This window comes from Stenotrophomonas panacihumi, from assembly GCF_001431645.1.
GTDB classification, from domain to species: Bacteria; Pseudomonadota; Gammaproteobacteria; order Xanthomonadales; family Xanthomonadaceae; genus Stenotrophomonas_A; species Stenotrophomonas_A panacihumi.
On record NZ_LLXU01000092.1, the window covers coordinates 1 to 56,974 of the forward strand.

Sequence of the window (56,974 nt, forward strand, 5' to 3'; positions counted from 1 at the left end):
GCCCGGCCCGGATCCGGAGCCGCCGCCCGTCGTGCCCGAACCGGAAGGCACGCCGCCGACGCCGCCCGACCCGCCCGAGCCCGGCCCGGAACCGACGCCGGACTATCGCGCCGAGGTATCGCTGTACACCGCGTTGCCGGCGATGGCGCTGCGCTATGGCTGGGCGACGCTGGGCAACCTGCACGAGCGCGTGGGCGAGCAGGAGCAGCTGCGCGCGCGCGGCGACCTGCGCGAGGACCCGTGGTTCAACGGCGCCTGGGTGCGGGTGATCGGCGAGAACGGCGATGTCGAAGGCAGCCGGCGCGGCATCTACGAATCCGGCGGCCCGCGCTACGACTACGACATCCTCGCCGTGCAAGCAGGCGTGGACGCGTACGCCGAAGAGCACGACGACGGCAAGCGCGACCATGCCGGCCTGTACGTCGGGCAGGGCCGCATCCGCAGCGACGTGGTCAACTACGACGGCGTGCTGGCGGGACGCAACGAAGTGCGCGGCAGCTCGCTCGGCCTGTACTGGACACGCTACGGCGAGGAAGGCCAGTACCTGGATGCGGTGTGGCAAGGCACCTGGGGCAAGGCCAAGTCACGCTCCAGCAACGGCATCCTGCTCGACCGCGACAGCTTCGGCTGGGCCGCCTCGCTGGAAGCCGGCTGGCCCAAGCTGTTCCACGAGGACGAAAGCGAACTGCTCGAACCGCAGATCCAGGTGATCTACCAGCGCATCAACCGCGATGAAAGCCGCGACCCGGCAGCCGTCATCCGTTTCCGCGACATGGACTCGCTGGCCGCGCGCCTGGGCCTGCGCTGGGCCAATACCTGGACGCTGGAACCCACCGACGAAGGCATCCGCCGGTTGTTCACCGGCTGGCTGCGCCTCAACGGCTGGCACGAGTTCCGCGGGCAACCGGTCACCGAGTTCTCCTCGGCCGACGGCTACGTCCCCTTCGAGGCCAGCCTCAAGGGCACGTGGTGGCAACTCAACGCCGGCATGACCTGGCAATGGGGCGCCTCGACCTCGCTGTACGCCAACATCGGCTACCAGAAGAGCTTCGACCGCGACTTCGACGCGTGGGACGGCAAGGTGGGCCTGCGCTGGAACTGGTGAAGACACCCACCGTTCCACCCGACGGGCGGCCCTCTTAAAGTAATGCCCCCGTCTTCCTGGAGCCGTTCCATGTCCTACATCGCCGATTCCGCCCGCTACGACGGCCGCATGCCCTATCGCCGCGTGGGCCGCAGCGGCCTGGTGCTGCCGGCGGTCTCGCTGGGCCTGTGGCAGAACTTCGGCGGCGTGGACGTGTTCGAGACCGGCCGGGCGATGCTGCGCCGCGCCTTCGACCGCGGCGTCACCCACTTCGACCTGGCAAACAACTACGGCCCGCCGTACGGCTCGGCCGAGGAAAACTTCGGCCGCTGGTTCGCCAGCGATTTCGCCGCGCACCGCGACGAACTGGTCATCTCCACCAAGGCCGGCTGGGACATGTGGCCCGGCCCCTATGGCGGCCCGAGCGGTTCGCGCAAGCATGTGCTGGCCAGCTGCGAGCAGAGCCTGCGCCGCATGGGCCTGGATTACGTGGACATCTTCTATTCGCACCGCGTCGATGCCGACACGCCGCTGGAGGAAACCATGGGCGCGCTGGCGCACCTGCATCGCCAGGGCAAGGCGCTGTACCTGGGTATCTCTTCCTATTCGCCGGAACTGACCCGGCAGGCCGAGGCGATCCTGCGCAGCGAAGGCGTGCCGCTGCTGATCCACCAGCCCAACTACTCCATGCTCAACCGCGACATCGAACAGGGCCTGCTGCCGGCGCTGGGCGAGTTGGGCGTGGGCTGCATCGCCTTCTCGCCGCTGGCCCAGGGCATGCTCAGCGACAAGTACCTCAAGGGCGTGCCGGACGATGCGCGCGCGCGCCGCGATGGCTCGCTCAAGCAACGCATGCTCAGTGCCGACAACCTGGAAAGGATCCGCGCGTTGAACGACATCGCCGCCGCGCGCGGGCAGTCGCTGGCGCAGATGGCCATCGCCTGGGTGCTGCGCGATGCGCGCGTCACCTCCGCGCTGATCGGCGCGCGCACCGTCGCCCAGCTCGATGACTCGCTGGACGCGGTGAAGCGGCTGGATTTCAGCGCCGAAGAGCTGGCCGCCATCGACCGCCACGCCGGCGATGGGCACGTGGACATCTGGCGCGTCTCCTCCGGCATCGGGCGCGAATCGGCCAGCTAAACGAACATCGGAGGGGCGGCGCGGGCAGGCGCCCCCCCTTCTGAACTGTTCCGTTTTGCCGAAAACGCATATCGAATGTTGCGGGTGTTTTGTGCAGCAACCCGCAGTTCCCGGCTAGATTGTCCGCATTCATGCACAAACCCATCTCAAGGCCGTCCAGGGTGCGCCGATAGCTGGGAACCTTTGCCAGCCAAACGAGCCCTGCCATGCGCTCTCCCATTCGCACTTCATCGTCGTCCTTCAGTCTCCAGACCAAGCTGCTCGGTGCGCTGGGCGTTGGCCTGGCGATCGTGCTTACGTGTGGCGTGATCGGACTGGGTTCGGCCTGGTCCAACCTCGGCGCCGACCTGCCGCCGGAAGTGGAGCAGCTCGCCCAAGCCGAGGCGCTCGGCGGTGAATTCCGCATGCAGGTGCAGGAATGGAAGAACGTGCTGCTGCGCGGCCATGACGCCGAGCTGCGGGCCAAGCACCTGGCCGCCTTCGACGAGAAGGGCACCGAGGTGGAGGCCATCGCCGCTCGCGTCGGCGCGTCCGCCGACCCCCAGCTGCAGGCGTTCGCCAAACAGTTCAGCGAACAGCACCGCGCACTCGATGCCAGGTATCACGATGCACTGGGCGCGTTCGAGGCCGCCCACTACGACGCCGAAGCCGGCGACGCGCTGGTGCGCGGGCTGGATCGCCCGCTCGGCGTCACCCTCGAGCGCCTGACCGCGCGCAGCAAGCAGCTCTCCGAAGCCGCGCTGGCCGCCAGGGCCGAGCATGCCCGCAGCACGCTGGTGCTCGCCGGCAGCCTGATGATCGGCACCGCGCTGCTGCTGGTGAGCGTGCTCACCTTCTGGCTGCGTCGCTCGGTGATCCGCCCGATCATCGAAGCCGCCGCCGCCGCGCAGGCCGTTGCCGAAGGCGACCTGTCGCGCCAGATCCGCGTCACCACGCGCGATGAAGTCGGCGAGCTTGCCCAGGCCCTGCAGAGCGTCACCGGCACCTTGCAGCGGCTGATCGCCGAGCAGCGCGAGCTGACGCATCGCCACGACATCGGCGAGATCAGCTTCCGCATGGACGAGAAGGCCTTCACCGGCGAGTACGCGCAGATGGTGCACCAGGCCAATGCCTGCGTGGCCCAGCACATCGGCGTGAAAATGCGCGTGGTCGACGTGATCCAGCACTACGCCATCGGCGACCTCTCGGTAGACATGGACCGCCTGCCCGGCGAGAAGGCCGCCATCACCAACGCGATGGACGCAGTCAAGCGCAGCCTGTCGGACATCAATGGCGAGATTCGCCAGCTGACCCAGGCCGCCGGCCGCGGCGATTTCTCGCGCCGTGGCGACGAGAGCCGGTACCAGCACGATTTCCGCGAGATGGTCGGCAGCCTCAATGGCCTGATGGGCACGACCGAGGGCAGCCTGCAGGCGCTGTCCACGTTGCTGCGCGCCATCGCGCAGGGCGACCTCACCCAGCGCATGGAAGGCGACTTCCACGGCGTGTTTGCCCAGATGCGCGACGATGCCAACGCCTCGGTGAGCCAGCTGACCGAGATCGTCGGCCGCATCCAGGGCGCCAGCAGCAGCATCAACCTGGCCGCCGGCGAGATCGCCGAGGGCAACCAGGATCTTTCGCGCCGCACCGAACAGCAGGCCGCCAACCTCGAAGAGACGGCGGCTTCGATGGAGGAACTCACTTCCACCGTGAAGCAGAACGCCGACCACGCCCGCCAGGCCAACCAGCTGGCGCAGGGCGCGGCGCTCGTGGCTTCGCAGGGCGGCGAAGTGGTGGGCCAGGTGGTCTCGACGATGGCCAACATCGAGGCCTCCTCGAAGAAGATCGCCGAGATCATCTCGGTCATCGACGGCATCTCGTTCCAGACCAACATCCTGGCGCTCAATGCCGCGGTGGAAGCGGCGCGTGCCGGCGAACAGGGCCGCGGCTTCGCGGTGGTAGCCTCGGAAGTGCGCACGCTGGCGCAGCGCTCGGCCAATGCCGCCAAGGAGATCAAGCACCTCATCGACGATTCCGTCGAGAAGGTGGCCGACGGCTCGGCGCTGGTGCACAAGGCCGGCGCGACCATGGGCGAGATCGTCGCCTCGGTGCAGCGTGTCACCGACATCATGGCCGAGATCTCGGCGGCCTCGCAGGAGCAGTCGGCCGGCATCGAGCAGGTCAACCAGACGATCACGCAGATGGATGAGACCACGCAGCAGAACGCCGCGCTGGTGGAAGAAGCCACCGCCGCGGCACGCTCGATGGAAGACCAGGCCGGCGAGCTGACCCAGGCGGTGAGCATGTTCCGCCTGTCAGGCGAACCGGAGATTCGCCGCGCGATCCGCGCGGCGGTCGCCGCGGCGGCCTGAAAGCATTGCGCCTGGCGCCCGGGAGGGGGCGACAGGCGCCTGGTGGCGCCGCCGACGGCAGGAAGTTGTCGGCGCACGTCGCAAGCACACGGATGTGCGGCACACGGAAGTGCGGAAGGACCGGGGGAACTCCAAGCCCATCGGGGATCGCGGACGGCACGGAGGCCGTCCGCGAATACAAGCGTCAGGCCGTCGGCATGTTCGCCAGCAGCTTGTCCAGCGTGATCGGATAGTCGCGCACGCGCACGCCGGTGGCATGGTGGATGGCGTTGGCCACCGCCGCGCCCACGCCGCAGATGCCCAGCTCGCCGACGCCCTTGGCCTTCATCGGCGAGGACACCGGGTCGGTCTCGTCGAGGAACACGACTTCCTGGTGCGGGATATCCGCATGCACCGGCACTTCATAGCCGGCCAGGTCGTGGTTGACGAAGAAGCCCAGGCGGCGGTCCACCACCAGTTCCTCCATCAACGCCGCGCCCACGCCCATCGTCATCGCGCCGATGACCTGGCTGCGCGCCGATTTCGGGTTGAGGATGCGCCCGGCCGCGCACACCGCGAGCATGCGCCGCACGCGGATCTCGGCGGTCGCCGCATCCACCGCCACCTCCACGAAATGCGCGCCAAAGGTGGACTGCTGGAATTTTTCGCCCAGGTCGCCGTACTCGATGCGCTCCTCGGCCACCACGCGTCCCTGCCTGGCCAACGCCTCCAGCGCGACGTCACGGCCGCCACCATGCACGCGGCCATCGCTGAAGTCGGCCGCGTCCGCCGCGATCCCGGCGCGTTCGGCCAGCAGCTGCCGCAGCTTCACGCAGGCCGCGTACACGCCGGCGGTGGAACTGTTGCCGCCCCACTGCCCGCCCGAACCGGCCGACACCGGGAAGCGCGAATCGCCCAGCCGTACGTCCACGCGCGACACCGGCACGCCGAGCATCTCGGCGGCGGTCTGCGCGATGATCGTGTACGAGCCGGTGCCGATGTCGGTCATGTCGGTCTCCACGCGCACGCTGCCATCGGCTTCCAGCGCCACGCGTGCCGCGGAGGCCATCACCAGGTTGTTGCGAAACGCGGCCGCCACGCCCTGGCCGATCCACCAGCGGCCTTCGCGCGTGCTGGCCGGCTTCGGGTTGCGTTTGTCCCAGCCGAAGCGCTTGGCCCCGTCCTGCAGGCAGCGCACCAGTTGGCGCTGCGAGAACGGGCGCGCCGGGTGCTCCGGGTCGACCTGGGTGTCGTTGCGGATGCGCAATTCGATCGGGTCGATGCCGAGTTGTTCGGCGAACTCGTCCACCGCGATCTCCAGCGCCATCAGGCCGGGGGCTTCGCCGGGCGCGCGCATCGCGTTGCCTTCGGGCAGGTCGAGCACGGCCAGGCGCGTGGCGGTCATGCGATCGGCGCCGGCATAGAGCAGGCGCGTCTGGTTGACCGCGGTTTCCGGCCCGCCGCCGGGCAGGTCACCCGACCAGCTCTCGTGGCCGATGGCCTGGAAACGGCCGTCGGGGGTGGCGCCGAAGCGGATGCGCTGGATCGTCGCCGGCCGGTGCGTGGTGTTGTTGAACATCAACGGGCGCGTGAGCATCACCTTGACCGGGCGCCCGACCTGTTTGGCGCCCAGCGCGGCGAGCAAGGCATCAGCGCGCACAAACAGCTTGCCGCCGAAGCCGCCCCCGATATACGGCGACACCAGGCGCACCTTTTCCTTGGGAATGCCCAGCGTCTTGGCGACATCGCCCACGCCCCAGTCGATCATCTGGTTCGACGTCCACAGCGTGAGCGCATCACCCTCCCAGCGCGCGATGGACGCATGCGGCTCCATCATCGCGTGCGCCTGGTCGGGCGTGGTGTAGGTCTGGTCGAACTTGGCCGGCGCGGCGGCGAAAGCACCGGCGAAATCACCGACGGCGGTGTCCGGCGGCCCTTGGTCGGCCTTGGGCTTGGTCGCGCTGCCCTTGGCGGCGTGCAGGTCGTAGGCGCCGTTCTCGCGCTGGTAATCGACCTTGATGCGCTGCGCGGCCGCGCGCGCCTGCTCGAAGGTTTCGGCTACCACCAGCGCGATGGCCTGGTGGTAATGCTCGATGCGTGGGCCGCCCAGCAGGTTCGCGGTATTGAACTTGCCCTTGCCGAGTTTGCCGGCGTTCTGCGCGGTGACGATGCCGAGCACGCCGGGCGATTGCCGCGCAGCGGCCAGCTCCAGGCTGCGGATCGTGCCCTTGGCGATGCCCGCGCCCACCACGTAACCGTAGACGGCGTCGGGCACTTCCTGGTGGTGTTCGTACGCGTACGGCGCGGTGCCGGTGGTCTTGCGCGGGCCGTCGATGCGATCCAGCGGCTGGCCGACGACCTTCATGCGGTCGATGGGATTGGTGCCGGCGGGGGTGTCGAATTTCATCTCAGGCCCTCGCTTCGTCGAGTACGGCCGCCAGCGTGCGTTCCACCAGCGGCAGCTTGAAGGCGTTCTGCGGCGTGGTGCGCGCGCCGTCCAGCAGGCGTGCTGCGATGCGCCTGGCATCGCGCCCCTGCTCGGCCGCCTCCACCCGCCATGGTTGCGGCGCCACGCCGCCGAGCGCCACGCGCAGCGCGCCGTCTTCGCGCACCACCACGCCCACCGACACGATCGCGAAGGCGTAAGAGGCTCGGTCGCGCACCTTGTGATAGACGTGGCGGCCGCCGAGCGGCGGCGGCAACACCACGCCGGTGATCAGCTCGCCACGCTCGAGCACGGTCTCTTGTTGCGGCGTCTCTCCCGGCGCGCGATAGAACTGCGCCAGCGCGATCTTCCGCGTGTGGCCATCTCCGCGCACCGTTTCCACTTGTGCGTCCAGCGCGCGCATCGCCACCGCCATGTCGCTGGGATGGGTGGCGATGCAATGCTCGCTGGCGCCCACCACGGCGAGGTTGCGGTTGAAGCCGCCCATCGCCGCGCAGCCACTGCCGGGCAGGCGCTTGTTGCAGGCCTGCTGCGGGTCATAGAAGTACGGGCAGCGCGTGCGCTGCAGCAGGTTGCCGGCGGTGGTGGCGCGGTTGCGCAGCTGCGCCGAGGCGCCGGCCAGCAGCGCGCGGGAGAGCAGCGCGTAGTCGCGGCGCACGCGCGGATGCGCGGCCAGATCGGCATTGCGCACCAGCGCGCCGATGCGCAGGCCACCATCGGGCAGGTCTTCCACCCGATCCAGCGCCAGGCCGTTGACGTCGATCAGGTGCACCGGTGCTTCGATCTGCAGCTTCATCAGGTCGAGCAGGTTGGTGCCGCCGGCGATGAAGCGCGCGCCCGGGTTGCGCGCCGCCTGCGCGGCGGCGGCGGCCGGGTCCGTGGCGCGTTCGTAGGTGAAGGCTTTCATACGCGATCCCCCGCCACCTCGCCAATGGCCTCGGCGATGTTGGAGTAAGCGCCACAGCGGCACAGGTTGCCGCTCATGCGCTCGCGCAGTTCGCTCGCATCCAGCGGCGTCTTGCCGGTGAGCGAGGCCGAAACGTGGCTGGGCATGCCATCGCGCCATTCGGCGAGCATGCCCACCGCCGAGCAGATCTGCCCTGCCGTGCAGTAGCCGCACTGGTAGCCGTCGTGGCGCACGAAGGCGGCCTGCATCGGGTGCAGCGCATCCGGCGTGCCCAGGCCCTCGATGGTGGTGATCTTCGCGCCTTCGTTCATCACCGCCAGCGACAGGCAGGCATTGATGCGGCGGCCGTCGGCGATCACCGTGCAGGCGCCACACTGGCCGTGGTCGCAGCCCTTCTTGGTGCCGGTGAGGTGCAGGTGTTCGCGCAACGCGTCGAGCAGCGTGGTGCGGTTATCCAGCGCCAGCGTTACCGGGCGGCCGTTGACCTCCAGGTGGACGGTGCTGCGCGGCGGCGGTTCGGGCGTGGCGGGCATCACCGCGTCTGCGGCCTGCGCGCCGAGGCGGCCGCTGGCGGCGACCCCGGCGGCGGAGACCGCGCCTCCGATCAGGACGCTGCGGCGGCTCATCTTCACGTCGGTCATGGCGACTCCGGGAGGATTGGCTTCCCGCAGGGTCGCGCAAAGCACCGCAGCATTCAGTGACCGGGTTGTGAAAGCGGGGTGGAGGGCCGTCGGCACGCGACCGGAAGCGACGGGTTAGGCTCTGGCCAACTTCCCGCCCCGCGAGGCCCGCCATGGCCAAGTACCTCATTTCCTTCCCCAGCGCCGCGATGCAGGTACCCGAAGAAGAAATGCAGGATGTCAGCGACGATTCGCATGCGGTGATAGAACAGGCCAAGGCGGCCGGCGTGTACGTCTTCGGCGGCGGTATCGACGAGGCCGTGCCGCCGGTGCGGGTATCGGGCGACGGCACGGTCGCCCCAGGCGGCTACCCGTGGGCGCCGACGCTGGATGGCGGCTTCCTCGTGCTCGAAGTGCCCGGGCGCGAAGACGCCATCGCCTGGGCGGCACGCGTCGCCAAGTCGTGCCGCTGCGCCCAGGAGTTGCGGGTCTTCATGTTCGATCCGATGAGCTGAGGCGAGGCGCAGTCCTCTCGACTGCACCTCGATCAACAGGGACCACCGTTTACTCCCGCGGCGGCGGCGCCTCACCCGGCGACGGCGGCGCCACGCCCTTCTCCTTCAGGCAGGCATGCAGGCGCTCGCGTGCTTCCGGTGGCGGCGGGCCCGGCTCGTGCTCCAGCCCCAGCGTCGCCCGGCACGCCTCGAACGCGGCTTCGAGCGCCGGATCACGCGGCGGCGGTGGCGGCATGTGCGGCGGCTGCACGCCCTTCTCCTCCAGGCAGGCGTCGATCGCCTCGCGATCCGGGCGCGCCGGCCCGCGCTTGCCCGGGCCTTCGGCAGCCGGCTTCTCCACGCCCAGCTCCTGCAGGCACGCCTGCATGGCCTGGGCGAAGGCCGGGTCGCGCGGCGGATGATGTCCGAACGGGCCGCCCGGCGGCGGGGGCGGAGGCGGCGGCGGCGGCGGCAGGGATTCCCCGCGCGAGCACATGCCCGCGCAGCCGGCGAGCAGCGAAACTCCCAGCAGCAGCACGCCAGTGCGCCGCAGGGCGGTCGATGGGATCTTCATTCAGTTTCTCCTTGGCAATGCGTCCCGCGAAGCGTGGCAACCGGTGATGTCACGGATTTGCCGCCGTTCGTTCAGGGCCGGTCCTTCGATGCCAGCCCTCCCCGGCACATAGCATCCGCCGACGCCTTGCCTGCGGTTTGGCCCGGCATGGCCGCGCCGGCCATCGGCTGACACGCATTGACAAGAAGCGCCGCCGGGCGCTTCGTATGATGGGTTTCCCCCGTATGGCCGCAGCCGCGGCGCCTTCGCGAGACATCCATGTCTGCTTCGATTCTGGTGGTCGACGACGACCCCGACCTGCGCCGGCTCATCGGCGATTTCCTCGGCGAGCACGGCTACCACGTGCGCACGGCCGACAACGTCAACGGCATGCGCCAGGCCATGAACGAGCGCCGTGCCGACCTGGTGGTGCTGGACGTGATGATGCCCGGCGAGGATGGCCTGAGCGCGGCGCGCCAGCTGGCCAACGAACGCAATGCACCGGCGGTGATCATGCTCAGCGCGCTGGGCGACGACACCGACCGCATCATCGGCCTGGAAGTGGGCGCCGACGACTACCTCGCCAAGCCCTGCAACCCGCGCGAGCTCCTCGCCCGCGTGCGTGCGCTGCTGCGCCGCAGCCAGTTGCAGGCCGAGCTCTCGGACCACCGCGGCAACGTGTACGAGTTCGCCGGCTGGCGGCTGGACGTGATGCGCCGCGACCTGCGCGACCCCACCGGCGTGTTCATCCATCTTTCCGATGGCGAGTTCGGCCTGCTGCGCACGTTCGTCGAGCATCCGCAGCGCGTGCTCAGCCGCGACCAGCTGCTGGACCTGGCGCGTGGCCGCGAGACCGACGTGTACGACCGCGCCATCGACAGCCAGATCAGCCGCCTGCGCCGCAAGATCAACGAGCGCGTGCACACCGAGATGATCCGCACGGTGCGCAACGAAGGCTACATGCTGCTGCCGAACGTGGCGCGTTTGTGAGCACGCCGCGGCCGCGCCGGCGGCTGTCGATCTTCGCGCGCACGTTCCTGCTGCTGGCCGGCGCGCTGCTGTTCGCGCAGGGCCTGGGCGTGGCGCTGCTGGTGCTGCGCACGCCGATCTTCGACGCGCCGGCGCATCCGCCGGAAGTGATCGCCCTGCTCAGCACGCGCATGCCGGCGGCCGATGCCAAGCTGCAGGTGCACGAGCAGCCGACGATGCCCGTGCCCGAGCCGCACCAGCACCGCGAGCCGCGCATCGAGGCGGTGATGGCGCGCTGGATGGGCGTGCCGGCCGACAACGTGCGCTTCTATACGAGCGTGGCGCCGTTCGGCGAGGGCGGCGCGATGCCGCCGCAGATGCAGCGCGGCGCCCCGCCGTTCGCGCGGCGCGACGACACCGCGGGCTCGGCTGACGCGGCGAAGGACGCCGCCGAGGCGGTCGAGTTCGCCGACCGCGTCGGCCTGCCCGACCCGCCTTCGCCCGAAGACCTGCCCGGCCCGCCGCCGATGCCGATGCCGCCGCCGCAATTCGACGGCCGCTTCGATGCCCCCGGTGGCGGGTTCGACGGCAATGGGCCCTGGCGCCATGGCCCCGGCTTCGACTTCATGGCCGGCAAGAACCAGCTCGACGGCTTCACCGCCGCCGCGCGCCAGGCCGATGGCCACTGGCGCGTGGTGACCTCGCCCGGGCGCCGGCTCAGCGGCGCGTTCAAGCTGCAGGTGGTGCTGCTGTTCGGCGCCGGCCTGCTGCTGATGCTGCCGCTGGCGTGGTGGTTCTCGCGCGCGCTCTCCGCGCCGATCCGCCGCTTCTCCGAAGCCGCCGACCGCCTCGGCCGCCATCCCGACACCGCGCCGCTGCCGCCGCAAGGCCCCACCGAGCTGGCGCAGGCGGTGGATTCGTTCAACACCATGCAGGCGCGCTTGAACCGCATGGTCCATGAGCGCACGCAGATGGTGGCGGCGATCGCCCACGACCTGCGCACGCCGCTGGCGCGGCTGGCGTTCCGCATGGAATCGGCCCCGGAGCCGCTGCGCGAGCGCGTGCTCGGTGACATCGACGAGATGAAGACGATGATCACCGCCGCGCTGGATTTCATCCGCAACGCGCAGCGCGCCGGCCCGCGCTCGAAGCTGGATTTCCGCCTGCTCGCCGAGGGCGTGGTGGACGACCTGGCCGATACCGGCGCCGATGCGCGGGTGCTGCCGGGTGAGTCGGTGCTGGTCGAAGGCGACCCGATGGCGCTGCGGCGGATGATCGCCAACCTGTGCGAGAACGCGCTCAAGTACGGCGGCAATGCGCGGCTGAGCCTGCATCGCGAGGACGGCCACTGCGTGCTGTGGGTGGATGACGACGGCCCGGGCATCGACCCGGCGCAGCGCGACCAGCTGCTGCTGCCGTTCGTGCGTGGCGAGAGTTCGCGCAACCGCGATACCGGCGGCATCGGCCTGGGCCTGGCGGTGGCCAACGGCATCGCCACCGCGCATGGTGGCGAGCTGTCGCTGGATAACCGGCCCGAGGGCGGGCTGCGCGCGAGCGTGCGCCTGCCCTGCCTGCCGGCAACGTCTTCTCAGTAAGCGAACTCGGCGAACACCGGGTCCACGCTGCCGTTCCAGCGGCCATGGAACAGCGCGAGCTTGCGCTCGGCCGGGGTCAGGCCGCTGTCGACGATCTCGCGCAGCACATCCAGAAAGCCGCTCTCGTCCTGGCCGTCGGCATTGCGGCGCGCGCGGCGCTTCAGGCCGGCGATGGAGATCTCCACCGCGCGGGCGGCGAGGTCGCGCACCGTGCCACCGCGGAACGGCAGCTTGAGCGCGTGCTTCGGCACGCCGTCGCGCAGGGCGTGGCGTTCGGCCAGGCTGAAATCCTTGACCAGGTCCCACGCGGCATCGAGCGCGGCGTCGTCATACAGCAGGCCGACCCAGAATGCCGGCAGCGCGCACAGGCGTGCCCACGGGCCGGCATCGGCGCCGCGCATTTCCAGGTACTTCTTCAGGCGCACTTCCGGGAAGGCGGTGGTCATGTGATCGGACCAGTCGCGCAGCGTCGGCAGCGCGCCCGGCAGCACCGGCAGGCGACCCTGCATGAAATCGCGGAAGCTCTGGCCGCTGGCGTCGTGGTAGATGCCGTCGCGGTAGGAGAAGTACATCGGCACGTCGAGCAGGTAATCGACGTAGCGCTCGTAGCCGAAGCCGTCCTCGAAGACGAAGTCGAGCATGCCGGTGCGGTCGGCGTCGGTATCGGTCCAGATGTGCGAGCGGTAGCTGAGGTAGCCGTTCGGCTGGCCCTCGGTGAACGGCGAATCGGCGAACAGCGCGGTGGCGATCGGCTGCAGCGCCAGCGAGACGCGGAACTTCTTCACCATGTCCGCTTCGGTGGCGTAGTCCAGGTTGACCTGCACCGTGCAGGTGCGCGTCATCATGTCCAGGCCGAGCTGGCCGACCTTGGGCATGTAGGAGCGCATGATCTTGTAGCGGCCCTTCGGCATCCACGGCATGTCCGCGCGCGTCCACTTCGGCTGGAAGCCCATGCCGAGGAAGCCCAGGCGCAGCTCGCCGGCCACTTCGGCCACTTCGCCCAGGTGCGTGCCGGTTTCCACGCAGGTCTGGTGGATGGTCTCCAGCGCCGCGCCGGAAAGCTCCAGCTGGCCGGCCGGTTCCAGCGTCACCGAGGCGCCGTCGCGCAGCAGCGCGATGGTGCGGCCGTCCTCGCGCACCGGCTCCCAGCCGAAGCGGGTCAGGCCGGTGAGCAGCGCTTCGATGCCTTGCGGACCCTCGAAGGTCGGCGGACGCAGTTCGTCCAGGCGGAAGCCGAACTTCTCGTGCTCGGTGCCGATGCGCCACTGCTGCGCCGGCTTCTCGCCGGAGGCGAGCACCTCGACGAGTTGGCGGCGGTCGGTGATCGGCGTGTCGGCGACGTGGCTGGGGCTCGACAAGGGCGGGCTCGCTGCAAGGTGGGGCGGAAGGATGTGCGGCCAGGGGGTGGCCGTCACAAGGGCTCGCACTATAGCCTGAGCCCCGTTCCCGGGACGTTGCGGAACTGGCGCTACACATTTCCGTCCACGCCGGCACGATCACCTGTTGCGCCCCTTGCATCCTCCGGGAGAGACCATGTCGCCACGCCCCTCGCCCCTGCCCAGCCGCCATGCGGAAGTCCATCGCGCCGGTCGCGTGGGCTGGTTACGCGCCGCCGTGCTCGGCGCCAACGATGGCATCGTCTCCGTCGCGGGCGTGGTCGTGGGCGTGGCCGCCAGCGGCGTGCAGCCGCAGGCGGTGCTGGCCGCGGGCGTGGCGGCGACGGTGGCCGGCGCGATGTCGATGGCTGCCGGCGAATACGTGTCGGTGCAGTCGCAGGCCGATACCGAAGCGGCGGACCTGGCGGTGGAGCGGCGCGAACTGCACGAGGAACCGGAGAGCGAACTGGAAGAGCTGGCGTCGATCTACCGCCACCGCGGCCTGGACGCCCCGCTCGCGCGGCAGGTGGCGGTGCAGCTCACCGCGCATGACGCACTGGCCGCGCACGCGCGCGACGAGCTCGGCATCACCGAGATCCTGCGCGCGCGTCCGCTGCAGGCGGCGATGGCCTCGGCGCTGGCGTTCTGCTGCGGCGCGGCGCTGCCGATGGCGGCGGCGACCTTCGCCCCCGCCCCGCACGCAGCCACCACCACCACGCTGGCGACGCTGATCGGCCTGCTGTGCACGGGTGCGTGGGCGGCCTGGATGGGCGGCGCCTCGCCGTGGCGCGGCGCGTTGCGCGTCACGTTCTGGGGCGCGGCGGCGATGGCCGCGGCGCGGCTGATCGGCGGCTTGTTCGACGTCGTGGCATGAAGCATCCGCCATGACCGCCGCACCCGATCCCGCCCTGCCCCTGCTCGCCCGCCTCGCGCGGCTGGCCGACTGCGCGCGCAGCGACGGCTTCGCCTGCATCAACGCGCGCCACGAACACGGCGTGCAATCGGTGGACGTGCCGCGGCCGCAGCTGGCGATCCTGTTGCAGGGCACCAAGCAGGTGCGCTGCGACGGACATGCGCTGCACCTGCAACCCGGCGACGTGCTGCTGGTCACGCGGGCCTGCCGGATGGACGTGGTCAACGTGCCGGACCCGCACAGCGGCCTGTACCAGACGGTGATCGTGCCGTTGTGCGAGGAAGTGCTCGCCGCCGCGCGCGGGCTGTGGCGCGAGATGCTGCCGCCGGCCGGTGATGCGGTCGCGGCCGTGGCGCTGCCGCCGCTCGGCGCCGAACTGGTGCGTTGGCAGGACGCATTGACCGACGCGCATTACGCCGAAGCGCGCCTGTCGCTCACCGCCCTGGTGATCGACCTGTGCCGGCAAGGCCACGGCGCGCTGCTGCTGCCACCGCAGCCGAGCCTGGCCAGCGAGCTGCGGGCGCTGGTGGCCGCGCAACCGGCGCGTGACTGGCAATCGCGCGATTTCGAGGAGGCCTTCGGGCTCAGCGGTGCCACCTTGCGCCGCCGCCTCGCCGAAGAGCACACCGGCCTGCGCGAACTGGTCGCCGATGCGCGGCTCGCGCAGGCGATGGAACTGCTCTACACCACGCGCCTGCCGCTCAAGAGCGTGGCCGCGCGCGTCGGCTATCGCTCGGTCGGCAGCTTCAGCCGGCGCTTCCAGGCGCGCTACCAACTCGATCCGGCGCTGATCGGCAACGCCGCGCGCGCCGCGGCCTGAGCGGTCCGCGACGCAGACTGAGCGTTTCGCGCGCGCCGGCGGTCGCAGGCTGTGCGGGTCGCGGCGATGCCGCATTCGATTGGAGTTCTTCCATGCAGATCCGCCTGTTCGCCCCACTGCTCGCGCTGGCCTTGTCGTGGGCGCCCGGCGCGCGCGCCGAAGCGCCGCCGCCCCCCGATACCCAGGTACCCGGCGTGTATCGCCAGCAGATCGGCGACCTGCGCGTGACCGCGCTGTTCGACGGTACCGTGGCGTTGAAGCGGCAGGAACTGGTGGGCATCGACCCCGGCCGCGTCACGCGATTGCTCGACCACCGCTACGTGCCCGAAGACCCGAAGGGCCTGCAGACCGCGGTGAACGCCTACCTGGTGCAGCACGGCCGCCACCTCACGCTGGTCGACACCGGCACCCAGCAGTGCTTCGGCACGGGCCTGGGCCAGGTGCTGGCGAACCTGCGCGCGGCCGGCTACCGGCCCGAACAGGTGGACGACGTGGTGCTGACCCACGCGCACCCGGATCACCTGTGCGGCCTGCTCGACGCGCAGGGCCGCGCGGCCTACCCGAAGGCGGCGGTGTGGCTTTCGCGCGCCGACGCCGACTACTGGCTGGATCCGGCCAGCGAAGCCACCGCGCCGGCGTTCCTGCGCTTTGCCTTCCCGCTGGCACGCAAGGCGGTGGCACCGTATGCGGCGCGCCTGCATCGCTTCGCGCCGGGGGATGCGCTGCCCGATGGCGTGGTCGCGCTCGACACGCATGGGCACACGCCGGGCCACGTGTCGTGGCTGTTCGATGGCGGCGCCGGCGGCAAGCTGCTGGTATGGGGCGACCTGGTGCACTTCCACGCCGTGCAGTTCGCCCAGCCCGACGCCAGCTACGAAGCCGACAGCGACCGCGCCGCGGCGATCCAGTCGCGGCGCCACATGTTCGATGAAGCCGCCGACCAGGGCTGGTGGGTCGCTGGCGCGCACCTGCCCTTCCCGGGGCTGGGCCATGTCCGCCGCGAGGGCGAGGCCTACGCCTGGGTGCCGGGCGAATTCGCGCCGCTGCCCGCGGCGCACTGACGGCTCAGCCGGCCTGCGGCGCCTCGGTGCCCAGGCCCAGCCAGCCGCCGACGATGCCACGCAGCTCGTCCACGCCCTGGCGCGATTCGCTCGAATACACCTGCACGGTGACGCTGTCGGCCCACAGCCCCGACAGCTCCTTGCGCACCTTCTGCAGCGACTGCATCTGCTGGCCGCGGCCCAGCTTGTCGCCCTTGGTGAGCAGCGCATGGGCCGGCAGGCCGCGCTCGACCGCGTAGCCGAGCATCTGCTTGTCGTAATCCTTGAGCGGATGGCGGATGTCCATCACCACCACCAGGCCCTTGAGCGCCTCGCGGGTACGGAAGTACTTGTCGATGAAGGCCTGCCAGTGCGCCTGCAGGTCCTGCGGCACCTTGGCGTAGCCGTAGCCGGGCAGGTCCACCAGGTAGCGTTCGGGCTGCACCTGGAAGTACACCAGCTGCTGGGTGCGGCCGGGCGTCTTGGACACGCGCGCCAGCGAGTTCTGCCGGGTCAACGCGTTGAGCGCGCTGGACTTGCCGGCGTTGGAGCGGCCGGCGAAGGCCACCTCGTAACCGCCATCCTCGGGGAGCTGGCGGGCGTTGTGGGCCGAGAGCAGGTACTGGGCACGTTCGATGAGCTGCGACATGTGCGTAGGATCGCATGTCCGGGCCGGACACGCCGCTTCGTTGACCAGCGCGCGAGGGCAACGTGATAATCGGGGAAACCTGCGGCCCCCACGCCCCCCAACGCAGAACGTCCAGGTCCATACGGAGCTTTAGCTGATGCGCCACGCTCGCGTGCTTGCCTTTGCCGCTCTTGCCGTACCCGTCATCGCCGCAGTTGCCTACGCCCAGACCGCCGTCGTGCCCGTGCCGGACAACGCACCGGTCAAGATCGCGCCGCTGGTGGTCGATCTGTCCAAGACCCACTGGGGCGATGCCAAGGCCGGCCAGGCCAAGGCCACCGCCTGCGCGGCCTGCCATGGGCCGGACGGCAATCCTTCCGTGGCCATGTACCCGCGCATCGCCGGCCAGAGCGAGCGCTACATCGCCGAGCAGATCGCGCTGATCCGCAACGGCGAGCGCACCAGCGGCGCGGTCGCCGCGATGCTGCCCTTCGTGCAGGACCTCACCGCGCAGGACATGCGCGACCTCGGGGCCTACTTCGCCACGCAGAAATCCGGCGCCGGCCTGGCCGACGACAGCGTGGTCACCGAAGGGCCGTACAAGGACATGAAGTTCTACGAGATCGGGCAGAAGCTGTACCGCGGCGGCGACGCCTCGCGCGGCATCCCGGCCTGCATGGCGTGCCACGGCCCGACCGGCGCCGGCAACCCGGGCCCGGCCTTCCCGCATGTCGCCGGCCAGCATGCCGATTACGTCGCCCGGCGCCTGCAGGAGTACCAGTCCGGCACGGCGCAGCGCACGCAGACCAAGCTGTCCAATATCATGGCGACCGTCGCCAAGCCGCTGACCGCGCAGGAGATCCAGGCGCTGGCGAGCTACATGCAGGGCCTGCATGATGCCGCCGACGACGAGGCCGCCGCGGCGATGGCGCAGGCGAGTCCGCCCAAGTCCTGAACCTGCGGCCGCTTGCGCGGTCAAAGTCAGGCGTCGTTCCCCACCACGCCGGTCCCAGACCGGCGTTTGTTTTGCCAATGGAGCTGATATGAGCCTGATGTCCCGCGTTCTGCTTGCCGCCCTGGCCCTGGCGCCGCTCGCCGCCCCCGCCGCCGACCTGACCCCCGGCGTGGACTACACCGAGATCGAGGGCGGCCAGCCGTGGGCGCCGCTGGCCGGCAAGATCGAGGTGGTGGAGGTGTTCGGCTACACCTGCCCGCACTGCGCGCACTTCGAGCCGACGCTGGAGAAGTGGGTGGCCAAGCTGCCGAAGAACGTGCGCTTCACCGTGGTGCCGGCGACCTTCGGCGGCAACTGGGACGCCTTCGCCCGCGCCTACTTCGCCGCCGAGCAGCTGGGCGTGGCGCAGCGCAGCCACCTGGCGATGTTCCAGGCCCTGCACGAGAAGCAGACCCTGCCGATGCAGAACATCAGCCCGCAGGAGCTGGCGATGTTCTATGCCGGCTACGGCGTGGAGCCGGGGCGCTACATCGAGGCGCTCAAGAGCGATGCGGTCAATGCGAAGATGCAGGCCGCGCGGGCGTTCATCCAGCGCGAGCAGGTGCCTGGCACGCCGTCGCTGATCATCAACGGGGTGTACCTGGTGCGCGGCCGCGATTTCGACCAGTTGCTGCGCAATGCCGATGCGTTGATCGCCCGCACGCAGGCCCGTACCGGCCCCTGAGCCGGCGCTTCAGCCCGCCTTGACCGGGTGCCGTGCGATCATGCGGCGCGGCGCCTGCCCCCTCCCGTTTTCCCGTTGGAGATCCACCCCGATGAAGACCCGTTTCGCCCTCACCCTGATGGCCCTGCTGCCGATCGCCCTGGTGGCGTGCAAGGCGCAGGATGGCAGCGCCGATACCACCACCCCGGCAACCAGCGCGCCGGCCGCCACCGAGGCCGCCCCGGCCAGCGCCGCGACCACCCCGGCCGATGCCCCGGCCCCGGCCGCCAACGAGCAGGCCGCCACCCCGGCGCCGGCCGAGGAAGGCCACCAGCCGCCGGTCAACGCGCAGCCGCCGAGCGGCCCGGCGCCGGTGGAAGGCACCGACTACCTGGTGATCGAAGGCGGCCAGCCGTACCAGCAGGCCGCCGGCAAGATCGAGGTGGCCGAGGTGTTCGGCTACGTCTGCCCGGCGTGCTTCCGCTTCCAGCCGCTGATCGGGCCGTGGAAGGCGGGCCTGCCTTCGGACGTACAGTTCGTCTACGTGCCGGCGATGTTCGGCGGCACCTGGGATGACTACGCGCGCGCGTTCTACGCCGCCGAGACCCTGGGCGTGCAGGAGAAGACCCACGAGGCGCTGTACAACGCGATCCACGTCGAGCACAGCCTGAAGGGCGAGCTGGGCCGTGATTCGGTCGAGGACATTTCCAAGTTCTACGCCAAGTACGGCGTGGATCCGAAGCAGTTCGCCGACACGATGGCCAGCTTCGGCGTCGCGGCCAAGACCAACCGCGCCAAGCAGTTCGCCACGCGCAGCAAGATCACCGGTACGCCGTCGCTGATCGTCAATGGCAAGTACCTGGTCAAGGGCACGAGCTACCAGGACATGCTGCGCATCGCCGACCACCTGATCGCGCGCGAGCGGGCGGCCAAGCAGTAAGCAACAGGCGTCTACGGTGTCCGATTCCCCCACGAACACGCGCAAGCTGCGGCTGCTGACGGCCAACATCCAGGCCGGCAGCAGCACGCGGCGTTACAGCGATTACGTGACCCGCAGCTGGTCGCACGCGCTGCCGATGGGCCGCAAGCGCAGCAGCCTGGACACGATCGCGCAGCTGGCCGGTGACCGCGACATCGTCGGGCTCAACGAGTCCGACCCGGGCAGCCTGCGTTCGGGTTTCACCAACCAGACGCATTACCTGGCCGAGCGGGCGGGCTTCCATTACTGGAGCCACCAGCCGAACCGGCGCATGGGCGGCGTGGCCTCCAGCGCCAACGGCCTGCTGAGCAAGCTGGAGCCGGTGGAGGTGCAGGACCATGCGTTGCCCGGCCGCATCGGCGGGCGCGGCATCCTGCTGGCGAAGTTCGGCGAGGGTGCGCAGGGGCTGGCGGTGGCGGTGGCGCATCTGTCGCTGGGCGCGAATTCGCGGCTGGCGCAGTTGTCGTTCATTGCAGAGCTGTTGTCCGACCACCCGAACGCGGTGCTGATGGGCGACTTCAACTGCGTGGCCGACCGGCCGGAGATGCAGGTGCTGTATCGCCGCACGCGGCTGCAGCCGCCCTCCTCTACCGTGCTCACCTTCCCTAGCTGGCGGCCTGAGCGGGCGATCGACCACATCCTTGTCAGCGAGGGGCTGGGTATCGGGGCTACCGAGGCTATCCCGGCTGCCTTCTCCGACCATCTCGCGATCGGGATGGAGCTGGATGTGCCTGCGGAGCTGCTCAAGCGCTGAGGTACCGGCGCTTTCGCGCGCTTTGGGTGTGTTGCGCGCTTTGAGTTTGGCTGTTCGATTTTGGTCGCGCGGCGCCCGAACGCCCCCTCAAAACCCTTCGACCGGAAAGAAAAGCAGACGCCCTCACCACCGGTGAGGGCGTCTGCTTTTACTTTTGCTTTTGCTCTTCCCCACCACCCCCAAGCCGTGCTTCGTCATCGAAGTGGGGAAAACCTCAGAACCGCAGATCCGCTCGCAAATACCAATACCGCCCACCCGGAATATCGTAAGTAGACGGGTCATACCCATTGAGCGAGCACGACAGACAGATCGGCGGATCCTTGTCGAACAGGTTGTTGACGCCGCCACTCACCTGCAGCCCCGAGAGCCACTCGAAGCGATAGCCCAGCTGCACGTCGCTGTAGGTCACCGAGCCCATGTCGTGGCGGTCGTTGACCGGATCCGGGCACACCGGGAAATCCACCGCGTTGCCGCACGATTCGCGCAGGCTCGACACATGGCGCAAACGCCACGTCGCATTCCACGCGCCCAGGTTCCAGTCCAGCGCCAGGTTGCTGCTCCATTCCGGAATCGCGCTGTCGTTGACCTCCACGCCCGGGGCCTGCGGCTGCTTCTGGCCCGCCGCGCCCACCGCCTCGTAGCGGCCGACGAAGGTGTTCTGCCAGGAAATCTTGAAGCGGCCGATGGTGGTGATCGGCAGGGTCCAGAACACGTCCACGTCCCAGCCGTCGGTCTTGATCGAGCCGAGGTTGGTCAGGCGGTTGTTGAAGCCGTTGATGCCGCCGGTAGTGGCGCGGGTGATGCCGTCGCAGTATTCGGCCGCCAGCGTCTGCACGCACAGGTCCAGCTGGGTCTGCGCGTCGATCGCCTGGATCGCGTCGTCCACGTGGTGGCGGTAGAACGTGGCCTCGATGTCGAAGCGGTCCGCCCACGGCGCGTTGTTGCCGAACCACGGGCTCCACACGAAGCCGGCGCTGAAGCTGCGCGCGCGCTCCGGCTGCAGCGCGCGGTTGCCGCCCGTGGTCACCGAGATCTGCGGGTTCGCCTGCTGGTAGCCGGCCGGCACGCCGAGCGCGGCGCAGTTGGCGGCATTGCCACCACCCGAGCACGGATCCACCAGCACCAGGTCGGCGCGCGCGGCCGAGCCGTACAGCTCGCCAATGGTCGGGGCGCGGAAGCCTTCGGCCCAGCTGGTGCGCAGCACGAATTCGTCGGTGACCTGCCAGCGCAGGCCGTACTTCGGGGTGAACTCGCTGCCGAAGGTCGAATAATCGGAATAGCGGCCGGCCAGGCTCAGGTCGAGGCGGTCGCCGAAGCGCTGCGCGGCGAACAGCGGCACGTTGAGTTCGACATAGGCCTCGTTGACGTCGTAGCTGCCGGAGGTCGGCTGCGAGGGCACGCCGTTGTAGTGGCCTTCCACGGTCAGCGGGTCGGGCTGGTACCAGCCTTCGTAACGACGATGCTCCACGCCCGCGGCGAAGGCGACCGCGCCGGCCGGCAGCTGGAACAGTTCGCTGCTGAGGTTGGCGCTGAACAGGCTCAGTTCGTTCTGGCTGCGGTCGTGCACGACCGGCTGGATCCAGCGCAGCATCTCCGGCGTGATGCTGCCGGCGCCACCGAAGATGTCCAGCGGCACGCAGCCGGCCACCGCCGCGCACGCGGCCGGGTCGCCCAGCGCCAGCGCGATGTTGTAGATGTCGTAGCTGCCGGTGTTGGTCTGCTCGGCCTTGCTGCGGCTGTACATCGCGTTGACGTCCCAGTACCAAGTGCGCCAGGACGTTTCGAAGGTGCCGATGAAGCCGGTGGCGAAGTAGTCGGTGTCCACGCGCTGTTCGAACACGCGCGGGCCACCTTCCACCGGGCGGCGGCCGATCAGGATCAGGTTGTCCGACGAATCCAGGTCGAAGCCGAACGGGTTGTACGGGTTGGCCGCGGAAATGACGATGTTGTCGGCCAGCGGGTTGCCGGTGCCGGCCTCCGGGCCGAGGAAGATCGGCTCGGGCGCGGACTGGTTGCGCGACTCACGACGGTTGCCCAGCGCCTTCAGGTACCACTGCACGTCGTCGTTGAAGAAGAAGCGGAACTGGCCGAACACGCTCTTGCGCTCGGACGGCGTCAGCAGCAGGTTCTCGGTGGCGAAGTTGTAGCGGTCGTCGCTGCTGAAGCAGTGATAGTCGTCGCTGCGGGTACAGCCGGCGCTGCCGTCGTACACGGGCGCGCCGTTGCCGCCGGCGTTGGGCGTGAGCGACTGCTGCGCGCCGGTGTTGGGGTCGATGAAATCGAAGCGGCCGTCCGGCGTGGCCGAGCTGCCCAGCGCCACGCCGGTGCCGGGCACCGGATAGCGCGACTGCGCGCGGTCGCGCGCCCACACGGGGTCCTGCTTCACGTAGCTGGCGCCCAGGAACAGGCTGTAGCGATCCGCCTGCGTGCCCCAGGCCAGGTCCACGCCGCGGCTGGCGCCGTCGCCTTCGCCGTACTGCCCGTAGTTGAGCGTGACCTGCGCGCCTTCGAATTCGCGCCGGGTGATGATGTTGACCACGCCGGCCACCGCGTCGGAGCCGTACAGCGCCGAGGCGCCGTCCTCCAGCACCTCGATGCGGTCCACCAGCGCCAGCGGCAGCGTGTTGAGGTCCACCGAGGCGCCCACGCCCGAGGCCGAGGATTCGTTGACCCAGCGCACGCCATCCACCAGCACCAGCACGCGCTTGGCGCCGAGGTGGCGCAGGTCGACCTGCGCGGAACCCGCGCCCACGCCGCCACCATCGGCCGGGAAGCCGAAGTTGCCGGAGGAGTTGAACTTGGTGTTGAGCGCCGAGCCGGAAGCCGTGAGCTGCTGCAGCACCTCGCCCACCGATTGCACGCCGGTACGCTCGATGTCGGCGCGGGTCAGCGTCTGGATCGGCACCTGGCCCTGCATCTCGGCGGTCTTGATGCGCGTGCCGGTGACCTGGACCTTGTCCAGCGTGCGGGTGGTGTTGGCGGACGCGTCGGTGTCGGCGTCCTGCGCCCAGGCTGCCGACGGCAGCAGCAGCGCGGTGGCCAGGGCCAAGGCCAGGCGGCAGGGATCGCGGCGCAGGATACTCATCCGGTCTCTCTCTCCAAAGGGGATGGGACGGCCGCAACGTCTCCCTGCGCCGCCGCGGCTTGCCTGCTTTGTAAACAAATCGTGAAGCGGTGACAAGCGCGCAACGTGGGATGCTGCGGCCCGGCATCCCGTGACACCGAAGGCCATGCACGCCACGCCCAGCCTCCGCGTGGGGCCGGGCGCGGGTGACGTTGCTGCACCGCGGCAGTAAAATGCGCCGCGCGGATGCAGTGGCCCCGGCCGGCATCCCGATACATCGCAGCCAGGTGCCTCCTCCCCCCACGGGTGGCGACCGCCAAGCCAATCCTGCTTCCGATCCCCACGGGCCCGATCCCGCCGGGGCGGAAATGCTCATCTGGAGATTGGCATGGCCCGTTTCACCGCTTCTTCCTTCCCCCGCTTCCAGCGCACCGCGCTGGCCGCCGCCTGCGCCCTGGCCACGTTGCCGGCGTGGGCCGCCGAGGCGCCGGCCGCGTCCGGGGACGTGCAGACCCTGGACCGCCTCAACGTGGCCGCCGCGCGCCCGACCTACACCGTGGAGAAGGTCGCCGCCGGCACCCGCTTCGAACTGGCGCCGCGGGAGATCCCGCAATCGGTGACCGTGGTGACCCAGGCGCGGATGAAGGACCAGAACCTGCAGAGCATCGGCGAGGTGCTCAACAACGTCACCGGCGTGTCCTACAGCCAGACCGACAGCGAGCGCGTGGAGTTCTTCGCGCGCGGCTTCTACATCGACAACTACCAGTTCGACGGCCTGCCGACCACCATGGACCAGGCCTGGAGCTACGGCGATTCGGCGCTGGACCTGGCCATCTACGACCGCGTGGAGATCGTGCGCGGCGCCACCGGCCTGCTGACCGGCGCGGGCAATCCGTCGGCCTCGGTGAACCTGGTGCGCAAGCATGCCGACAGCCGCGAGTTCACCGGCAGCGTCTCGGTGGCCGCCGGCAGCTTCGGCAAGACCCGCAGCACCGTGGACGTCACCACCCCGCTCAACAGCAGCGGCAGCGTGCGCGCGCGCGTGATCGGCAACTACACCGACAGCGAGTCATGGGTGGACCGCTACAACCAGAACAAGACCCTGGGCTACGCGGTGATCGACGCCGACCTCGGCGCCAACACGCTGCTCAGCGTCGGCTACGACTACCAGAAGAAGAACTCCAACGACGTCACCTGGGGCGGCTTCCCGCTGTGGTACTCGGATGGCAGCCGCACCGATTACGGCAAGTCGTTCAACCCGGCCGCCGACTGGACCTACTGGGACACCACGGTCAAGCGCGCGTTCGCCACCCTGGAAACCGGCTTCGCCAACGGCTGGAAGCTCAAGCTCAACGCCACGCATGACGAGAGCAACGTCGACGACAAGCTGTTCTATCCGTTCTACACGATCTACGGCTTCGACAAGCAGACCGGCGGCGGCGTGGTGCCCTACTCCGGCTACTACATCACCGAGCGCAAGGTGGACGGCGTGGACGGCTACACCGAAGGCCCGTTCCAGCTGTTCGGCCGCCAGCACCGCTTCATGGGCGGCGTGAGCTACAACCGTCGCGAATACTCCAACCTCGGCCGTTCGGACTTCCCGGGCCCGCTGGACAGCTACCTCGGCTGGACCGGCGCGTATCCGGAACCGGACTGGTCGGCCTCGGCCGTGTACCCGAGCGGCGGCGAGATCACCCAGAAGGCGGCGTACGCGGCGCTGCGCCTGTCGCTGGCCGACCCGCTGAGCGCCATCCTCGGCGCGCGCTACACCGACTGGAAGAGCGAAGGCGAAGGCGCCGACCGTTCGCACAAGGTGACCACCCCGTACGCCGGCCTGGTGTACGACTTCAACGACACCTGGTCCACCTACGCGAGCTACACCGAGATCTTCCAGCCGCAGACCTACCGCGGCGCCAACGGCAGCTTCCTCGACCCGGTGACCGGCAAGAGCTACGAGGCCGGCGTCAAGGCCGCCTGGTTCGACAACCGCCTCAATGCCTCGGCGGCGGTGTTCCGCATCGAGCAGGACAACGTGGCCCAGCCGACCGGCGTGTACCTGCCGAGCGGCGAGCAGGTGTACGCCGCGGCCAAGGGCACGGTGAGCGAAGGCTTCGAGTTCGAAGTGAGCGGCGAGCTGCGCGAAGGTTGGAACGCCACGTTCGGCGCCTCGCACTACACCGCGCGCGACGCCAACGACACGAGCATCAACAAGCAGCTGCCGCGCACCTCGATCAAGCTGTTCACCAGCTACACCCCGAGCGGCGAATGGCACGACCTCACCGTCGGCGGCGGCGTGAACTGGCAGAACCGCATCTACTACGTGGACGCGGTGTACGGGGAGTTCGAGCAGGACGGCTATGCGCTGGTCAGCGCCTTCGCGCGTTACCGCCTGGCGCCGCAGTTCTCGGTGCAGCTCAACCTCAACAACCTGCTGGACAAGCGCTACTACTCGCAGATCAACTCCGGCTACGGCGCGTTCGGCGCACCGCGCAACGGCGAGCTGAGCTTCAACTGGACGTTCTGATCGCCCACGCGTGAGGAACCGTGCCGGCCGGCGATCCGCGAGGGTCGCCGGCCGGTGTCGTTTCAGGCTGGCCCGCGGATGAATGCGGCCGTGCGAGATCGCATCGCGATGCCTGCGCGGATGCGCCATGAAGGCGTGGCACCCGCACAATCACCGGTCCATCGTCACGACCGTTCACCGCCGGCCGGTATCCTCCACGTCATGAACAAGCCGCTGCAATCGATCTTCCTCGCGCTCTCCCTGGCCGGGCTGGCCTTCGCGGCCGCCGCGCAGTCGCCGGATGCGCAACGCCCCGCCATGCGCGCCGCATTGGAAGCGGCCGAAGCCGGCCGCCCCGACGCCGGCGCCAACGCCGCGCTGCGCGACAACCCGGTGTACGGGTGGCTGGAATACGCCGCGCTCAAGCGCGACATCGACCGCGTGGACAACAACGCCGCGCAGGACTTCCTGCGCCGCTACAACGGCCAGCCGGTGGCCGAGGCGTTCCGCTCGCTGTGGCTGCCGGCGCTGGCGCGTCGCGAGGATTGGCCGACCTTCCTCGCCAACTGGAAGCCGACCGACAGCGTCTCCCTGCGCTGCGCCGAACTTACCGCCCGCCAGGCCCAGGGCCGCCTCGATGCTCAGTGGAACAGCGACGCGCAGGCGATCTGGCGGGCCAACGGCAAGGCGCTGCCCAACGGCTGCGATGCGGTGTTCGCCACGCTCGCCGCGCGCGGCGGGCTGGATGCCCCGCTGCGCTGGCAGCGCATCGAAGCCGCCGCCGACGAACAGCTGCCGGCGGTGATGCGCGCCGCCGCGCAAGGCCTGCCCGCCGCCGAGCAGGGGCAGGCCAACGACTACGCCGCGTTCGTCGCCGCCGCCGACGCGCGCGCGCTGGCGTGGCCGCGCACCGACCGCAGCCGCCGCATCGCGGTGGCCGGGCTCTCCGCGCTGGCCAAGGCCAACCCGGATGCCGCCGAGCGCCTGCTGCCGCAGGTGGGCGATGCGCTGGCGCTGGATGCCACGCAGCGCGGCAAGGTGCTGTACCAGATCGCGCTGTGGACGGTGGCCTCCTACCTGCCCGATTCCGCGCGCCGGCTGCAGGCCGTGCCCGAGGCCGCCTATGACGAACGCCTGCGCGAATGGCGCGTGCGCGAGGCGATGTCGCGTGGCGACTGGCCGGGCGCGCTGGCCGGCATCGAGAAGATGCCGCCCGCGCAGCGCGACGATTCGCGCTGGCAGTATTTCCGCGCGCGCCTGGCCGAGAAGCTGGGCCGCACCGGCGAGGCGCAGGCGTGGTACCGCGGTGCGGCGCAGAGCCCGACCTTCCATGGCTTCCTGGCTGCCGACAAGCTCGGCCAGCCCTACGTGCTGTGCCCGTGGGAGCCGAACGACACCGCGCAGGCGCGCAATGCCATCGCCCGCGACCCGGCGTTGGTGCGTGCGCTGGAACTGTTCAAGCTCGACCGTGCCAGCTGGGCCACGCTGGAATGGAACGACGCGCTCACCCGTTTCGACGACACCCAGCGCCGGCTGGCGGTGGAGCTGGCCGGCGAGGCCGGCTGGTTCGACCGCGCGGTGTTCTCGCTGGGCAAGAAGCCGGAAGAGCAGCGCCTCTACACGCTGCGCTTTCCGCTGCACCACGGCGACACCATCCGCCGCGAAGCCGAGCGCAACGGCATCGACCCGGCCTGGGTGGCCGCGGAGATCCGCGCCGAAAGCGTGTTCAATTCCAACGCCCGCTCGCCGGCCAACGCGATGGGCCTGATGCAGGTGCTGCCGGGCACCGGCAACGGCGTAGCCAAGCGCATCGGGCTGGCCAGCTACACCGGCGCATCGAGCCTGTACGACCCGGACGTCAACATCGCCATCGGCACCGCCTATCTGCGCCAGCTGCTGGACAAGTACGGCCAGCCGTACGTCACCATCGCCGCCTACAACGCCGGCCCGACGCCGGCGGCGCGCTGGCTCGACCAGCGGCCCTCGCACGACCCGGATTTCTGGATCGAGACCATCAGCTACAAGGAAACCCGCGACTACGTCGCGCGCGTGATGGCCTTCAGCGTGATCTACGACTGGCGCCTCAATGGCAACGCGCTGCCGCTCAGCGACCGCCTCGTCGGCACGCTGCAGGACAAGCGCAAGGCCTTCGTCTGCAACACGCCGGCAGCCGCGGCCCCGGCTGGCAGCCGCTGAGTCGCGGCGGCGCCGGCTTCGGGCATCATGGCGCGATGGAGATCTATCTCGTTGGCGGCGCCGTCCGCGATGCCCTGCTGAACCTGCCGGCCGGCGACCGCGACTGGGTGGTCGTCGGCGCCGACCAGGCCGCGATGGAGGCACAGGGTTTCAAGGCCGTGGGCCGCGACTTCCCGGTGTTCCTGCACCCGAAGACCGGCGAGGAGTACGCGCTGGCACGCACCGAGCGCAAGTCCGGGCGGGGGTATCGCGGCTTCGTGGTCGATGCCGACCCCTGCGTGACGCTGGAGCAGGACCTGCAGCGGCGCGACTTCACCCTCAATGCGATCGCCCGCGCCGATGACGGCACGCTGGTCGACCCTTACGGCGGCGCGCGCGATATCGAAGCGCGCGTGCTGCGGCACGTGGGGCCGGCTTTCGTCGAAGACCCGCTGCGCGTGCTGCGCGCGGGGCGGTTCATGGCGCGCTTCGCGCCGCTGGGCTTCACCCTGGCGCCGGAAACGCTCGCGCTGATGCGCGAGATCGCCGCCAGCGGCGAGCTCGAGGCCCTGGTGCCCGAGCGGGTATGGCAGGAACTGCGCAAGGCGCTCGCTTCCGCGCAGCCATCCGCGTTCCTGCGCACGCTGCACGACGCGCACGCGTTGGGCGCGGTGCTGCCGGAGGTCGAAGCGTTGTATGGGGTGCCGCAGCGTGCCGAGTTCCATCCCGAGGTGGATACCGGCGTGCACCAGGAAATGGTGAGCGACATGGCGGCACGGTTGCGGCCGGGCGACGCGATGATCGGCTATGCCGCGCTGTGCCACGACCTCGGCAAGGCGCTCACGCCGACCGACGAACTCCCGCGCCACGTGATGCACGAACAGCGTGGCGTCGCGCCAACGCGGGCGATGAGCGAGCGGCTGAAGGTGCCGCAGGATTACCGCCAGCTGGCCGAAAGCGTGTGCCGCGAACACCTGAACGTGCATCGCATCGCCGAGCTGCGCGATGCGACGGTGCACGAACTGCTGGGCCGCTGCGACGGCTTCCGGCGGCCGGAGCGGATCGCGCAGATCGCGGCGGTCTGCGAGGCGGACAAGCGCGGCAGGTTGGGCAGTGCCGAAGAGGATTACCCGCAGGGGCCGGAGCTGTGCCGGCTGCACGAAGCGGCGCTGGCGATCAACGCGCGCGACCTGGCGAAAGATGGCCTGCAGGGTCCGCAGGTCGGCGAGGCGCTGGCGAAGGCGAGGATTGCGGCGATCGGCCAGGCGCGGACACTGCGGAAATAGCCTGCCTTCATTCCATCCCGCGGCGCCAAGCGGCCAACGCCGGCACGCTCAGATCTTGACGTACCACCGCCGCGCATCCATCCAGCGCACCACTGCCCACCACACCGCGACGAACACCACCGCGAAGGCCGCCGAGGACACTTCGCGCCCGGCCAGCGGCGCGATCCAGCTGGCGAAGCCGCGCTCGTAGATCGGCTCCCACCAGCCCAGTCCAGCCAGCGCGTACACCATCAGCGCCGAGCCACCATAAGCGGCGATCGCGTTGACGCCGAAGCTGCGCCCCACCGCGGGCCAGCCGCGCAGATCCACCAGCACGTGCGCCAGCGCGAGCAGCAGCATCGACACGCCCGCGCTCCACAGCACGTACGAGGACGTCCACAGGTTCTTGTTCAACGGCAGCCACCACGCCCACGCCAGGCCCGCGAGCCCGACGGCCACGCCGCCCATCACCAGCCAGCGCCGCCGTCCCTCGCGCAGCCAGTCGCCCGCGCGCAACCCCAGCAGCGTGGTCGCCAGCGCGCCGAGCGTGGAGAGCAGGCCTTCCGGGTCGTGCCCCAGCCCGGTCGTCGCGTCGTACTGGTAGACCAGTGGACCGAGCAGCGCGGTATCCACGCGGCTGGCGATGTTCTGGAAGGGTGCCAGCGAACCGCCGGCGCACAGCAACGCCGCCCAGCCCACGAGCAACGCGCCGATCCATCCCCACTGCATCCGCGGCTTCACCCACAGCGCCACGCTGCCGGCGATGCCGAAGCACAGGCCGATCCGCTGCAGCACGCCCCACGGGCGGAAGTGCGGCTTGTCCAGCCACCACCACGCCAGCAGATGCAGCAGCAAGCCCAGCCCGAGGATGCGCAGCGCGCGCACCCACACCGTGCGCGTCAGCGCGCCGCGATCACCGCCGGCCAGCGCGCGCGGCACCACGCCCAGCGAGATCGACACGCCGACGATGAACAGGAACATCGGGAAGATCAGGTCGGTGGGCGTGCAGCCATTCCACTCGGCGTGCTCCAGCGGCCACCACACGTGCGCCCATTCGCCGGGATCGTTGACCAGCAGCATCGCCGCGACGGTCAGCCCGCGCAGCGCATCGACCGAGGCGAAGCGCTGCATGCTCCCGGGCGCGGACATCAGTCGGCGCTGCCGGCGATCCAGGTGGCGACGACCTGCAGGTCATCGTCGACCAGCACCAGGTCGGCCTGGTAGCCCGGCGCGATGCGGCCGTAGCGGTCGCCCAGGCCGAGGAACTGCGCCGGGTAGGTCGACGCCATGCGCGCGGCCTCCTCCAGCGGCAGGCCGAGCAGGCGCACGCTGTTGCGCACGGCGGTGGCCATGTCCAGCGCGGAGCCCGCCAGGGCGCCGGCGGCATTGCGCACCACGCCATCGACGGCGGTGATGATTTCGCCGTACAGCGAATAGCTTGGGTCGTCCGCGCCCACCGGCGGCATCGCGTCGGTGACCAGGAACAGCTTGCCACGCGGCTTGGCCGCCAGCGCCACGCGCAGGCTGGCCGGGTGCACGTGCACGCCATCGACGATGATGCCGCACCAGCTGTCCGCATCTTCCATCGCGGCGCCCACCGCGCCAGGCTCGCGCCCCTGCAGCGGCGACATCGCGTTGTACAGATGGGTGAAGCCGGTGATGCCCGCGTCCAGGCCGGCACGGATCTGCTCGTAGCTGCCGGCGGTGTGGCCGGCGGCGACGATCACGCCCGCCGCCACCAGCGCGCGCACGGTCTCGACCGGCACCTGCTCGGGGGCGAGCGTCAGCAGCGTGACGCCATTGCGCAGCGAGGCGGCCATCGCCACTTCGGCGGCATCCGGCACGCGGAACTTGCTGGCGTCATGCGTGCCCTTGCGCGCCGGCGCGATGTACGGCCCTTCCAGGTGGATGCCGAGCACGCCCGGCACGCCGGCATCGATCGCCTCGGCGGTGGCGGCAATGGCTTTCTCCATCACCCCCGCGTCGTCGCTGATCAGCGTCGGCAGCATGCCGGTGGTGCCGAAGCGCCGGTGCGCGCGCGCGATTTCCGTCAGCGCGTGCACGTCCGGCGTGTTGTTGAACAGGTAGCCGCCACCGCCGTTGACCTGCGCGTCGATGTAGCCCGGCAGCAGCGTATGGCCCTGCAGGTCCACCGCGGTGGCCGCGGCCACGCGCGGATCGTCCAGCGGCACCAGCGCGACGATGCGCCCTTCTTCCACCAGCACCGCCACGTCCTCGCGGAAGCCGTGATCGGTGAGGACCTTTCCGTTGCGCAGCGCGATCGCCATGGCGTCAGACCGTCTCGGTAACCTTGTTCAGATGCGGCGGCAGGTCGGGATTGTGGCCCCGGCGCAGCGCCAGCGCGTTGATCGCGCGGTAGAAGCTCTGGATGGTGAGCAGCGGCGTGCACACCGGATGCGGCGCCTCGGCCAGCGGCAGGTCGCCGTCCGGCGCGGCCAGCCAGACCTGCGCGCCACGCGCGCGGAATTCCTCGGCCACCGCGCGCGTGCCGGCGCCGGTTTCATCCGGCTGCGCGAACGCCAGCACCGGGAAGCCGGCATCCACCAGCGCCATCGGGCCGTGCTTCACCTCGGCCGAGCTGTAGGCCTCGGCATGCAGGCCGCAGGTTTCCTTGAACTTCAACGCCGCTTCCTGCGCGGCGGCCAGGCCGAGGCCACGGCCGAGCACGAACAGGTTGCGCGCGCCGACCAGGCCTTCGGTGAGCGGGCGCCAGTCGGCGGCCCAGGCCTGGCGCAGCGCCGAGGGCAGCGCGTCGAGCGCATGCAGCAGCGCCGGATCCTGCTTCCACAGCGCGCCGAGCTGCAGGATCGCCGCCAGCGAGGCGAGGTAGCTCTTGGTCGCCGCGACGCTGCGCTCCGGGCCGGCGCCCAGCGGAATCACCGTCTCGGCCAGCTGCGCCAGCGGCGAGTCTTCCACGTTCACCAGCGCCACCACGCGCGCGCCGGCGGCCTTGGCGGCCTCGGCATTGCGCAGCAGGTCCGGGCTCTTGCCTGACTGCGAGATCACCAGGTACAGCGCGCCCTTCAACGCCAGCGGCGCTTCGTACACCGACCCCACCGACGGCGACGCCGACGCCGTCACGATGCCCAGCTGGGTCTCGAACAGGTATTTGGCGTAGGTGGCGGCGTGATCCGAGCTGCCGCGCGCGCAGGTCACCACGAACGGCGGCGGGTTGGCGCGCAGCGAGGCGGCCAGCGCTTCCACGGTGCCACGGTTGCGCGCGAACTGGGCGGCGACGACGTCAGCGGTTTCCGCGGCTTCGCGGAACATCAGGGTCTGGTTTTCTTCGGGCAGGGACATGGATGGTGGGGTCAGGTCGGTTCGGGCGGGGCGGTACGCGCCGCGGCGGCCGGCGCGGGCGCGGTGGAACCGCGCACCACCAGCTGCGGCACGAATCCGCGGTTGTGCAGCTGCGGCGCCTGTTCGTCGTAGGCGTCGCTGCGCAGCTGGCTGATCAGCAGGCGCGCGGCATGGCGGGCGATGTCCTCGGTGGCCTGCTTGGCCGTGGTCAGCGGCGGCCACGACTGGCGCGAGAACGGGCTGTCCTCGAAGCCGGCGATGGACAGCTGGTACGGCACGTTCATGCCGGAGGACTTGGCCGCGGCGAGCACGCCGGCGGCGATTTCGTCATTGCTGCCGAAGATGGCCGTGGGCGGTTCGCGCAACGCCAGCAGGCGGCGCGCGCCGCGGAAGCCGTCGTCGAAGGTGTAGTCGCCCGGCACGATGAGGTGCTTGTCCACGGTGATGCCGTAGTCGCGCAACGCGGCCTCGTAGCCGGCATAGCGCTCGCCGCTGGAACGGTGCTGCGCACCGCCCCACAGGAAGCCGATGCGCTGGTGGCCGAGCTGGATCAGGTGCTCGGTGATCTCGTAGGCCGCGTCGCGGTCGTCGATGTAGACGCAGGCGCCATCGCCCGGGTCTTCGGTGGCGGCGATGATGCGCACCGTCTTGATGCCGCGCGCGGCCAGGCCGGCGAGCAGTTCGGGGCGTTCGGACATCGGCGCGGTCAGCACCAGGCCGGCCAGGCGCGAGCGCTGCACCCACTCGGCCAGTTCCTCGGCCAGCAGCGGGGAGGTCGAATCGACCGGGTTGATCTGCAAGCCGAAGCCGGTTTCGCGGCAGGCGGCCAGGACGCCGTTCTGCACGCCGATGATGTGGTACGGGTTCGGGTTGTCGTAGACCAGGCCGACCACGAACGGCGTGCCGCTGCGCAGGTTGCGCGCGGAGGGGTCGGGTTCGTAGTCCAGGTCGGCGATGGCCCGCAGCACCCGCGCGCGGGTGGCCTGCATGACGGACGGCTCGTTGTTGATGACGCGCGAAACGGTCTTCAGCGAGACCTTCGCGCGCTCGGCGACGTCCTTGATCGTCGGCCTGCGCATGGGCTGCTCCGGGGCGGTGGCGAAGGCGTCCATGATGCGCGGTTCCGGGCCTTCGTGCTCAGCCCTGGCCTGCCGGCATGCCGGCCCGGTGGCCGCGCAGCGAGTAGAACAGGATGTACAGGTAGCACGGGACCATCAGCGCGGCGAAGACCAGCTGGAAGTCGTAGTGCTGCTTCAGGATGGCGAACGCCTGCGGGATGATCGCGCCACCGGCGATGCCCATGATCAACAGCGCCGAGCCGGTTTCGGTGAAGCGGCCCAGGCCCTGGATGGCGAGCGGGAAGATCGCCGGCCACATCATCGCGTTGGCGAAGCCGAGCGCGGCGACGAAGGCCACCGAGACGTAGCCGTGGGTGAGGAACGCGCCGATGGAGAACAGCACGCCGAGCACGGCCGAGATGCTGAGGTAGCGCGCCTGCGAGACCACGCGCGGGATCAGCACCAGGCCTGCGATGTAGCCGGCGAGCATGGCGGTGAGAGTACACATCGTGAAGAGCTTGGTGCGATCCAGCGGCAGGTCGAAGCCGTGCCCGTAGGTACCAATGGCATCACCCGCCATCACTTCCACGCCCACGTAGACGAACAGGCACAGCACGCCCAGCCACAGGTGCGGGAACTGGAAGATGCTGGTCTTGCCGCCACTGCTGGATACGGGCGTGGCATTGGCTTCGGCCGGCTTGATCTCCGGCAGCGGTGAAAACAGGATGCCGATCGCCACGACCAGCAGGATCACCGCCATCGTCAGATAGGGCGCGTGGATCTTGGCGGCGAATTCGTTGAGCAGCATTTCCTTCGTGGCAGCGTCGGCCGTGGCCACCTTGTCGGACAGGTCGCCTACTCCTTGCAGCACGATCGAGCCAATCACCCACGGCACGATGATGCCGCCGATCTTGTTGCAGATGCCCATCAGCGCGATACGCCGCGCGGCGGTCTCGATCGGCCCAAGGATGGAAACGTACGGATTGACGGCGGTCTGCAGCAGCGCAAGTCCGCTGCCGATCACGAACAGTCCGCCCAGCGCGCCGGGATACCAGCGCTGCGTGGAAAACTGGCCGAATGCAGCGGCACCTGCCGCCATCACGAAAAGGCTTACCGCAAGGCCCTTCTTCATGCCGGTGCGCTTGAGGATCCACGAGGACGGCAATGCGAGGAAGAAGTACGACAGGTAGAACACCATCAGCACCAGGAAGGCGTTGACCTCGTTCAAATCGAAGGCCAGGCGCACGAAGGTGATCAGCGGGCCGTTGATCCAGGTGAGGAAGCCGATGACGAAGAACAGCACGCCGACGATGGCGATCGAAGTCATCAGGCTGGAGCGTTCGGGAGTGGCGGTGAGTGCGGACATCGGGTGAAAGCTCCTGCGTCGTCGACGGCCGTTGCGGCGGTCTGGCTGGGAACAACGTTGTCACATTTATTCGATGCGCATGGGCTGCTTGTCAACTTCCCGTGACGACAGGACACGCTACGGGCGTGACGCGTCGCAGCATTGCTGCGGCGCCGCATCGATAGTTCCGGGCGCTTTGCCACGGCTGGCTTTGCAGGCAGGTCGCGGGCTGTAACCGGTTTCCCCGACCAGCCCCCTGTTACCCGATTGCGAAAATTTCGTTGCACCCCGTTGACATCGTTGTCAGACCGATTTCACACTCGGCCCCGTCGAGTCCCCCTTCCGGGGTCCCGGCATGCCCCCAGGCAACCAGGAGTCAGTGTGGCTGCAACGTCCCCAGCTTCGACCCCCACCCTGCCGCATGCCGGTCCGTTCCTGGCCGCCGATGTGGGCGGCACGCACGTGCGTATCGGCCGTGTGCGGGCGGGCGCCGATCCGCGCCACCCGGTGGAAGTGCTGGACTACCGCAAATACCGCTGCGCCGATTACCCGAGCCTGGCCGCCATCGTCGGCGACTTCCTGCGCGACAACCCGGGCGTGCAGGAGTGCGTGATCGCCAGCGCCGGCTATCCGCTGGCCGACGGCACCGTCATCACCAACAACCTGCCGTGGGTGCTGTCGCCGCGCGCCATCCGCGAGGAACTGGGCCTGGCGCAGGTGTACCTGGTCAACGATTTCGAGGCGGTCGCGCATGCGGCGGCCTACGTGGACGCCAGCGAGGTGGTCCAGCTCACCGGCCCGGCGCAGGCGCCGCGCGGCCCCACCCTGGTGCTCGGCCCCGGCACCGGCCTGGGCGCGGCGGTGTGGATTCCCAACGACGGCTTCCCGGTCGTGCTCGCCACCGAGGCCGGCCAGGCCGCGCTGGCCAGCAACACCGAACTGGAAATGCAGCTGGTGCGCGAAATGCTGCGCCATCGCAGCCACGTGCCGGTGGAGCACGCGATTTCCGGCCCCGGCCTGCTCAATCTCTACAACGCGCTGTGCGCGGTGCGCGGCGTGCCGGCCGTGCATGCCACGCCGGACGCGATCACCGCCGCCGCGCTGGAAGGCGGCGATCCGCTCGCGCACCAGGCGCTGGACGTGTTCTGCGGCCTGCTCGGCAGCGTCGTGGGCGACATGGCCCTGCTCTACGGCGTGCAGGGCGGCATCTACCTCGCTGGCGGGATCCTTCCCAAGATCCGCCAGTTCCTGATCGACAGCAGCTTCGTGCAGCGTTTCCTGGACAAGGGATCGATGCGCGAGGCGCTGGAACGAATTCCCGTGAAGTTGGTCGATCACGGGCAGCTGGGCGTCGTGGGCGCCGCCAGTTGGTATCTGGGCCAGAAGGCGAAAGCAGCGTAATCGCAACACCGTGTGGTCGCAGTCCGCGTCGAGGTCGGGGAGGACCGCCACGCACAGCAACATCGGCGCGCCAAGCAATGCCCGCTAATCCAATTGATTGATGAGGAGAGACATCATGAAATACCGCAAGTCCGTACTTACCTCGGCCATCGTGACCTGTCTTGCGTTCAGCGCGCACGCCCAGGACGCCGGCCAGCAGCAGACCGCCACCGACCTCGATACCGTGCAGGTCATCGGCATCCGCGGTTCGATGGAGAAGTCGCTGGACACCAAGCGCGAAGCACAGGCGCGCGTGGAAGTGGTTACCGCCGAGGACATCGGCAAGCTGCCGGCCAAGAACGTGGCCGACACCCTGCGCGAACTGCCCGGCGTGAACATCAGCTCGTCCAGCGCCAGCGAAGGCGCCTTCGACGAGGCTGACCGCGTCAGCCTGCGCGGCACCAACCCCAGCCTGACCCAGACCCTGGTCAACGGCCACACCATCGGCACCGGCGACTGGTTCGTGCTGAGCCAGGTGGCCAACGTCGGCCGCAGCGTGAGCTATTCGCTGCTGCCGTCGGAGATCGTTGACCAGGTCGTGGTGAACAAGAGCTCGCAGGCCAAGCTGGTGGAAGGTGGCAGCGCCGGCTCGGTGAACATCATCACCCGCAAGCCGCTGCAGTTCGCCGACAACCTGACCACCGAAGCCTCGGTGGGTGCGGCTTACTCCGACCTGCCCGACAAGACCGAGCCGCAGGTCAGCGCGCTGCTCAACTGGAAGAACGACGCGAATACCGTCGGCGTGATGGTGCAGGGCTTCTACGAGAAGCGCTCGCTGCGTCGTGATGGCCAGGAAGTGGTCGGCGGCTATGGCGTGATCCCGGACGACGCCGCCGTGGTGGCGACCAATCCGGACCTGGCCGGCGTGCTCTACCCGAACCTGCTGGGCGCGGTGTATTTCGACCAGACCCGCGAGCGCAAGGGCGGCGTGCTGGACGTGCAGATCAAGGCCACCGACAGCCTGACCCTGAACCTCAACGGGTTCTACTCCAAGCTGGAAGCGGACAACTACAACCGCAACTACATGATGTGGGCCAGCCAGTTCGTCAACACGCAGGCGCCGAACCCGGGCTACGTGATCAAGAATGGCGTGCTGACCCAGGCCACCTACGCGCCGACCACCAGCGCCACGGTCACGCCGTACGGCGTGTACGACATGATCTCGCGCCCGAACGCCTCGTCCGAGTCCAAGTACCTGACGCTCGATGCCGACTGGCAGGCTTCCGACAACCTGAACTTCAAGTTCCAGGCCGGCACCACCGATGGCAGCGGCAAGAGCCCGACCCAGGACGTGCTGGAAACCGGCACCGCCGGCAATGCCGGCGCCAGCTGGAGCATGGGCGGCCTGGGCGATCCGATCGACTGGTCGCTGGGCGGCGTCAACACGCCGGCCAACCACCTGCCGCAGAACGGCTGGATCTTCGGCGGCCAGGCGATCGACGTGAAGGACAGCGAGGACTGGTTCGCCGCCGACGGCGAGCTGTTCGCCAACGCCGACAGCGTCCTGAACTCGTTCGACTTCGGCGTGCGTTACTCCGAGCACGAGCGCAAGAACGACTTCGAGATCGCGCAGGGCCCGAACTTCGCCAGCAACTGGACGGACATCTCGGCTTACCCGACCACCGGCGGCAGCTACCCGGGCGACTTCGGAAGCGACCTCGGCGGCAGCGTCCCGGGCGGCATCTGGTACTACACGCCTTCGCAGCTGGCGCAGATCAACGCCGATTTCGCCAACCGCGATCCGGTCAGCCGCTTCTACTTCTCCGACGTCTACGGCGTGAAGGAAAAGATCTCGGCGGCTTACGTGCAGGCCAACTTCGCCGGCACCTCGTGGAGCGGCAACATCGGCCTGCGCTACGTCAAGACCGATACGGACGTGAGCTACAACCAGTCGCTGCCGGTGAACTCCGGCATCCCGGGTGCGATCAGTGGCTCGGCGTTCGGCGACTACCTGCCGACCACGGTGCAGAACGACTACAGCCGCCTGCTGCCCAGCGCCAACCTCAAGTTCGACCTGAGCGACGACCTGGTGGCCCGCTTTGCCGTGTCGCAGACCATGACCCGCCCGGATTACTCCGCGCTGGCCGGCTCGCTGTCGCTGGATGACCTGACCCACACCGGCAGCGGCGGCAACCCGCAGCTGAAGCCGATCGTGTCGACCAACTACGACGCGAACCTGGAGTGGTACTTCGCCCCGCGCGCCCTGCTGTCCTTCGGCGTGTTCGCGATGCAGCTCAACGACTACATCAACTTCGGCACCACCACCATCAGCTACAAGGACCAGGCCGCCAGCTACGCCAGTGGCACCGACGTCTACGCGGACTACCAGGTGTCGGTCCCGGTCAACACCAACGGCAACATCAAGGGCTTCGAAGTCGCCTACCAGCAGCCGATCGGCGAGTTCTTCGGCGTGTCGGCGAACTACACCTATGCCGATGGCGAAGCCAGCGGCGGCGGCCCGCTCAACGGCACCTCGAAGAACACCTACAACCTGGCCGGCTTCTTCGAGAACGACCGCTTCAGCGCCCGCGTGAGCTGGAACTGGCGCGACGACTTCTACGCCGGCGTCAGCCGCACCGACGAGTTCTACCAGAAGTCGGTGGGCGCGCTGTCGGCCTCGCTGTCGTACCACGTGACCGACTGGATGACCGTCTCGCTGGACGGCCTGAACCTCAACAACCCGGTCTACAAGTACTACACCAACAGCGACGCGGGCTTCCTGCCGTATGCGTTCTATGCCAACGGCCGCCAGTACTACCTGAACCTGCGTTTCAAGTTCTGATGTTGTCTCTCCCAAGCGTGTAATGCTCCACTGCGGGCCCGGACTCGTCCGGGCCCGCTTTCTTTTACGGCTTCCCCAACGCCGCCACCGGAGGATCGTTCCGATGACTGCCCGCCCTTCCCTGCTCCCGCGCCTGGCCCTGCTGCTGTCCACGCTGGCGCCGGCCGCCTTCGCGGCCAATCCGCTTACCGTCATTCCCGCGCCCGCGCAGGTGCAGGCCGCCCAGGGCGGCTTCGCCCTTACCCCGCAGGTGCTCGTGCGCCCGGCCGACGCGGCCGCCGAACCCACCGCGCGCCAGTTCGTCGAAGGCCTGGCGCGCGGCAGCGGCCTGCGCCTGGCGCTGGCGCCGGCCGGCCGCGCGAAAAAGGGCGAGATCGCCTTCGCGATCGACCCCAAGGCCAGCGCGTCGCCCGAAGGCTACGTGCTGGAGATCGACGCCAACGGCGTGCGCGCGCGCGCGGCCGATCCGCGCGGCCTGTTCTACGCGGCGGTGACGCTGTGGCAGCTGGCCCCGGCGCGTGGCGAGACCGCCGCGGCCGTGCTGCCGGCCGGCCGCATCACCGACGCCCCGCGCTTCGGCTGGCGCGGCCTGATGCTTGATTCGGCGCGGCACTTCCAGAGCGTGGAGCAGATCAAGTCGCTGCTGGACGTGATGGCGCTGCACAAGTTCAACACCTTCCACTGGCACCTCACCGACGACCAGGGCTGGCGCATCGAGATCAAGCGCTACCCGCGCCTCACCGAGGCCGGCAGCTGCCGCATCCCGGCCGGCGACGGCGGCATCGGCGCCGATGGCAAGCCTGCGCCGTACTGCGGCTTCTACACGCAGGACCAGGTGCGCGAAGTGGTCGCCTATGCGGCGCAGCGCCACATCACGGTGATGCCGGAGTTCGACATCCCGGGCCACGCCACCGCGGCCATCTCGGCCTACCCGGAACTGGGCGTCAGCGGCAAGCCGATCGAAGTCTCCAACGAGTGGGGCGTGAACACCAACCTGTTCAACGCCGACGAATCCACGATGCAGTTCCTGGAGAACGTGCTGGCCGAGATGATCCCGCTGTTCCCCGGCCGCTATTTCCACCTCGGGGGCGATGAGGCGGTGAAGGACCAGTGGAAGGCCTCGCCGCGCATGCAGGCGCGCATCAAAGAGCTCGGCCTGAAGGACGAGGAAGCGCTGCAGGGCTGGATGCTCAAGCGCCTGGAACGCTTCCTGGTGAGCCATGACCGGCTGATGATCGGCTGGGACGAAATCATCGATGGCGGCCTGCCGCCGGAAGCGGCGGTGATGTCCTGGCGCGGCACCGAAGGCGGCCTCACGGCGGCACGGCTGGGCCACGACGTGGTGATGGTGCCCTCCTCCGATCTCTACCTGGATTACCTGCAGACCGATTCGCCGGACGAGCCGCCGGGCCGCCCGTCGAACATCAACCTGCAGCGCGTGTATGCGTTCGAGCCGGTGCCGGCGGCGCTGGAGCCGGCGCAGCGCCACCACATCCTTGGCGTGCAGGCGAACATCTGGACCGAGCATTCGCGCAGCTTCGCGCGGGTGGAGCATGCGCTGTTCCCGCGCGCGGCGGCGGTGGCCGAGACCGGCTGGTCGCCGACCGACAAGCGTGACTTCGCCGATTTCCGCTCCCGCCTGCCGCACCTGCTGGCGCTGTATCGCGCCTGGGGCGCGGACTACGCGCAGACGCCGTTCCAGCCGAAGGTGGAGATCGCCCCCGGCGAGACGGCCGGCAAGGTGCGTATCACGCTCACCGATCGCCTCGGCTACGACGACGTGCGCTACAGCACCGACGGCAGCGCGCCGACGGCCGCCTCGCCGCGCTACGAGGCGCCGCTGGAACTCGCCCTGCCGGTGACACTGCAGGCCGCCTCGTTCTGGAACGGCCAGCCGCTGGCCGCGCCGGTGACGCGCACGCTGAGCATCGAAGGCCTGCGCAGCCGCAGCGACGAGGAACTGGCCCAGTGCACGGGCAAGCTGATGCTGCGGCTGGAGGACGACGGCCCGCGCGAAGGTCCGCGCGCGGTGTTCAACGTGGACATCTTCAACCCGTGCTGGGAATGGAAGCAGGCCGACCTGCGCGGCATCGACAGCGTGCAGGTGCATGCCGGCCAGCTGCCCTACTACTTCCAGCTGGCGCACGACGAATCGCTCCGTACCTTCCAGCCTTCGCACTCGGCGTACGGCGAACTGGTGCTGCGCGACGGCTGCGAAGGCCCGACGCTGGCCAGCGTGAAGCTGCCGGCCAAGCCGGGCGCCGATGGCTTCTCGACGTTGACCGCCAAGCTGCCGAAGACCGCGCGCAAGGCGCAGGCCGACCTGTGCGTCTACTTCACCGGTGACACGCGCCCGACGATGTGGGTGCTGGACCGGATGACGCTGGTGCCGGCGAAGTAAATGAAACTGAAAAGGCCGGGCCTGCGATGCGGGCCCGGCCTTTTGCTTGATGGGGTCGTGGCTGAAGCCGCCCCTACGAGTTGGCGGCGCCGCGGCCGAACCAATACCGATCCAGTCGCAACACCCACTCGCGCGCCGGCGTGCGTGCCAGCGACAAGCCCGCCAGCACGCCCAACGTATTGGCCAACGCATCGAACGGATCGGCACTGCGATCCACCGTGAAAGCGCCCTGCGCGAACTCGATGCCCACGCCCAGCAGCACCAGCCCGAACCCGGCCCACAGCAGCGCCCGCCGCGTGGCGAACAGTTGCACTGCCCAGAACGACAGGCCCACGTAGGTAAGGAAGTGTTCGGCCTTGTCGGTGTTCTCGGGCATGTCCGGAATTTCCGGCGGCGGACCGAGGCACACCACGATCACCGCCAGGATCAGGAACACCCACACGCCGACCCACACCGTCGGCCGCTGGAACGCACGCAGGGCCATGCTCACAGCCGCCAGGTCAGGTCGCCGACCAGGAACGCGGCTTCGAACTCCACGCCGCTCTGGAAGCCCATCACCTGGAAACGCTCGCCCATCTCGCTGGGCAGCGTGAGGCGCTTGACCTGCTCGCGCAGGCGCACGCGGCCGACTTCATCGGTGCGGGTATCGGCCTGTTCCAGCAGCTGGTCCAGTCCGTTGCCGAGCAGGAAGCTGGCCTGGCTGCAGTAGCCGGCCAGTTCGAAGCCAGCGCCGGTGCCGGCTTCAGCGAGCGCGGTGAAATCCACCGAGGCGGTCAGGTCCTGCAGGCCCGGCCAACGATAGAGATCCTCGTGCATGCGGTGGCGATAGAACGCGCGCAGCGTGCCGTCGCTGCGCTGCGCCTGGTAGTACTCGCGGCGCGGATAGCCGTAATCGACGAACAGCATCGCGCCGCGCTTCAGCCCGCCGGCCACCGCCTGGATCCAGTACGGCAGCTGCGGCAGCACTTCGGAACGGTAGCCCTCGGCGAACGGCGTCTCCAGGTACTGCTCCAGGTGCCGCACCGAGGCGGACAACAGCGCATCGGCGGGCTGCTCGGCGCGCACGAAGCGCCCCTGCGCGTCGACCTGCACGGTCTCCTCGTAGATCTCGCCCTCGCGCACGGTGAAGCGCGGCGTCGGCAGGGCGTCGATGACTTCGTTGGCGAACAGCACGCCGTCCCAGTCATCCGGGAACGGGCCATCCACCCATTCGACCAGGTCGAACACCGGCGGGATCAGCGAACGGCTCAGGCGTTCGCGCTGGCGCTCGCGCAGGTCGGCGCTGGGTTCGAGGATGGCGTAGCGTTCGGGCAGCGCGTCGAGTTCGAGCAGGCGCTTGAGCGTGACTTCAGCGAACGCGCCACTGCCGCCACCCACTTCGAGGATGCGTGCCTCCGGCCCGAGCGCCTGCAACACCGGCGCCAACGCGCCGGACACCACGGCGGCGAACAGCGGGCCGATCTCCGGCGCGGTGACGAAATCCCCGCTCTCGCCGAACTTGCTCGCGCCGGCGCTGTAGTAACCCCACCCCGGCGCATAGAGCGAAAGCTCCATGAAGCGCGAGAACGGCATCGCGCCGCCGCTGGCGTCGATCTCGGCGCGCAGCAGCGCGGCCAGTTCATCGCTGTGGGCAAGCGCCTCGGGCGCGGGCGTGGGCAGGTCGGGGTGCTGCATGGCGGGGCCGATTGCGTGGACAATGCACAGCATAGCCGAGCAAGGGAAATCGCAAGATGAGCGAAACCGCCAAGGTGGCGTTGGTGACCGGCGGCGCGCGGCGCATTGGCGCGGCGATCGTGCGGCGCCTGCATGCGGCCGGGTATCGGGTGGCCGTGCATGCGCATGCCTCCGGGCCGGCGCTGGAGGCCTTGTCGGCCGAGCTGGATGCCGCGCGGCCCGGCAGCGTGCTCACGCTGCAGGCGGACCTGCGTGACGCCAGCGCGGTCGCCGGGCTGGTGCACGACACACTGGCCGCGTTCGGCCGCCTCGATGCGCTGGTCAACAACGCCTCCAATTTCTTTCCCACGCCACTGGAAGCCGCAACAGCCGCGCAGTGGGACGAACTGATGGCGGTGAACGCGCGTGCGCCGTTCCTGCTCGCGCAGGCGGCCGCCCCCGCGCTGCGCGCGGGCCATGGCGCGATCGTCAACCTGGTCGACGCCGCGCTCGCGCATCCGTTGCCCGCGCATGCGGCGTATACCGCCGCCAAGGGCGCGCTGGCCGCGCTCACCGCGGCGTTGGCGGTGGACCTGGCGCCGGAGGTACGGGTGAATGCCGTCGCGCCCGGCGCCATCCTGTGGCCGGAGGTGGGCAAGGATGCCGCGGCGCAGGCGGCGGCGATGGCGCGCACGCCGCTGGCGCGCGTGGGCACGCCGGAGGAAGTGGCCGAAGCGGTGCGTTGGCTCATCGAGGACGCGCACTACATCACCGGGCATACGCTGCCGCTGGATGGCGGGCGCTTGCTGGGGTGAGGCCGGGGCGCCGACTCAGGGCGCCAGTGGCACCGTATCGAAATGCTCGCCGTGTTGCGTATGCGCGCGCCACAGCGCGTCCAGCGTGCGGCCGCTCACCGGGTCGATGAAGTCCGGCGCGATGTCGGCCAGCGGCTTGAGCACGAACGCGTGCTTGAGCTCCGGTCGCGGCACGCGCAGGTGGCCGGGGCCTTCGACGATGCGGTCGCCGTAGAAGATCACGTCGATATCCAGCGTGCGGTCGGCGAAACGCGGGCCGCTGCGGTCGCGCCCGTGGGCATCCTCGACGGCGTGCAGCCATGCGTCCAGCGGCTCAAGTTCCATGTCCGTATGCAGCAGCACGGCGTTGTTGAGGAAATCCGGGCCGTCGAAGCCGACGGCCGGCGTGCGGTAAGCCGGCGAGACGCGCAGTTCGCCGAAACGCTCGCGCAATACCTGCACGGCCAGGTACAGGTGCCGGGCCGGCTGCAGGTTGCTGCCGAGGCTGAGAAGGACGGGGGTCATGCAATATTCGCGCATGCGCGCGGCCCCATCGTCAACCGTTGCGCCGTGACACCTTCACGACCCGGCCCGCCCGGCGGCCTAGAATGCCGGTTCCGTCAACGATGACAACGCCATGACCTATTGCGTGGGCATCGAAGTGGACGAAGGCCTGGTCTTCGCCGCGGATACCCGTACCAACGCCTCGCTGGACGACGTCCGCGTGTACCGCAAGCTGCACGTGTTCGAGTACCCCGGACAGGCGGTATTCGCGGTGATGTCGGCCGGCAACCTGGCCACCACCCAGCTCGCGCTCGCGCGCATCCAGCGCGACGTCGACGATGCGGCGCCGCGCAACCTGCGCACGTTCCGGCACCTGTTCGAGGTGGCCGAGTACATCGGCCAGGTCCTCGTCTCCAGCCAGGTCGATACCGCCGGGCGTCCGGAATTCGAAGGCATCAGCACGCAGGCCACGCTGATCCTCGGCGGGCAGGTCGCCGGCGAGCGCCCGGGCATGTACATGGTGTACCCGCTGGGCAACGCCATCGCCTCCTCGCCCGAGACGCCCTACCTGCAGGTGGGCGAATCGAAGTACGGCAAGCCGATCCTGGACCGCATCATCCGCGCCGACACGCGGCTGGAAGATGCGGCGCGCACGGCGCTGGTGTCGCTGGATTCGACGATCCGTTCCAACCTGTCCGTCGGCATGCCGATCGACCTGGCGCTGATCCGCCGCGACGACCTGCGCATCACCGAGCGCATGCGCCTGGATGCCGATACGCCGCTGTACTCGGACATCCATGCCAACTGGTCGCGCAAGCTCACCGAAGCGGTGCACACCCTGCCGCGCTTTCCGTGGGAACTGCCGCAGGACTGAGCCGGCCTAGCCGTTCTCCAGCGCGTGGGCCACCGCGCGGAACACGCGGCGCATCTCCAGCGGCTTGCGCAGCACGTGCACGGGGATATCCGGCGGGAAATGCTCGCGTTGCAGCGGCTGGCCGACATCCTCCAGCACGATGGCCGGCCCCTGGTAGCCCAGCTCCTGCATGGTGAGCAGCAGGCTCACCGCCGAGAGCAGGATGATGTCGCTGTCCACGATCACCAGGTCCGGCAACGCGTGCTGCTGCACGTGCTGCAGGGCGGCGGCGCCATCGGCGGCGAGCTGTGGCTGGTAGCCCTGGCTCGACAGCGCATTGCCGAGCAACGACAGCCGCGTAGCCTCGCCATCCACCAGCAGGATGCGCTGGCCGCGCCCCAGCGGCAGGTCGGCCTCGTGTTCGCCGCCGGCCGGTGTCGGCGCACGCAGCGGCAGCACGATGTCGAAGCGCGTGCCTTCGCCGCGCCGGCTGTCCACGGTAATGGTGCCGCCGTAGCTTTCGACGATGCGCTTGCAGGAGATCAGGCCCAGGCCGGTGCCGTCGGCCTTGGTGGTGAAGAACGGGCTGAACAACCGCGCCAGGGTGTCCTCACCCATGCCCGTACCGGTATCGATGACGCTCAGGCGCAGTTCGCCCTCGCCTTCCGGCGCGGCGGCGAAAGTGAGCTGCCCGCCGTGCGGCATCGCCTGCACGGCGTTGAGCCCCAGGTTGAGCAGGCACTGCTGCAGTTCGGTGTAGTTGGCTTCGACGCTGAGGTCGCCATCGCCGCCTTCCACCTGCAGGGCGACGCCCTTGGGCAGGCTGCTGCGCAGCAGCAGCTGCACGGCCTGGAACAGCCGGGCCACGGACACCCGCTCGCGCGGCTTGTTGGAGCCGCGCACGAAGGAGAGCATCGACTCGGCCATCTCGTGGCCACGGCGCCCGCATTCGGCGATGACGTCGGCCAGCTGGCGCAGCTGCGGGTCGTCGCCGCGCCCGGCCAGCAGGTCCGGCACGATCAGCAGCGGCTGCAGGATGTTGCGCAGGTCATGGCTGAGGCCGGCAGCAAGCAGCGCCAGGCTTTCCAGCCGCTGGGCGCGCATCAGCTCGTTCTCCACGCGCTCGCGGTCGCGCTCCACGCGCGCCTCGCGCACGGCGCGCACCACCGCGGCCGGCAGCCGCGTCGGGTTGTGCTTGATGATGTAGTCGTTGGCGCCTTCCTGCAGCGCCTTGACCGCGGCCTCCTCGCCCATCGTGCCGGAGACGAAGATGAAGGGCATGCGCGGGTCGACGGTGCGCACGATGCGCAGGGCTTCGTGCCCGGAGAAACCCGGCATGCTCAGGTCGGAGAGCACGATGTCCGGGCGGAACGCTTCCAGGCACAGGCGCAGGCCTTCCTCGCCATCCACGCGCTCGAACGCGGCCTCCAGCCCGGATTCCAGCAGCTGGTCGGACAGCAGTTCGGCGTCTTCCGGCGAATCCTCGATCAGCAGGATGCGCAGTTCGCCGAGCCGGGCCCCTTCATGCGGCATGTCAGTTCGTTCCCGCCGCCTGGTTGATGACGGCCCAGAAGGTGCCCAGCGTCTGCACGGCATTGAAGAACTGGTCCACGTCCACCGGCTTGACCACGTAGGCGTTCACGCCCAGGTCCCAGCTGCGCGCCAGGTCGTTCTCTTCGCGCGAGGACGAGAGGATCACTACCGGCAGGCGCTTGAGCGCGTCGTCCTGGCGAATCTGCTTGAGCACTTCCAGCCCGTCCAGGCGCGGCATCTTGATGTCCAGCAGCAGGACGGCCGGCAGGCCCGGCTCGCGGTTGGCGAACGCGCCGCGGCGATACAGGTAATCCAGCGCTTCCACGCCGTCCTCGACATGGACGATGGGATTGGCCAGGCGCGCCTCGCGCAGGGCGTCGATCGCCATCTCCGCGTCGGCGGGGCTGTCTTCGGCAAGCAGGATGGTACGGATCGGGCTCATGGCGTGGACTCTTGGGAAGGCGCGTCGAGCGCCGCGGGGAGGATGAAGTGGAAGGTGGCGCCGTGGTCGAGCCGGCTCTCGGCCCAGATGCGCCCGCCGTGGCGGCTCAGCACGCGGCGCACGGTGGCCAGGCCGATGCCGGTGCCGGGGTACTCGGTGGCCTTGTGCAGGCGCTGGAACACGCCGAACAGCTTGGAGGCGTATTCCATGTCGAAGCCGGCGCCGTTATCGGAGACGCTGAAGTGGTGGCCGCCGTCCGGCAGCGCCTCGTAGCCGATGTCGATGCGCGCCACGTCGCGCTTGCCGCTGTACTTGATCGCGTTGCCGACCAGGTTGGTCCACAGCTGGCGCATCATGTTTTCGTCGGCCACCAGGATCGGCATCGGCGCGATGTGCCATTCGATGCGATGGTCGGGGTGCTCGGCGCGGTCGTTGGCTTCCAGCACCGCGCGCGTCTCGGCCACCAGCGACTGCATGTCCACCGCCTGCATGCGCAGCGCGCTGCGGCCCAGCCGCGAGTAGACCAGCAGGTCGTCGATCAGCGTGGCCATGCGCCGCGCCGAGCTGCTGATGACCTGCATGTAGTGCTGCGATTTCTCGTCGGCCCCGTCGCCCAGGTGGCGCTCCAGCTTGTCGGCGAAGCCGGCGACGTGGCGCAGCGGCGCGCGCAGGTCATGGGAGACCGAATAGCTGAAGGCCTCCAGCTCGCGGTTGACCTCCGAGACCTGCTCGACCTTGCCTTCCAGCTGCCGGTTGAGCTCCTGGATGCGCTGGTTGGAGGCCTTCTGCAGGCTGATGTCGCTGACCGTCATCAGCACGACCTCGTCATCCTGGTCAGGCAGCGGCATGCGCCGCGCGTTGAGCAGCATGGTGCGCGCCACGCCGTCGGCCGCGCTCTGTTCGTGTTCGAAATCCCACAGTTCGCGGCCGCGCAACAGGATGTCGGCCAGGCGCTGGCGGATCGCCGGGTCCATCCAGGCGCCCTCGCCGATGCTCGACAGCTCGGTGCCGCGCGCGTCTTCCTCGCCCAGCCCGTACAGCTCGGCGAAGGCATTGTTGTAGAGCACCAGGCGCTGCTGCGCATCGAGCAGCACGATGGGCTCGCGCACGGTCTGCAGCACCGAGGCGGCGCGCGCGGCCGAGCGCGTGGAGGCCCGCTCGGCCACAACGCGGTGGCGGGTCTGGCGTTGCAGCAGCCAGATCACGCTGCCGAGCAGCAGCAACTGCACGAGCAGCGCGCCCCAGCTCAGCGCGGTGTACTGCACGCGGCGCAGGTTGGATTCGCGGTCGCGCTGGGCCAGCAGCGTGTTCTCCGAAGCCTGCAGCTGGTCGATCAGCTCGCGCATCGGGTTGGCGACGATCATTTCCTGGATCAGCGCCTGGGTCTGCGCCGGTTCGCGGGAGCGGGCGATGGATTCGGCCAGCTGCATGCGCCGGTCGATGGTGCCCTGCAGGCGGCCCAGGCGCACCAGCTGCTCGGGGTTGTCGCGGGTCTGCGCGATGAGGTCGGCCAGCGCCTTGTCGATTTCCGCGCGCCCGCGACGCATGCGCTCGTTGAGCACCGGCAGCTCGATGCCGTGCGAGCGCATCAGCGCGGAGGATTCCACGTCGCGCACCGATGATTCCAGCTGCTGCGAGAGCTGTCGCACCTGCTGGCTGTGCTGCACCCAGTTGGCCGCCTGGTCGGTACTGCGCGCCATCTGCTGCAGCAACAACGCCGGCACCACCACGATCAGGAAAATAGCCGTCGTCAGCGCCGGCAGGCGCCAGCGTTCCCAGGCATCTTCATTGGCGGCTGTTTGCATCTGGTGTTTTGCTCGATTCCAGGAACCGCCAAGGGGCGAAGAATTGTCCCGCATCCGACGATCACCCGAATGAATCATTCATTCTGGTGATCGGCACCGCGCCCCCGGGGCGGCAAGATGAATGCGGTCATCATACGACCGGTCGTGTGAAAACGCTTCCTCACATCCCTGCCTGCCCAAAAGAAAAAGGCGCGCTCCGAAGAGCGCGCCTCGCGGTGGACCGGGCCGCCTCGCCTCGGCCCGGCCACCGTCCACGAACTGCTTAGTGGTCGGCCATCGCCGAGACCTTGAGGTTCGCTGCCTCGACCTTCTTGACGCCCTCGATGCCCTTGGCCACCGAGACCGCCTTGTCCTTCTCGGCCTGGGTCTTGACCATGCCGCTCAGCCAGACCACGCCGTTCTTGGTTTCGACCTTGATGTCGCTGCCCGGCACGTTGTCGGTGGCGAGCATGTCGCTCTTCACCTTCGTGGTGATCCAGGTGTCGCTCGCCGGCTGCTGCGACTCGCTCGGCGGATTCTTGTTGTCCATCGAACCGGCGGCGAACGCGCTGCCGGCACCCAGCATCGAAATGGCCACCAGCGAAGCGGCCAGCGTGTTGCGAACATGCAGCTTCTTCATTGCGGTTCCTCCCTTGCGGTACGTGGGGCCAGCATGCGCAGCGGCGCGTACAGCGCACGTGACTTCGGGATGCAGATGCCGTGAACCATTCAGCCGTTACCCTATGCCTCTCCCCTCGACGGCACGACGCCATGAATGAACTGCATCTCGCCCTGATCGGCTACGGGTATGTCGGCCGCGTCTTCCACGCGCCGTTGATCGAAACCACCGAAGGTTTGCACCTGCACACGATCGTCTCGCGGCAGGCCGACGCCGGCGCGCTGCATCCGCAGGCGCGCGTCGAGGCGGACCGCACGCGCGTGCTCGCCGATCCCGCCATCGATGCGGTGGTGATCGCCACGCCCAACGACACCCACGCCGCCATCGCGCTGGAGGCCCTGGCGGCGGGCAAGCACGTGCTGGTGGACAAGCCCTTCACCGTGGACCTGGCGCAGGCGCGCACGGTGATGTCGGCGGCGGTGGATGCCGGGCGCATCTGCAGCGTGTTCCAGAACCGGCGCTGGGATGCGGACTTCCTCACCGTGCAGCAGCTGCTGCGCGACGAGGTGCTGGGCGAGATCGCCGAGTTCCACTCGCACTTCGACCGCCATCGCCCGCAGGTGCGCGACCGCTGGCGCGAAAGCGACGCACCGGGCGCCGGCCTGTGGTTCGACCTCGGCCCGCACCTGCTCGACCAGGCGCTGCAACTGTTCGGCCGCCCGCAGGCCGTCGGCGCGGACCTGCTGCCGCAGCGCGAAGGCGCGCGCAGCGATGATTACTTCCACGTGGTGCTGCACTACCCGCGCATGCGCGCGCACCTGCATGCCGGCACGTTGGTGGCCGATGCCGCACGCCGCTTCGCCGTGCATGGCGTGCGCGGCAGCTTCATCAAGGACGGCCTGGATACGCAGGAAGCAATGTTGCGCGAAGGCCTGCGCCCGGGCATCCCGGGGTGGGGCGCGGATGCGCGCGATGGCTGGCTCACGCTGGCCGACGACGACGGCACCCTGCGGCGCGAGCGCATCGCCACGGTGCCGGGCGACTACCGCCGCTGCTATGCCGCGTTCCGCGATGCCATCCACGGCACCGGCGCGCCGCCGGCGAGCACGGCGCAAGCGTTGGAAGTGATGGCGCTGCTGGAACTGGCCGCGGAAGCGTCCGCCCGCGGCCAGGTACTCACGCTGGACTGAGCCTCAGTCCGGCTTGCCGGTGGCCGGCGGCGCGGCGTGCAGCGCATGGCCACCGAACTCGTTGCGCATCGTCGCCAGCAGCTTGTCGGTGAACGAATCCTTGTCGCGCGAACGCAGGCGTTCGAGCAGCGAGAGGGTGATGACCGGCGCGGAGACGTCCAGGTCGATGGCCTCGGCCACCGTCCAGCGGCCCTCGCCGGAATCCTCCACGAATGGCGCCACGCTCGACAGCCGCGCATCGCGGCCCAGCGCGTCGGCGGTGAGGTCCAACAGCCAGGAGCGCACCACGCTGCCGTCGCGCCAGATATCGGCGACCTGGTGCAGGTCCAGCGCGAACTCTTCCTTGCGCTCCATCAGCGCGAAGCCCTCGGCGTAGGCCTGCATCATTCCGTACTCGATGCCGTTGTGGACCATCTTGGTGAAGTGGCCGGCGCCGCTCGGGCCCACGCGGCCCCAGCCGCGGTCCGGTGCCGGCGCCAGCGCGGTGAACACCGGCCCCAGGCGCGCCACCGCCGCCTCGTCGCCGCCGATCATCAGGCTGTAGCCTTCCTTCAAACCCCACACGCCGCCGCTGGTGCCGCAATCGATGTAGGCGATGCCATGGCCGGCGAGCTCGCGGCTGCGGCGCTGGGAATCCTTGTAGTACGAGTTGCCGCCATCCACCACCAGGTCGCCCGGCGCGAGCAGCGGCAGCAACTGGGCGATGGTGTCGTCGACGACCTTGCCGGCCGGCACCATCAGCCACACCGCGCGCGGCACCGGCAGCGCGGCGACCAGTTCGGCCAGCGAGGCCGCCGGCACGATGCCCTTGGCCTGCGCGGCCTGGCGCGCGGCGGCGCCGGGGTCGAAGCCGATGACGCGGTGGCCGCCGCGGATGATCCGCTCGGCCATGTTGGCGCCCATCCGTCCCAGGCCGACCATTCCCAGTTCCATAGCGAGATCCTCTGTGCGAAAGATGGGGTGCAGGGTGGCACGAACCGGCGCCGCCGGCATCGCCCGATAGGTCAACGATTCGTTGCGCCAGCGCACTGCCGCAGCCGCTGGTCGATCCAGCGGCGGTACAGCGTGGTGTGCAGGTTGTGCAGGGCCAGGTCAATCGTATACGGCGTGCGCGGGTTGCGGTCGAGCAGCCGTGCGACGTGGTAACCGACCGGCTTCACCCCACGCGGATGCACGTAGAGGAGGAAGCCGCGGTAGAACGGGTCGTCGAACAGCGCATCCATGCGGGCGACGACTTCGCGCTCGTGCGGGTCGAGCTTCGCGCGCAGTTGCGGGTCGCGTTCGTAGAGCAGGCGCTCGAAGCCGCGCCGGCCCAGGCCCGTGACCTGCCGGGAGAGCTGCCACAGCTGGCGGTTGAGGCCGTCGTAGTAGGCCAGCCCGCCATGCGCTTCCAGCGCGCGCGCCGCCTCGTCGGTGACATCGACGACGATGAAGTTCTCCGCCTGGTTGCTGAGGTCGTCGAGGAAGCGCTTGGAGAAGGCGTGCTCGATGAAGCCCGGCACGCCCATGAACGCTTGCCGGCCCTGGGCACTGGTGCGTACCGCCTTGCCGTCGGCGAAGAACTCGCCTGCATGGTGGCCGAGCAGGATGCTGTCGGTCTCGTGGAGGGTATTGAAAGTGCCGATCGACAATTCGCCCGGCGCGAATTCGGCATCGAACGCGGCATCGCCGTAGAGTTCGCGCTGCGTGGCCAGCTGCGCCACCTGGCGGCCGACACCGCATTCGGTGCGCACCTGTCCGGTGTAGAAGGCATCGAGCGCCACGCTGTTGGAAGCCACCGGCGCGTAACCCCGGCCGAAGCTGCGGAAGCGCGACCAGCCTTGAGCCTGCGCGCCCTGCGCGCCGAAACCGATCCAGCCGGTTTGCAGGCCGAAGAAGCGATAGCCGTCGTTCGCCTCCAGCCGGGCACTGGCGCGCCGCGCGGCATCGCCGAGGCGGAAGGCGTAGGCGCAGACCGTGGCAGGGTCGTCGAGCATCGCCTCCAGCGCGGCGTCGGCTTGCGCGGGGTCCCGCGGCAACGTCGCGCGCAGGTCGCCCGCCGCCTGGGCGTCGGCCAGCGTCGCGCGCCGGCAGGGAGTTCCGCCGCTGATGCGCGGGGCGTCGATGGCGGCGCGATCGATATGCCACCCGAGTTCGCGCAGCAGGCTTTCCGTGCAGGGCGAGGCGAAGGCAGGGCCGGCAAGCAGCAGCGCCAGCAGCGTGCCGCGTCGCGCCCACGATCGCGCACACGAGAAAGCCCCGGCCGGGCCGGGGCTTTCAGGTGGGGCGGCGGCAGGGTTCAGCGGGTGCGCTCGCACACCGTCTGCACCACGCGGTCGCCGCTGTTCTGCTGGTGCTGGCCCTGCACGTAGCGACCGGTCGCACCACCGGCCACGGCACCACCCACGGTCGCCAGCTTCTTGCCGTTGCCGCCGCCGATCTGGTTGCCGAGCAGGCCGCCGACCACCGCGCCGGCCACGGTGCCGGTGACGCGGTTCGGATCCTTGCTGTTCTTCTGCACTTCCACCTTGTGGCAGCGCACCACGGTGCCGTCGTTGAAGCGGCGGCCCTCATCCTCGGGGCCGTAGGTCCGCGCCTGGGCGACGAAGGTCATGCCGACGAGCGCCAGGCCGGCGAGATATCCACGAGCGTTCATGGCGGTTCTCCGGTCGAAGGCGACGGCTGGATTGCCATCGCGTGAGGCGCACTGTGTCTGCGGTGCGCACAACATCCCGTGAAATCCGCCGCATGCGTTCAGCAGGCAGCCACGCCGATGACGATCACGGCAAGGGCGTGTCCTGCGGCTTGGTGTCCTGGGCCTGCGAGGACGCGGCCGACGGCGCGGGTTCGGTCACGGGCGGCGGCGCCGGAAGTCGCGCCGGTGCGGTGACTTCCGGCGCGACTTCCGGCGCAGGCGCCACGGGCGCGGGCGGTGCAGGCGGTGGAGGCGGCGGCGGCGCGGCCTGCGCGCTCGGCTTGCCCGAGGGCTTGGGCAGGTACATGGCCAGGCGCTCGAAGAAGCGCTTGTAGAAATCCGCGTCCTGCACGGTGACGCTGGCCACGCGCACCATCGAATCGTTGCTGCTGCCCACCGGCAGCGATACCGAACCCAGCACGCCCACGCCCACGCTGGCGGAGGTGGCGCTCTTCTTCAACGCATAGCGGTCCTGCACGGCACTGACGAATACCCAGGCGTGGTCGTCCTGCGCCACGCAGGAGATGCGCAGGTCGAGCTGCTCGTGCGATTCCTCGGTCGGCTGGAAGTTCTTGCTGCCCTCCACCGCCGCGGCGTCGGCACGGGCGACGATGTAGCCCTGGCTCAGCAATGCGCGCCGCGCGGCCTCGCAGGCGGCCGCAGGGGCGACTTCGAAATTGCGCGAATACGTGTTGTCGGAATTGAACGACTCGCGCACCAGCACGTGGTCGGCCTTGCCGCGGCCGCAACCGGCCAGCGACACGACAATGCCCAGGCAGGCCAGGACGGGCGCGATGCGACGTGAAGGGATCATGAGGAAAGCCCGGTGGAATCCGGCCGAAGCATAGCCCCGCCGCCGTGAGCGAAGGACGAAGGCGCGCGTTCCGGCGAGCCGGGGTTCATGCCCGAACTGCGATGGGCGCGGCGGACAGGCGCGGCGGACGGTGACAAGCTGCGGGTTGATCCATCGCAAGGCCCCTCCGATGTCGCTGCAACGAATTGCCTGCCTGCTGTGCCTGCTGCTTGCCCTCCCCGCCGCGCTGGCCGCGCCGCCGTCCACCCCGCTGCGGGTGATGTCCTTCAATGTCCGCACGCCGGCGGACACCGAGCCGGGCCGGCGGTGGGAAGACCGGCGCGAGGCGATGGTGGCGGTGATCCGGCAGGCGCATCCGGCGGTGATCGGCACCCAGGAGCTCACCCCGGTGCAGTCGAAGTACCTGCAGGCGCAACTGACCGGCTATCGCGAGTTCGGCCGGGGCCGTCGTGGCGACGACAGCGACGAGCACATGGGCGTGTTCTACGACGACAGCGCGCTGACGCTCGTCCAGTCCGGCGACTTCTGGCTCTCGCCCACGCCGGATGTACCCGGCAGCATGGGCTGGGGCGATCCCTTCCCGCGCATGGTGACCTGGGGCCTGTTCCAGCGCCGCGCCGACGGCCAGCGTTTCTACCTGTTCAACACCCACTTCCCTTATCGCGACGAGGACGAACCGGCCCGCGTGCGCAGCGCGCAGGTACTGCTTTCGCGCATCGCCGCGCTGCCGGCGGATGCGCCGGTGGTGGTCACCGGCGACTTCAACAGCGAGCCCGGCAGCGACACCTGGCGCACGCTCACCACGACGCTGCGCGACGCCCGCGCCACCGCGCCGCAAGTGGAAGGCCCGCGCCTGACCTACCAGGGCTTCGGCGACGGCCCACAGCGCCAGATCGACGGCATCCTGCTGCAGGGCATGGACGCCACCCACTTCAGCACGATCGATACGCGCCCGGGCGGCCTCTATCCTTCCGACCACTACCCGGTGCTGGCCGAACTGCGCTTCCCCGCGAAAGTCACGCCGGCCCACCAGACCGCGCGCTAGGCTCGCGTTTTCCGCATGGGAGTGGCGCCATGGCACATCGCAGCCGATTGGCCGGCTTCATCATCGATTGCCAGGACCAGGATGCCGACGAAAGCGCGCGCTTCTGGTCCGCGGCGTTGGGCCTGGCCGCCAAGCCCGCCTACCGCGAAGGCGAGGCCGAATACGCCGAACTGGAAGGCGCGCCCGCGGGGCTGAATGTCGAAGTGCAGCGCGTCACGCATGCTTCGCGCGTGCATCTGGATATCGAAAGCGACGACATCGACGCCGAAGCCGATCGCCTCGAGAAGCTCGGCGCCAAGCGCATCGGTTTCGTCAAACGCTGGTGGGTGATGGAAGCGCCGAGCGGCCACCGTTTCTGCATCGTGCGCATGCGCGAGGATGGTCCGGAGAAGGCGCCGGCCAACACCTGGGAATGAACTAGGCGGCCGGCGCTGTCGCGCGCAGCCAGTCGGCCAGCTGCCGCGCCGGTACGGGCAAGGCGGCGAAATCACGTGCCACCAGCCAGAGCGTGCGCGTGGCCCAGTCTTCGGCCAATGGCACGATGGCGAGCGCGTCGGCCACGGTACTGCGGCGGGCGGCGCTTTCCGAGACGATCGCCACGCCCGCGCCGCGCGCCACCATGCGACACAACGCTTCCATGCCCGGCACATGCGCGCGCCAATGCAGGCGTCCGCCGGCGGCCGCCGCGCGTGCGAGCAGGTGCCGCTGCAAGGCGCTGTCGCCGGACAGGCCGAGGAATGCCTCGTCGAACAGCGCGGTCAGTGCGAGCGAGGGCGCCTGCGCCCAGCGATGCGTGCGCGCGCACGCCAGCACCAGGCGATCGTGGCCCAGCGGCGCGTCGTCCAGGCCGTGGCGAGTGGCGTGGTCGGCGATCACCGCGAGGTCGGCGGCGGCGTCGCGCACGGCGTCGGCCGCTTCCACGCTGCCGCTTTCGACCAGTGTCAGGTCCAGCGAAGGATGCGCGACGAGGAAATCGGCCACGCGCTCGGGCAGCCATTCGCTCAGCGCGGCGGTGTTGGCGAGCAGGCGCACCGTGGCGCGCTGCCCGGCGGCGTATTCGGCCAGTTCACCGCGCAGGCGCGCGACATCGCCGCCGATACGCCGGGCATGGCGCAGCAGCGCGCGCCCGGCCGGGGTCAGTTGCACGCCGCGACGCCCACGTTCGAGCAGGTCCACGCCCGCCTGGTCTTCGAGCTGGCGCAATCGCGCGCTCGCGGCCGCCAAAGACAGCGCCGAAGCGGATGCGCCGGCGGTGATGCTGCCGGCATCGGCCACGGCGACGAAGAGGCGCAGGTCGGTCAGGTCGAAATGCATCGCGGGCTCCCAGCCTTCGGCATGGGCGAAGGCTGGGTGAGGATATCGCGCATTGTGGGCGATCCACGGCGGCACCAACATGGTCGGCATGGACG

48 protein-coding genes and 1 pseudogene (1 of these 49 cut by a window edge) are annotated in these 56,974 nt (G+C 69.5%); 25 read left to right on the top strand and 24 right to left on the bottom strand.

What is annotated here, in order from left to right; translation table 11 throughout:
• The 3 genes from ARC20_RS11695 to ARC20_RS11705 form a co-directional block, all read left to right on the top strand.
• The coding region (locus ARC20_RS11695; protein WP_161809489.1) for an autotransporter family protein at positions 1-1,105 on the top strand (1,105 nt) is incomplete at its 5' end.
• A gap of 69 nt (positions 1,106-1,174) precedes the next feature.
• Entirely contained in the window at positions 1,175-2,224 is a 1,050-nt protein-coding gene (gene mgrA / locus ARC20_RS11700) for an L-glyceraldehyde 3-phosphate reductase (RefSeq protein ID WP_057647303.1), read from the top strand.
• Between the two features lie 218 nt (positions 2,225-2,442).
• The gene (locus tag ARC20_RS11705) at positions 2,443-4,575 is read left to right on the top strand and encodes a methyl-accepting chemotaxis protein (protein WP_425478515.1); all 2,133 of its coding nucleotides are present in this window, start codon (positions 2,443-2,445) and stop codon (positions 4,573-4,575) included.
• Positions 4,576-4,759: 184 nt separating this feature from the next.
• On the opposite strand, the gene paoC is transcribed toward ARC20_RS11705, so the two are convergent.
• The 3 genes from paoC to paoA are packed head-to-tail and all read right to left on the bottom strand — an operon-like array spanning position 4,760 to position 8,548.
• Complete coding sequence (gene paoC / locus ARC20_RS11710) at positions 4,760-6,961, bottom strand: aldehyde oxidoreductase molybdenum-binding subunit PaoC (protein ID WP_057647308.1); 2,202 nt, start codon at positions 6,959-6,961, stop codon at positions 4,760-4,762.
• A 1-nt stretch (position 6,962) separates the two neighbouring features.
• Positions 6,963-7,907 (bottom strand): FAD binding domain-containing protein, encoded by a 945-nt coding sequence (locus tag ARC20_RS11715; protein ID WP_057647309.1) that lies wholly within the window; start codon positions 7,905-7,907, stop codon positions 6,963-6,965.
• Positions 7,904-8,548 carry an aldehyde dehydrogenase iron-sulfur subunit PaoA gene (gene paoA / locus ARC20_RS11720; RefSeq protein WP_057647311.1) on the bottom strand — a complete coding sequence of 215 codons (645 nt, stop codon included), beginning with the start codon at positions 8,546-8,548 and terminating at the stop codon, positions 7,904-7,906. The genes ARC20_RS11715 and paoA overlap by 4 nt, the downstream gene beginning before the upstream one ends.
• A gap of 152 nt (positions 8,549-8,700) precedes the next feature.
• Between paoA and ARC20_RS11725 the strand changes: the two genes are divergently transcribed.
• On the top strand, positions 8,701-9,042 hold the full coding sequence (locus ARC20_RS11725) for a YciI family protein (RefSeq protein ID WP_057647313.1): 342 nt from the start codon (positions 8,701-8,703) through the stop codon (positions 9,040-9,042).
• A 49-nt stretch (positions 9,043-9,091) separates the two neighbouring features.
• Here the strand turns inward: ARC20_RS11725 and ARC20_RS11730 are convergent, their stop codons facing one another.
• Positions 9,092-9,595 (bottom strand): hypothetical protein, encoded by a 504-nt coding sequence (locus ARC20_RS11730; protein WP_057647315.1) that lies wholly within the window; start codon positions 9,593-9,595, stop codon positions 9,092-9,094.
• 258 nt (positions 9,596-9,853) lie between these two features.
• Between ARC20_RS11730 and ARC20_RS11735 the strand changes: the two genes are divergently transcribed.
• Positions 9,854-10,564 carry a response regulator gene (locus ARC20_RS11735; protein WP_057647317.1) on the top strand — a complete coding sequence of 237 codons (711 nt, stop codon included), beginning with the start codon at positions 9,854-9,856 and terminating at the stop codon, positions 10,562-10,564.
• Positions 10,561-12,138 (top strand): ATP-binding protein, encoded by a 1,578-nt coding sequence (locus ARC20_RS11740; protein WP_057647319.1) that lies wholly within the window; start codon positions 10,561-10,563, stop codon positions 12,136-12,138. The genes ARC20_RS11735 and ARC20_RS11740 overlap by 4 nt, the downstream gene beginning before the upstream one ends.
• Here ARC20_RS11740 and ARC20_RS11745 read toward each other — a convergent pair.
• Positions 12,132-13,496 carry a glutamate--cysteine ligase gene (locus ARC20_RS11745; RefSeq protein WP_057647321.1) on the bottom strand — a complete coding sequence of 455 codons (1,365 nt, stop codon included), beginning with the start codon at positions 13,494-13,496 and terminating at the stop codon, positions 12,132-12,134. The two genes, ARC20_RS11740 and ARC20_RS11745, sit on opposite strands and share 7 nt — an antisense overlap.
• A gap of 175 nt (positions 13,497-13,671) precedes the next feature.
• Between ARC20_RS11745 and ARC20_RS11750 the strand changes: the two genes are divergently transcribed.
• The 3 genes from ARC20_RS11750 to ARC20_RS11760 all read left to right on the top strand — a co-directional run bounded on the left by ARC20_RS11750 (position 13,672) and on the right by ARC20_RS11760 (position 16,308).
• Positions 13,672-14,388, top strand: coding sequence for a VIT1/CCC1 transporter family protein (locus ARC20_RS11750; protein WP_057647322.1), 717 nt, complete (start codon positions 13,672-13,674; stop codon positions 14,386-14,388).
• Positions 14,389-14,398: 10 nt separating this feature from the next.
• Positions 14,399-15,247 carry a helix-turn-helix transcriptional regulator gene (locus ARC20_RS11755; protein WP_057647324.1) on the top strand — a complete coding sequence of 283 codons (849 nt, stop codon included), beginning with the start codon at positions 14,399-14,401 and terminating at the stop codon, positions 15,245-15,247.
• 92 nt (positions 15,248-15,339) lie between these two features.
• Entirely contained in the window at positions 15,340-16,308 is a 969-nt protein-coding gene (locus ARC20_RS11760; RefSeq protein ID WP_057647326.1) for an MBL fold metallo-hydrolase, read from the top strand.
• 4 nt (positions 16,309-16,312) lie between these two features.
• Here ARC20_RS11760 and yihA read toward each other — a convergent pair whose 3' ends face one another.
• A complete protein-coding gene (gene yihA, locus ARC20_RS11765) occupies positions 16,313-16,936 on the bottom strand; it encodes a ribosome biogenesis GTP-binding protein YihA/YsxC (RefSeq protein ID WP_057647328.1) in 624 nt (207 codons plus the stop codon).
• A 136-nt stretch (positions 16,937-17,072) separates the two neighbouring features.
• On the opposite strand from yihA, the gene ARC20_RS11770 reads away from it, so the two are divergent.
• From ARC20_RS11770 to ARC20_RS11785, 4 genes are all read left to right on the top strand, one after another.
• On the top strand, positions 17,073-17,870 hold the full coding sequence (locus tag ARC20_RS11770; protein ID WP_057647330.1) for a c-type cytochrome: 798 nt from the start codon (positions 17,073-17,075) through the stop codon (positions 17,868-17,870).
• 88 nt (positions 17,871-17,958) lie between these two features.
• Positions 17,959-18,594: a thiol:disulfide interchange protein DsbA/DsbL gene (locus ARC20_RS11775; protein WP_057647332.1), complete on the top strand. Its 636-nt coding sequence runs from the start codon at positions 17,959-17,961 to the stop codon at positions 18,592-18,594.
• 91 nt (positions 18,595-18,685) lie between these two features.
• Entirely contained in the window at positions 18,686-19,513 is an 828-nt protein-coding gene (locus ARC20_RS11780; protein ID WP_057647333.1) for a thiol:disulfide interchange protein DsbA/DsbL, read from the top strand.
• A 16-nt stretch (positions 19,514-19,529) separates the two neighbouring features.
• A complete protein-coding gene (locus ARC20_RS11785; RefSeq protein WP_425478512.1) occupies positions 19,530-20,306 on the top strand; it encodes an endonuclease/exonuclease/phosphatase family protein in 777 nt (258 codons plus the stop codon).
• Between the two features lie 214 nt (positions 20,307-20,520).
• Here the strand turns inward: ARC20_RS11785 and ARC20_RS11790 are convergent, their stop codons facing one another.
• Positions 20,521-23,391, bottom strand: a complete 2,871-nt coding sequence (locus ARC20_RS11790) for a TonB-dependent receptor plug domain-containing protein (protein WP_057647335.1) — start codon at positions 23,389-23,391, stop codon at positions 20,521-20,523.
• Positions 23,392-23,758: 367 nt separating this feature from the next.
• On the opposite strand from ARC20_RS11790, the gene fhuE reads away from it, so the two are divergent.
• The 3 genes from fhuE to ARC20_RS11805 all read left to right on the top strand — a co-directional run bounded on the left by fhuE (position 23,759) and on the right by ARC20_RS11805 (position 29,334).
• Positions 23,759-25,894 carry a ferric-rhodotorulic acid/ferric-coprogen receptor FhuE gene (fhuE, locus tag ARC20_RS11795; RefSeq protein WP_057647337.1) on the top strand — a complete coding sequence of 712 codons (2,136 nt, stop codon included), beginning with the start codon at positions 23,759-23,761 and terminating at the stop codon, positions 25,892-25,894.
• Between the two features lie 201 nt (positions 25,895-26,095).
• Complete coding sequence (locus tag ARC20_RS11800; protein ID WP_057647338.1) at positions 26,096-28,069, top strand: transglycosylase SLT domain-containing protein; 1,974 nt, start codon at positions 26,096-26,098, stop codon at positions 28,067-28,069.
• Positions 28,070-28,104: 35 nt separating this feature from the next.
• Positions 28,105-29,334: a multifunctional CCA addition/repair protein gene (locus ARC20_RS11805; RefSeq protein WP_057647340.1), complete on the top strand. Its 1,230-nt coding sequence runs from the start codon at positions 28,105-28,107 to the stop codon at positions 29,332-29,334.
• Positions 29,335-29,382: 48 nt separating this feature from the next.
• On the opposite strand, the gene ARC20_RS11810 is transcribed toward ARC20_RS11805, so the two are convergent.
• From ARC20_RS11810 to ARC20_RS11830, 5 genes are read right to left on the bottom strand one after another with little or no spacing between them, the layout of a single operon-like run.
• Positions 29,383-30,462: an acyltransferase family protein gene (locus ARC20_RS11810; RefSeq protein ID WP_237642578.1), complete on the bottom strand. Its 1,080-nt coding sequence runs from the start codon at positions 30,460-30,462 to the stop codon at positions 29,383-29,385.
• Positions 30,462-31,601: an N-acetylglucosamine-6-phosphate deacetylase gene (nagA, locus tag ARC20_RS11815; protein ID WP_057647342.1), complete on the bottom strand. Its 1,140-nt coding sequence runs from the start codon at positions 31,599-31,601 to the stop codon at positions 30,462-30,464. The genes ARC20_RS11810 and nagA overlap by 1 nt, the downstream gene beginning before the upstream one ends.
• A gap of 4 nt (positions 31,602-31,605) precedes the next feature.
• Positions 31,606-32,634, bottom strand: coding sequence for an SIS domain-containing protein (locus ARC20_RS11820; RefSeq protein WP_057647344.1), 1,029 nt, complete (start codon positions 32,632-32,634; stop codon positions 31,606-31,608).
• Between the two features lie 11 nt (positions 32,635-32,645).
• Complete coding sequence (locus ARC20_RS11825) at positions 32,646-33,713, bottom strand: LacI family DNA-binding transcriptional regulator (RefSeq protein WP_057647460.1); 1,068 nt, start codon at positions 33,711-33,713, stop codon at positions 32,646-32,648.
• 58 nt (positions 33,714-33,771) lie between these two features.
• On the bottom strand, positions 33,772-35,058 hold the full coding sequence (locus tag ARC20_RS11830; protein ID WP_057647347.1) for a sugar MFS transporter: 1,287 nt from the start codon (positions 35,056-35,058) through the stop codon (positions 33,772-33,774).
• Positions 35,059-35,418: 360 nt separating this feature from the next.
• Between ARC20_RS11830 and glk the strand changes: the two genes are divergently transcribed.
• The 3 genes from glk to ARC20_RS11845 all read left to right on the top strand — a co-directional run bounded on the left by glk (position 35,419) and on the right by ARC20_RS11845 (position 41,660).
• Entirely contained in the window at positions 35,419-36,438 is a 1,020-nt protein-coding gene (glk, locus tag ARC20_RS11835; protein ID WP_057647348.1) for a glucokinase, read from the top strand.
• A 115-nt stretch (positions 36,439-36,553) separates the two neighbouring features.
• Positions 36,554-39,259 (top strand): TonB-dependent receptor, encoded by a 2,706-nt coding sequence (locus ARC20_RS11840; protein WP_057647350.1) that lies wholly within the window; start codon positions 36,554-36,556, stop codon positions 39,257-39,259.
• A gap of 103 nt (positions 39,260-39,362) precedes the next feature.
• On the top strand, positions 39,363-41,660 hold the full coding sequence (locus ARC20_RS11845) for a beta-N-acetylhexosaminidase (RefSeq protein WP_108143494.1): 2,298 nt from the start codon (positions 39,363-39,365) through the stop codon (positions 41,658-41,660).
• Between the two features lie 73 nt (positions 41,661-41,733).
• On the opposite strand, the gene ARC20_RS11850 is transcribed toward ARC20_RS11845, so the two are convergent.
• Complete coding sequence (locus tag ARC20_RS11850; RefSeq protein ID WP_057647354.1) at positions 41,734-42,159, bottom strand: VanZ family protein; 426 nt, start codon at positions 42,157-42,159, stop codon at positions 41,734-41,736.
• The gene (locus ARC20_RS11855; protein WP_057647357.1) at positions 42,147-43,367 is read right to left on the bottom strand and encodes a class I SAM-dependent methyltransferase; all 1,221 of its coding nucleotides are present in this window, start codon (positions 43,365-43,367) and stop codon (positions 42,147-42,149) included. The genes ARC20_RS11850 and ARC20_RS11855 overlap by 13 nt, the downstream gene beginning before the upstream one ends.
• Positions 43,368-43,390: 23 nt before the next feature.
• Here ARC20_RS11855 and ARC20_RS11860 point away from each other — a divergent pair, with 23 nt between their 5' ends.
• Positions 43,391-44,128, top strand: a complete 738-nt coding sequence (locus ARC20_RS11860) for a pteridine reductase (protein ID WP_057647359.1) — start codon at positions 43,391-43,393, stop codon at positions 44,126-44,128.
• Between the two features lie 15 nt (positions 44,129-44,143).
• Here the strand turns inward: ARC20_RS11860 and folK are convergent, their stop codons facing one another.
• Positions 44,144-44,632 carry a 2-amino-4-hydroxy-6-hydroxymethyldihydropteridine diphosphokinase gene (gene folK / locus ARC20_RS11865; protein ID WP_057647360.1) on the bottom strand — a complete coding sequence of 163 codons (489 nt, stop codon included), beginning with the start codon at positions 44,630-44,632 and terminating at the stop codon, positions 44,144-44,146.
• Between the two features lie 112 nt (positions 44,633-44,744).
• Between folK and ARC20_RS11870 the strand changes: the two genes are divergently transcribed.
• On the top strand, positions 44,745-45,485 hold the full coding sequence (locus tag ARC20_RS11870) for a proteasome-type protease (RefSeq protein WP_057647362.1): 741 nt from the start codon (positions 44,745-44,747) through the stop codon (positions 45,483-45,485).
• A 6-nt stretch (positions 45,486-45,491) separates the two neighbouring features.
• Here ARC20_RS11870 and ARC20_RS11875 read toward each other — a convergent pair whose 3' ends face one another.
• The 4 genes from ARC20_RS11875 to ARC20_RS11890 form a co-directional block, all read right to left on the bottom strand.
• A complete protein-coding gene (locus ARC20_RS11875; protein WP_057647364.1) occupies positions 45,492-46,997 on the bottom strand; it encodes a hybrid sensor histidine kinase/response regulator in 1,506 nt (501 codons plus the stop codon).
• A gap of 1 nt (position 46,998) precedes the next feature.
• Positions 46,999-47,439, bottom strand: a complete 441-nt coding sequence (locus ARC20_RS11880) for a response regulator (protein WP_057647365.1) — start codon at positions 47,437-47,439, stop codon at positions 46,999-47,001.
• Positions 47,436-49,244, bottom strand: a complete 1,809-nt coding sequence (locus ARC20_RS11885; protein ID WP_057647366.1) for a sensor histidine kinase — start codon at positions 49,242-49,244, stop codon at positions 47,436-47,438. The genes ARC20_RS11880 and ARC20_RS11885 overlap by 4 nt, the downstream gene beginning before the upstream one ends.
• A 262-nt stretch (positions 49,245-49,506) precedes the next feature.
• On the bottom strand, positions 49,507-49,863 hold the full coding sequence (locus ARC20_RS11890) for a BON domain-containing protein (protein WP_057647367.1): 357 nt from the start codon (positions 49,861-49,863) through the stop codon (positions 49,507-49,509).
• A 131-nt stretch (positions 49,864-49,994) separates the two neighbouring features.
• Between ARC20_RS11890 and ARC20_RS11895 the strand changes: the two genes are divergently transcribed.
• On the top strand, positions 49,995-51,032 hold the full coding sequence (locus ARC20_RS11895) for an oxidoreductase (RefSeq protein ID WP_057647369.1): 1,038 nt from the start codon (positions 49,995-49,997) through the stop codon (positions 51,030-51,032).
• 3 nt (positions 51,033-51,035) lie between these two features.
• On the opposite strand, the gene gnd is transcribed toward ARC20_RS11895, so the two are convergent.
• The 4 genes and pseudogenes from gnd to ARC20_RS11915 all read right to left on the bottom strand — a co-directional run bounded on the left by gnd (position 51,036) and on the right by ARC20_RS11915 (position 54,520).
• Entirely contained in the window at positions 51,036-51,965 is a 930-nt protein-coding gene (gene gnd, locus ARC20_RS11900; protein ID WP_057647370.1) for a phosphogluconate dehydrogenase (NAD(+)-dependent, decarboxylating), read from the bottom strand.
• A 27-nt stretch (positions 51,966-51,992) separates the two neighbouring features.
• Positions 51,993-53,314: pseudogene (locus ARC20_RS11905) on the bottom strand (hypothetical protein); the annotation flags it as partial.
• A complete protein-coding gene (locus tag ARC20_RS11910; protein ID WP_081418167.1) occupies positions 53,311-53,667 on the bottom strand; it encodes a glycine zipper 2TM domain-containing protein in 357 nt (118 codons plus the stop codon). The pseudogene ARC20_RS11905 and the gene ARC20_RS11910, both read right to left, overlap by 4 nt.
• Before the next feature lie 124 nt (positions 53,668-53,791).
• The gene (locus ARC20_RS11915; RefSeq protein WP_057647373.1) at positions 53,792-54,520 is read right to left on the bottom strand and encodes a DUF2242 domain-containing protein; all 729 of its coding nucleotides are present in this window, start codon (positions 54,518-54,520) and stop codon (positions 53,792-53,794) included.
• Between the two features lie 169 nt (positions 54,521-54,689).
• Between ARC20_RS11915 and ARC20_RS11920 the strand changes: the two genes are divergently transcribed.
• Both ARC20_RS11920 and ARC20_RS11925 read left to right on the top strand, forming a co-directional pair.
• The gene (locus tag ARC20_RS11920) at positions 54,690-55,565 is read left to right on the top strand and encodes an endonuclease/exonuclease/phosphatase family protein (protein ID WP_057647375.1); all 876 of its coding nucleotides are present in this window, start codon (positions 54,690-54,692) and stop codon (positions 55,563-55,565) included.
• 29 nt (positions 55,566-55,594) lie between these two features.
• Entirely contained in the window at positions 55,595-55,981 is a 387-nt protein-coding gene (locus tag ARC20_RS11925) for a VOC family protein (RefSeq protein ID WP_057647377.1), read from the top strand.
• A gap of 1 nt (position 55,982) precedes the next feature.
• On the opposite strand, the gene ARC20_RS11930 is transcribed toward ARC20_RS11925, so the two are convergent.
• Positions 55,983-56,879, bottom strand: a complete 897-nt coding sequence (locus ARC20_RS11930) for a LysR substrate-binding domain-containing protein (RefSeq protein ID WP_057647379.1) — start codon at positions 56,877-56,879, stop codon at positions 55,983-55,985.
• Positions 56,880-56,967: 88 nt separating this feature from the next.
• On the opposite strand from ARC20_RS11930, the gene ARC20_RS11935 reads away from it, so the two are divergent.
• On the top strand, positions 56,968-56,974 hold the start of the coding sequence (locus ARC20_RS11935) for a sulfite exporter TauE/SafE family protein (protein ID WP_057647464.1). It continues 737 nt past the right edge of the window; only the first 7 of its 744 coding nucleotides appear in the window; it begins with the start codon at positions 56,968-56,970; the stop codon falls past the right edge of the window.

Bases quoted from the DNA above. Each gene is read 5' to 3' on its own strand.
- ARC20_RS11735 (WP_057647317.1), top strand. From the start codon at position 9,854: ATGTCTGCTTCGATTCTGGTGGTCGACGACGACCCCGACCTGCGCCGG.
- ARC20_RS11825 (WP_057647460.1), bottom strand. From the start codon at position 33,713: ATGCGCAGGCCGACGATCAAGGACGTCGCCGAGCGCGCGAAGGTCTCG.
- ARC20_RS11925 (WP_057647377.1), top strand. From the start codon at position 55,595: ATGGCACATCGCAGCCGATTGGCCGGCTTCATCATCGATTGCCAGGAC.
- paoC (WP_057647308.1), bottom strand. From the start codon at position 6,961: ATGAAATTCGACACCCCCGCCGGCACCAATCCCATCGACCGCATGAAG.
- ARC20_RS11885 (WP_057647366.1), bottom strand. From the start codon at position 49,244: ATGCAAACAGCCGCCAATGAAGATGCCTGGGAACGCTGGCGCCTGCCG.
- ARC20_RS11770 (WP_057647330.1), top strand. From the start codon at position 17,073: ATGCGCCACGCTCGCGTGCTTGCCTTTGCCGCTCTTGCCGTACCCGTC.
- ARC20_RS11875 (WP_057647364.1), bottom strand. From the start codon at position 46,997: ATGCCGCATGAAGGGGCCCGGCTCGGCGAACTGCGCATCCTGCTGATC.
- gnd (WP_057647370.1), bottom strand. From the start codon at position 51,965: ATGGAACTGGGAATGGTCGGCCTGGGACGGATGGGCGCCAACATGGCC.
- nagA (WP_057647342.1), bottom strand. From the start codon at position 31,601: ATGGCGATCGCGCTGCGCAACGGAAAGGTCCTCACCGATCACGGCTTC.
- ARC20_RS11890 (WP_057647367.1), bottom strand. From the start codon at position 49,863: ATGAAGAAGCTGCATGTTCGCAACACGCTGGCCGCTTCGCTGGTGGCC.
- mgrA (WP_057647303.1), top strand. From the start codon at position 1,175: ATGTCCTACATCGCCGATTCCGCCCGCTACGACGGCCGCATGCCCTAT.
- folK (WP_057647360.1), bottom strand. From the start codon at position 44,632: ATGACCCCCGTCCTTCTCAGCCTCGGCAGCAACCTGCAGCCGGCCCGG.
- ARC20_RS11755 (WP_057647324.1), top strand. From the start codon at position 14,399: ATGACCGCCGCACCCGATCCCGCCCTGCCCCTGCTCGCCCGCCTCGCG.
- ARC20_RS11910 (WP_081418167.1), bottom strand. From the start codon at position 53,667: ATGAACGCTCGTGGATATCTCGCCGGCCTGGCGCTCGTCGGCATGACC.
- ARC20_RS11820 (WP_057647344.1), bottom strand. From the start codon at position 32,634: ATGTCCCTGCCCGAAGAAAACCAGACCCTGATGTTCCGCGAAGCCGCG.
- ARC20_RS11730 (WP_057647315.1), bottom strand. From the start codon at position 9,595: ATGAAGATCCCATCGACCGCCCTGCGGCGCACTGGCGTGCTGCTGCTG.
- paoA (WP_057647311.1), bottom strand. From the start codon at position 8,548: ATGACCGACGTGAAGATGAGCCGCCGCAGCGTCCTGATCGGAGGCGCG.
- ARC20_RS11895 (WP_057647369.1), top strand. From the start codon at position 49,995: ATGAATGAACTGCATCTCGCCCTGATCGGCTACGGGTATGTCGGCCGC.
- ARC20_RS11715 (WP_057647309.1), bottom strand. From the start codon at position 7,907: ATGAAAGCCTTCACCTACGAACGCGCCACGGACCCGGCCGCCGCCGCC.
- ARC20_RS11930 (WP_057647379.1), bottom strand. From the start codon at position 56,879: ATGCATTTCGACCTGACCGACCTGCGCCTCTTCGTCGCCGTGGCCGAT.
- ARC20_RS11810 (WP_237642578.1), bottom strand. From the start codon at position 30,462: ATGTCCGCGCCCGGGAGCATGCAGCGCTTCGCCTCGGTCGATGCGCTG.
- fhuE (WP_057647337.1), top strand. From the start codon at position 23,759: ATGGCCCGTTTCACCGCTTCTTCCTTCCCCCGCTTCCAGCGCACCGCG.
- ARC20_RS11780 (WP_057647333.1), top strand. From the start codon at position 18,686: ATGAAGACCCGTTTCGCCCTCACCCTGATGGCCCTGCTGCCGATCGCC.
- ARC20_RS11845 (WP_108143494.1), top strand. From the start codon at position 39,363: ATGACTGCCCGCCCTTCCCTGCTCCCGCGCCTGGCCCTGCTGCTGTCC.
- ARC20_RS11830 (WP_057647347.1), bottom strand. From the start codon at position 35,058: ATGTCCGCACTCACCGCCACTCCCGAACGCTCCAGCCTGATGACTTCG.
- ARC20_RS11805 (WP_057647340.1), top strand. From the start codon at position 28,105: ATGGAGATCTATCTCGTTGGCGGCGCCGTCCGCGATGCCCTGCTGAAC.
- ARC20_RS11840 (WP_057647350.1), top strand. From the start codon at position 36,554: ATGAAATACCGCAAGTCCGTACTTACCTCGGCCATCGTGACCTGTCTT.
- ARC20_RS11790 (WP_057647335.1), bottom strand. From the start codon at position 23,391: ATGAGTATCCTGCGCCGCGATCCCTGCCGCCTGGCCTTGGCCCTGGCC.
- yihA (WP_057647328.1), bottom strand. From the start codon at position 16,936: ATGTCGCAGCTCATCGAACGTGCCCAGTACCTGCTCTCGGCCCACAAC.
- ARC20_RS11880 (WP_057647365.1), bottom strand. From the start codon at position 47,439: ATGAGCCCGATCCGTACCATCCTGCTTGCCGAAGACAGCCCCGCCGAC.
- ARC20_RS11775 (WP_057647332.1), top strand. From the start codon at position 17,959: ATGAGCCTGATGTCCCGCGTTCTGCTTGCCGCCCTGGCCCTGGCGCCG.
- ARC20_RS11725 (WP_057647313.1), top strand. From the start codon at position 8,701: ATGGCCAAGTACCTCATTTCCTTCCCCAGCGCCGCGATGCAGGTACCC.
- ARC20_RS11750 (WP_057647322.1), top strand. From the start codon at position 13,672: ATGTCGCCACGCCCCTCGCCCCTGCCCAGCCGCCATGCGGAAGTCCAT.
- ARC20_RS11855 (WP_057647357.1), bottom strand. From the start codon at position 43,367: ATGCTGTGCATTGTCCACGCAATCGGCCCCGCCATGCAGCACCCCGAC.
- ARC20_RS11860 (WP_057647359.1), top strand. From the start codon at position 43,391: ATGAGCGAAACCGCCAAGGTGGCGTTGGTGACCGGCGGCGCGCGGCGC.
- ARC20_RS11760 (WP_057647326.1), top strand. From the start codon at position 15,340: ATGCAGATCCGCCTGTTCGCCCCACTGCTCGCGCTGGCCTTGTCGTGG.
- ARC20_RS11920 (WP_057647375.1), top strand. From the start codon at position 54,690: ATGTCGCTGCAACGAATTGCCTGCCTGCTGTGCCTGCTGCTTGCCCTC.
- ARC20_RS11800 (WP_057647338.1), top strand. From the start codon at position 26,096: ATGAACAAGCCGCTGCAATCGATCTTCCTCGCGCTCTCCCTGGCCGGG.
- ARC20_RS11870 (WP_057647362.1), top strand. From the start codon at position 44,745: ATGACCTATTGCGTGGGCATCGAAGTGGACGAAGGCCTGGTCTTCGCC.
- ARC20_RS11915 (WP_057647373.1), bottom strand. From the start codon at position 54,520: ATGATCCCTTCACGTCGCATCGCGCCCGTCCTGGCCTGCCTGGGCATT.